Here is a 56,711-nt window from a genome sequence, read left to right on the forward strand (position 1 = left end):
CGACCCTCAGTAACGGCCGCACCGGCCTCGCCGCCGGCTCGTTCAGCTGGGACACCGACCTGCCGCAGCCGGTCGGTGGGCAGAACCAGTCGCCCAGCCCCACGGCATACCTCCTCGGCGCACTGGCGGGCTGCGCCGTGGCCTTCATCAACGACACGCTCGCCCCCCAGTTCGACGTCGAGATCACGGAGCTGACTGTCAGCGGACATGCCAATCTCCCTGACGGCCACCGCGAGCTGCAACGCCAACCTTGCCGGCCTCCTCGGAGTCGATGGGGCCAGGCCGGACTTGCAGCAGCTGCGCATTGAGATCAGCGTGACCTCCACAAGCCCACCCGATCGTGTCGAGGCGATGCAGCAGGCCTGGCTGCAGCGCTGCCCCATCTACCTTGCCCTACGCGACCCGAACGACGTCGACGTGACGTTCACCTCGACGTAGGAGTGAGCACGGAGACGAACGCCGGTCGCCCGGCTCCCAACGTGGTGTCAACGGACAGCCGGCATGAAGGCCCGCGGTTGGCGGTGCGCCGGATTCGCCCGTGGTGCCATGGGGCGACGGAGGTGCCAAGGGCGGCCGCCGGAGGTGCCAAGGGCGGCCGCCGGAGGTGCCAAGGGCGGCCGCCGGAGGACTACAAACTCGTACAACTCCGCACGGGATCGGCAGGTCTGGTTGCGGAGGGGACGACGGCGTCCAGCCGCAGTTTCGGGACGGTAGTGGCTGGGCAAAAGCCGCGCGCGGGTGTTGGGCAAGGCTTCACCCTTTTTGCGGTCGTTCACGGCAGCACGTGCCGCAGCGCTGCTCGAGCGTGGGGTGGCGGAAGCGGTAGCGCTCGTTGACGCCGGCTGCGGCCGGGTAGATCATCGGGATCGCCACAACCACCCGCCGAGCGAGGTGCGTGATGCAGCTTCGCCATACTCGAGACGAGCATGACAGGGCCGGATCCGGCGGACCCCTGCCGGCTGAGGTTCGCGTCGACGATGAGCAACTCCGGGTGGTGGAGCGCTGGGGTCTGCTCGCCGGGGTGACCGGCGTAACGGGAAACCTCCTGCTGATCGCCCTCTACGCCGTCGCGCTGCCCGGCAACCATTCCTTCGACTGGACCGGGCCGGCGAACGACGTCATCGGCGGCATCGTCTCAACAGGGGCGATGATCCCGGTGGCCCTCGCCCTGCGGGACCTGCTGCCCGACGGAACCGGGCTACGTGTGGCCACCTACGCCGGTGTCACCGCCATGGGCGCCATCGTCGTGAGCTCGGTGCTGCTGGTGACCGACGTGATCCCCTTCGAGGTCCAGGTGTTCGTCGCAGTGCCGGCGATCATCGCGATGTTCGCGTGGGTCGGCGTGCTGGGCGGGGTCGGTACCAGGACCCGGGTGCTCCCTCGCGGCCTCGCACGCTGGGCGACTCTCATGGCCGCCGGAGCCCTCTCCGGCACCGCCCTGGCGGGCGTGGCCCTGCTTCTGCCCCGGGGGTCGATGGAGCAGTATGCGATCGGCGGGCTGGGGCTGCTCGCGGGCGTACCGGCGTACCTGGCGTTCCCGGTATGGCTCATCAGGCTCTCTGGCACACTTCGGTCACACCTCGGCATGCCCGGGCCCGGGGGTGCACGGCCCTGAGAGAGCCTGCCGCTCAGCGTCGGCCAGACCGGCCCTGCCCCGCCCCGTGGGCAAGGTGCTCGACGTCTTTTTCCCGCGACGGCATTCCGCGTCCGGGTCCGCCAAGAATCGTGCGAAGCAGAGGCTTCCTCGCGGTGCATCGGGAGACCGGCTGAGCAGACCAGCAGTGTCCTGCCAAACCCGGCCGGGCATGCAGAAAGGCCCCGACCGGGTGGGTCGGGGCCTTTCTGGAAGGGGTGTTCGGCGGTGTCCTACTCTCCCACACAGTCTCCCGTGCAGTACCATCGGCGCTGAGGGGCTTAGCTTCCGGGTTCGGAATGGGACCGGGCGTTTCCCCCTCGCTATGACCGCCGTAACTCTGTGGAGATGTCCGGCCCGACCAGCACCTGGGCTGGTCGTGGGGCGTATCTCGGGAACCGTACAGTGGACGCGTGCAGTGCTCTGCTGCTTTTTTGTTGTGGGCAAGTTGTCGGCCCATTAGTACCGGTCAGCTCCACGGGTTGCCCCGCTTCCACGTCCGGCCTATCAACCCAGTGGTCTGCTGGGGGCCTTCCCAGGACAAGCCTGGTGGAAACCTCATCTTGAAGCAGGCTTCCCGCTTAGATGCTTTCAGCGGTTATCCCTCCCGAACGTAGCCAACCAGCCGTGCTCCTGGCGGAACAACTGGCACACCAGAGGTTCGTCCGTCCCGGTCCTCTCGTACTAGGGACAGCCCTTCTCAAGTTTCCTGCGCGCGCAGCGGATAGGGACCGAACTGTCTCACGACGTTCTAAACCCAGCTCGCGTACCGCTTTAATGGGCGAACAGCCCAACCCTTGGGACCTACTCCAGCCCCAGGATGCGACGAGCCGACATCGAGGTGCCAAACCATGCCGTCGATATGGACTCTTGGGCAAGATCAGCCTGTTATCCCCGGGGTACCTTTTATCCGTTGAGCGACGGCGCTTCCACAAGCCACCGCCGGATCACTAGTTCCGACTTTCGTCCCTGCTCGACCCGTCAGTCTCACAGTCAAGCTCCCTTGTGCACTTGCACTCGACACCTGATTGCCAACCAGGCTGAGGGAACCTTTGAGCGCCTCCGTTACATTTTAGGAGGCAACCGCCCCAGTTAAACTACCCACCAGGCACTGTCCCTGGTCCGGATCACGGACCGAGGTTAGATGTGCAGTACGACCAGAGTGGTATTTCAACGGCGACTCCACCCCCACTGGCGTGGGCGCTTCACGGTCTCCCACCTATCCTACACAAGCCGTACCGAACACCAATACCAAGCTATAGTAAAGGTCCCGGGGTCTTTCCGTCCTGCTGCGCGTAACGAGCATCTTTACTCGTAGTGCAATTTCGCCGAGTTCGCGGTCGAGACAGCGGAGAAGTCGTTACGCCATTCGTGCAGGTCGGAACTTACCCGACAAGGAATTTCGCTACCTTAGGATGGTTATAGTTACCACCGCCGTTTACTGGGGCTTAAATTCTGAGCTTCGCCCTGATGGGCTGACCCGTCCTCTTAACCTTCCAGCACCGGGCAGGCGTCAGTCCGTATACATCGTCTTGCGACTTCGCACGGACCTGTGTTTTTAGTAAACAGTCGCTTCTCCCTGGTCTCTGCGGCCCAAAAGGGCTAGCCAGCGTGTGGCTTCACCCCTCAGGCCCCCCTTCTCCCGAAGTTACGGGGGCATTTTGCCGAGTTCCTTAACCACGATTCTCTCGATCGCCTTGGTATGCTCTACCTGACCACCTGAGTCGGTTTCGGGTACGGGCGGCTAGTCCCTCGCGTCGAGGCTTTTCTCGGCAGCATAGGATCACCCTGCTTCCCCCATACGGGGTCACCATCGGACCTCAGGCTTGTGTGGGGTGCGGATTTGCCTGCACCCCGCCCTGCATCCTTAGACGTGCATTGCCATTAAGCACGCGGTGGCTACCTGTCTGCGTCACCCCTGTTAACACGCTTACCTACTGCCGGATCGGGTCCCACGCGCGGGCGGCCGGTGCCCCCCGAAGGGGACGATGACCGCCGTTGGGTGGTTAGCATCACCGGGCTCGGTATGGTCGGTCCTTCGCCGGTACGGGAATATCAACCCGTTGTCCATCGACTACGCCTGTCGGCCTCGCCTTAGGTCCCGACTTACCCAGGGCGGATTAACCTGGCCCTGGAACCCTTGGTCATTCGGCGGACGGGTTTCTCACCCGTCATTCGCTACTCATGCCTGCATTCTCACTCGTGTGGGATCCACGCCTGGGTCACCCCGGCGCTTCGCCTCCCACACGACGCTCCCCTACCCACCCACGCCCCTGCACCAGCCTCAAGGACTGGCGGGGGTCACGCGTGAGTGCCACGGCTTCGGCGGTGTGCTTGAGCCCCGCTACATTGTCGGCGCGGAATCACTTGACCAGTGAGCTATTACGCACTCTTTCAAGGATGGCTGCTTCTAAGCCAACCTCCTGGTTGTCTGGGCAACTCCACATCCTTTCCCACTTAGCACACGCTTAGGGGCCTTAGCCGGTGATCTGGGCTGTTTCCCTCTCGACTACGAAGCTTATCCCCCGCAGTCTCACTGCCGTGCTCACACTTACCGGCATTCGGAGTTTGGTTGACGTCAGTAACCTTGTAGGGCCCATCGGCCATCCAGTAGCTCTACCTCCGGCAAGAAGCACACGACGCTGCACCTAAATGCATTTCGGGGAGAACCAGCTATCACGGAGTTTGATTGGCCTTTCACCCCTACCCACAGGTCATCCCCTCAGTTTTCAACCTAAGTGGGTTCGGTCCTCCACACGCTCTTACACGTGCTTCAACCTGCCCATGGGTAGATCACTCCGCTTCGGGTCTAGAGCACGCGACTGAACCGCCCTGTTCGGACTCGCTTTCGCTACGGCTTCCCCACCCGGGTTAACCTCGCCACATGCCACTAACTCGCAGGCTCATTCTTCAAAAGGCACGCCGTCACCCCTGCTAGGGAGGCTCCGACGGATTGTAAGCATCCGGTTTCAGGTACTATTTCACTCCCCTCCCGGGGTACTTTTCACCTTTCCCTCACGGTACTAGTCCGCTATCGGTCACCAGGTAGTATTTAGGCTTACCAAGTGGTCTTGGCAGATTCACACGGGATTTCACGGGCCCCGTGCTACTCGGGATCCCCACAAGGAGGCCCGGGCGTTTCGTCTACGGGGGTCTCACCCACTGTGCCCGGCCTTCCCAGACCGTTCGACTACACCCGAGCTTTGTCAACTCCCCACCGCCCCGGCAGAGGCGGCCAGTGGGTCCCACGACCCCGGGAGTGCAACGCCCGCCGGCTCTCACACACCCCCGGTTTAGCCTGATCCGCTTTCGCTCGCCACTACTCACGGAATATCTCTTCCTGTGGGTACTGAGATGTTTCACTTCCCCACGTTCCCCCCACACGCCCTATATATTCAGGCGCGGGTAACCGCACATGACTGCGGCCGGGTTCCCCCATTCGGACACCCTCGGATCACAGCTCGTTTGCCAGCTCCCCGAGGCTTATCGCAGGCTACGACGTCCTTCTTCGGCTCCTGGTGCCAAGGCATCCACCGAATGCTCTTAAAAACTTGACCACAAAAGATCAAAGATGCTCGCGTCCACTGTACAGTTCTCAAGCTACGCACCAACACCCACCCACCACCATCAACCGATGATCGCGGGCCGGGGCGGCCACCAGAGCAAACCGGAACCCACCACCCGCGTTCGCGGGGCGTCCGGCGGCGCCGGACCGGTGGGGCCTGTTCCCTCAGGACCCAACAGCGTGCCCAAGCTCTTGACGTTCCACCCATGAGCAACCACCCCGCGAACCCTCGCCGCGGGACGTGGCCACCAGACCCGCCCAGCCGACCCGGTTCCCGCCGGCTGCGAGCAGCCGGCGTACTACAGGCCGTGGGCGTTCCGGAACGCTCCTTAGAAAGGAGGTGATCCAGCCGCACCTTCCGGTACGGCTACCTTGTTACGACTTCGTCCCAATCGCCAGTCCCACCTTCGACGGCTCCCCCCCAAGGGTTGGGCCACCGGCTTCGGGTGTTACCGACTTTCGTGACGTGACGGGCGGTGTGTACAAGGCCCGAGAACGTATTCACCGCAGCGTTGCTGATCTGCGATTACTAGCGACTCCGACTTCATGGGGTCGAGTTGCAGACCCCAATCCGAACTGAGACCGGCTTTTTGGGATTCGCTCCACCTCGCGGCATCGCCACCCTTTGTACCGGCCATTGTAGCATGCGTGAAGCCCAAGACATAAGGGGCATGATGATTTGACGTCATCCCCACCTTCCTCCGAGTTGACCCCGGCAGTCTCCCATGAGTCCCCGGCATAACCCGCTGGCAACATGGGACAAGGGTTGCGCTCGTTGCGGGACTTAACCCAACATCTCACGACACGAGCTGACGACAACCATGCACCACCTGTGCACCGACCTTGCGGGGCGCCCATCTCTGGACGTTTCCGGTGCATGTCAAGCCTTGGTAAGGTTCTTCGCGTTGCATCGAATTAATCCGCATGCTCCGCCGCTTGTGCGGGCCCCCGTCAATTCCTTTGAGTTTTAGCCTTGCGGCCGTACTCCCCAGGCGGGGCACTTAATGCGTTAGCTGCGGCACGGAAACCGTGGAAACGGCCCCCACACCTAGTGCCCAACGTTTACGGCATGGACTACCAGGGTATCTAATCCTGTTCGCTCCCCATGCTTTCGCTCCTCAGCGTCAGTAACGGCCCAGAGACCCGCCTTCGCCACCGGTGTTCCTCCTGATATCTGCGCATTCCACCGCTACACCAGGAATTCCAGTCTCCCCTACCGCACTCTAGTCTGCCCGTACCCACTGCCGGCGCGAGGTTGAGCCTCGCGTTTTCACAGCAGACGCGACAGACCGCCTACGAGCTCTTTACGCCCAATAATTCCGGACAACGCTTGCGCCCTACGTATTACCGCGGCTGCTGGCACGTAGTTAGCCGGCGCTTCTTCTGCAGGTACCGTCACCCCGAGGGGCTTCTTCCCTGCCGAAAGAGGTTTACAACCCGAAGGCCGTCATCCCTCACGCGGCGTCGCTGCATCAGGCTTGCGCCCATTGTGCAATATTCCCCACTGCTGCCTCCCGTAGGAGTCTGGGCCGTGTCTCAGTCCCAGTGTGGCCGGTCACCCTCTCAGGCCGGCTACCCGTCGCCGCCTTGGTAGGCCATCACCCCACCAACAAGCTGATAGGCCGCGAGCCCATCCCCAACCGAAAAACTTTCCACACACCAACATGCGTTCGCGTGTCATATCCGGTATTAGCACCAGTTTCCCGGCGTTATCCCGAAGTCGGGGGCAGGTTACTCACGTGTTACTCACCCGTTCGCCACTAATCCACCAGCAAGCTGGCTTCATCGTTCGACTTGCATGTGTTAAGCACGCCGCCAGCGTTCGTCCTGAGCCAGGATCAAACTCTCCGTAAAAAACCCGCGGCACCCACACGCCCCCCAAAGAGAACGCGCACGCGCCGACAAACCATACGAAGAAAACCCCCAACCCCAAAGAGCCGGGAGCCAATCCATGGCATCCGCACCACCCCCAGGACGGGGCCCAGGACATGGCACGCAACCAAAACAAAACAAACCCATGGACGCCACCACCGGCCCGACCCACGAACGAGTCAGACCGACCAGCGACACCCAGGATCAAATGGCATCAAAAACTTGGCACACTGTTGAGTTCTCAAAGAACAGACACACACCATCAGACCCAGAAACCGAAGTTCCAGACCCCTCCGGGGCAACCTCACTAACTTATCCCGGCCGATTTCCACCTGTCAACTCCGGCGAATTCCTCACCGGCGTGACCTGCATTACCGACCAGCCCCCGCGGACGCCTCGTGACCGGTGATCGTGTCACCGGTTCGTCGTCGTCCGAAGAGTTGCTCCGCGGGACCGGCCGCCGTCCTGGCGTCCGTACCTCCCTTGCGGGCTCAGATAAGTTACCTCCCCCAGTTCCGGGGGGTCAACCTGGGAGGCCATGACGCCGGTCACAGGCGTGCGGGCTCGCGACGGCCGCCCGCCGGGGGCCGGATCGCCCGCGTCCACGGCCCCCGAGGGCGCGCCTCGTCGGGCCAGTCGCCGGCTCGATCCACGCGCCGTGGTCGGCCGGCGCGCGGGCGCTCGTTCCCCGGCCCACCGCGCCCACCCGCCGGCCGCGACACCCACGCTCCGTGGCTCCCCGCAAGCCCCGCGCTCCGTCGATGCGCGCTCCTGCGGGGCGGGCCAATGCTGCCCGCCCCGCAGGAGCATTCCTGACGCCTTTCGGCCATGTCTACTGCGCCACGACAGCGGCGAGCACCACCAGCCGCGCCGCCCGGCGGGCCGGGAGCATCCCGGCGATCAGGCCCGCCGCGGTGGCCAGCGCGACCACCAGGAGCAGGCGGCCCACGGGCCAGGCGATGGCGAACGGCTCGGCGGCGCCGAGCGCCTGCACCGTGGCGGCGCCGAGCGCTGAGCCGAGCACCACGCCGATGACCACGCCAGGGCGGCGACCAGCACGGCCTCGCCGCGCACCATCCACCGGACCTGCCGCCGGGTCATCCCGATGGCCCGCAGCAGCCCGATCTCGCGGGTCCGCTCCACGATGGACAGGGCGAGCGTGTTGGTGATGCCCAGCAGGGCGATGACGACGGCGACCACCCGGTGCGGGCGAAGTGTGAGGGCGTCGCCCACGGCCAGCCCGCGCTCGGTGGCGACGTCCTCGGCGAGCACGACCCCCCGACGAGGTCGGCCATGGAGCCGGCGGCCATGTCGACGTCCGCAACCTCGCCGAGCGTGGCCAGGTCGACGGCGGTCAGAGCGCTGGTGGTGCCGGCGTCCTTCCAATGGGGGAGGTCCAGCCAGGCGTCCATTGGTCGATCCCCTCGGTGCGGAAGGCGCCCCGCAGGGTCGTGGTAAGCGCGGCCGCGGCCGCGTCGGGGTCCATGGCACCCGCGCCCACCGCCCCGCCGCCGGCGTGCACGAGCGCGAAGTAGGTGGTGACGAGCCAGGCCTCGGGCACGTCGCGGAGGAACGTGCCGTCGGCGCGGCCGCGACGCACCAGCGCGGCGACGCGGTCGGTGACCGGGGCGTGCAGGTCGTGGAGCATCTCGCCCAGTTCCTTCTCGGCGGTAGCCGGGCTTCGCCCCCGACGAGAATGGCCCAGCTGCCCGTTCCACGCCCGGACGTGAAGTCAGGCCATTCTCGGCGCGATGCACCTGGGCTGCGCCCTTCTCGGCGCCAGGCCACGAGGGCCGACGGCGTGACCGCCCGCGCCTGCCGCACCCGTGTGCTTACCCCTGGCGCTGCTCGCGGCCGAGGATCTCCAGGTAGTGCGGGCTGTGCATGAGGCCGAGCACGTTGCCGAACGGGTCCACGACGGAGGCGGTGACGAAGCCGGCCTCGCGCTCGGTGACGTTCTCGTACGGCGTCGCGCCCATGGCGAGCAGGCGGTCGTAGGCGCCGCGGACGTCGTCGACGTGCCAGTAGGCGACGGCGCCGCCCGGGCCGCTCGCCGCGCCGGCGGGGGCGTAGCGGCGGTCGATGATGCCGAGCTCGTGCTGGTAGTCGCCGATGCGGAACTCGACGTAGGCGGCCGGCGCCGGGGCGGGTGGGCGCACGAAGTACGGCTCGACGCCGAGCACCTCGGTGTACCACCGCACGGCGGCGGCGACGTCGTCGGCCCAGTACGTCACGGTGCTCAGACCGCGGAGGGTCCTGGCCGGGTCGGGTCCCACGACCGGGGCGTGCCGCTTCGCCGCCTCGACGAGCACCGCGGCGAGGTCCGCGGGGCGGCTGAACATCGGCCAGTGGCCGGTCGGCAGGTCCACCAGCTCCAGGTCCGCGCCGACCAGCTCGGCCACCCAGGGCTCGCCGTGCTCCATGGCGGTGCGCGGGGCCGCGGCCGGCATCGAGCAGCACACCACCGTGACCGGCACCTGTTTGCGCCGCTCGTTGATGAGCCGGACGGGCGAGCGCGCCACCCCGGCCGGCTGCGGCACCGCCTTCTTGCGGAACCGCGCGAGCGCGGCCTCGTCGAGGCCCTCGGTGCTGTTGCCGGTCTCGTTGAGCTCACCCCAGGTTGGCAGGTAGTAGTCGATCTCGTCCGCGGGCAGGTCCGGGAACAGCGCCATCCCGTCCGGCGCCGGGCCGGCGTCGACGTAGACGACCCGGGCGATGCGGTCCGGGTCGGCCTCGACCACGCCCTGCACGACCAGCGCGCCGCCGCTGTGCCCGACCAGGACCACCGGCCCCTCGAGGCCGGAGATCAGCTCGCGCACCGCCGCGACGTGGTGGCGGAGCTCGATCCCGGCGCGGTCCTCCAGCTCGGAGCCGAGGCCCGGGAGCGTGACGGGGTGCGGGGCCAGGCCCGCCCGCTCCAGGTGCGGGGCGACGTCGTCCCACGCCCAGGCGCCGAGCCAGTAGCCCGGGAGGAGGACGACGTGGACCGGGGCTCCGCTGGCGGAGGTCATGGGCGCCACATTGCCCGACAGCGACGAACGTGTCACCAGCTTTGCGTGCAAGGGCGCCCTGCGATGTCCCGCCACGGCGAGGACGTCCCGAGTTCCGGCGACTCGGCGCGCTCGCGCACGCTTCAATGCCCTCATGACGCTTCCCGCGGGCCTCACCCAGCGCCCGCTCACCCTCGCCGACGCCGCGGCCGTCGCCGCGATCATGGCCGCCGAGGAGCTGCGCGACACCGGCGAGGCGGGCATCGAGGAGGCCGACCTCGTCGCGGACTGGCAGCGGCCGAGCTTCGACATCACCGACCGGACCGTCGGCGTGCTCGACGGCGACCGGCTCGTCGCCTACGCCGAGCTCGCCGGTCAGGACCGCGCGGCGGCGGCCGTCGACCCGGCCCACCACGGCCGCGGCATCGGCACCCACCTGGCGGGCTGGCTCCAGGAGCGGGCGCGGGCCGCGGGCAGCGGCGTCGTCGGCATGCCCGTGCCGCAGGGCTCGCCCGGTGACCGGCTGCTGGAGGCACTCGGCTTCCGCGTGCGGTGGACCTCCTGGGTGCTCGCGCTGCCGGCCGGCAAGGTCATCGAGCCGCAGCCGATGCCCGACGGGTACCGCCTCCGGGAGGCGACCGGGGCCGACCACCGCGCCGCCTGGACCGTCATCGAGGACGCCTTCCTGGAGTGGTCGGTCCGGGAGCGTCAGCCCTTCGCGGACTTCGCCGCCCAGGTGCTGGGCCGGCCGGGGTTCGCGCCGTGGAACCTGCGCGTCGCCGTCGGGCCGGACGGCGAGGTGGTGGGCGCCGTCGTCGTCTTCCTGGCCGGGGAGCTCGGCTACGTCGACAAGGTCGCCGTGCACCGGGACCGGCGAGGGCTCGGCCTGGCGCGGGCGCTGCTCGCGGACGCCTTCGCCCAGGCCCGCGCGCACGGCGCGACCCGGTCGGAGCTCAGCACGGACTCGCGCACCGGGGCACTGGGCCTGTACGAGCGCGTCGGCATGGAGGTCACGTCGGTCTGGCTGAACCGGGCGATCGACGTCGCCGGGTGAGCTCTCCAGGGAACCCGACATACGTCACCCGTGCAGGCGGCAGTGACCGCGAGTCCAGCCTGTCGCACGCGGAGGTGCGCTCGGACCGGCGGCGGCTGCGCGTGGTGAGCGCATCGGGCGCCGGCACCTCGGTGGTCGCGGTCGTGCCCTTGACGACGTGACGCGCCGCTAGCCTCCACCCCATGGCGCGAGTGATCTACAACACCGCATCGACGCTGAACGGCTTCCTCGCCGACGAGCAGGACTCCCTGAGCTGGCTCTTCGCCGTCGGCGGCGGCGAGGCCCCGGACACCGAGGCGTTCCTGCGCGGCATGGGGGCGATCGTCATGGGCTCGACCACGTACGAGTGGATCCTGCGGCAGGAGCGGATCCTGGAGCAGCGGGGGCGCTGGCAGGAGCTCGGGTACATGGCGAGCCTGCCGGCGTTCGTCTTCACCACCCGATCCCTGCCGGCCCCGGAGGGCGCCGACGTGCGCTTCGTGCGCGGCGCCGTGGCCGACGCGCTGCCGGAGGTGGTTCGGGCGGCGGGCGAGAAGGACGTGTGGGTGATGGGCGGCGGGGACCTGGCCGGGCAGTTTCTCGACGCCCGCGCGCTCGACGAGGTCCAGGTGTCGGTGGCGCCCGTGACGCTGCCGGGCGGGCGGCCGCTGCTCCCCCGGCGGGTCGAGTCGGACACGCTCGAGCTGCGCAGCGCGGAGCGGTTCGGGCAGTTCGTGCACCTCACCTACGGCGTTCGGCGGGCCGCCGGGGGCTAGACGGAGCTAAACGGGCACGGCGATCGCCACCAGGCGTTGCACGCTGGGCGCCCAGTCGAGCCGCTCCTGCTCGAGGCGCACGTCGCCCTCGGCGCGGAGCCGGGCCAGGACCTCGGCCTCCTCGGGGGTGAGCCGGGTCAGCGCCGCCCGGCTCGGCGCCGGCTCGGGCACCCACAGGTCGCGGTGCGCCTCGAGGGTCTCTAGGTCCATGAGCACCGATTCCGCCTGCGGGCAGCTGGTGCGGAGCTGGTCCAGGATGGCGAACCCGTGGCTGTCCAGGTCACCCCAGTACAGCACCCGGCCCTCGCTGACCCAGCCGATCCGGGCCAGCCGGTCCACGGCGTAGCCGCCGCCGTGGACGACGACGGCACCAGGCACCGCCGGCATGGCCACCACCGACTCGAGGTTCTCGAAGACGAACACGGTCCGGGGCCGGACCGGCAGGGCGTCGAGCTGCTCGATCGGCGCCGACACGTCGACCAGGCCGCCCGGCGCCAGCGCGGCGTCGAGGAAGCGCACCCGCACGAGCTCGGGCGGGCGCGCCAGCCCGAGGTCGTCCGAGCCGGTGAGCGCCCCGAACAGCCCGGCGACCAGGCCGCGGTGGCGCTCCACCCACTTCGTGTCCACGCCGCGCACGGGCAGCTGGCGGATGTAGCGGCCCGACCGCGGATGGGCCACCAGCCAGCGCAGCACCTCCTGCAGGCGCGCGAAGTCGGCGCCGGGCAGCGCGGCGACGGCGCGGGCGTGCCGGCGCACGACCGCCTCCACCGCCGGCCACTCCTCGAGCAGCGCGGCGACCCGGCCGGACAGGTCGCGCCAGTGCCGCGCCCGGCCGGCGAGCTCGGCGACCAGGGCCGGGTCCTCGAGCCGGACGCGCTCAGGCACGTCCTGCGCGCCGACGCTCGCCCACCGGCGCCGCGCCCACCGCACGCCGGGCACGCCGGCCTCCCGCCAGGACCGCACCCAGGCCACGGCGCCGGCCTGGTCCGCCAGCGCGGCCGCCTCGGTGGGCGCGTGCAGGGGCCGGTCGAGGAGGGCGGCGCCGTCGAGGCCGCCAGTCGCCGCGGCGATCGCCCACGTGGCGCCGAGCCGGTCGTACCGCTTCCGGGCCTCCTCGCGCACCTCGGCGACGCCCACCATCGCCCTCACGACGGCAGGTCCAGCGGCAGCGTCTCGGCGACGGCGGACGCCCCGCTCTCGGCCATGGCCGCAACCAGGCCCGCGTCGTCGATGGCGACCACCCCGACGCTCGACTGGCGGCGGTCCCGGCAGGTGGCCAGGCCGATCCCGCCGACGTAGTCCTCGAGGGTCTGCAGCAGCTTCAGGGGCGTGGCCAGGACCATGTGGAAGCCGAACTCCTGGAAGATGTCCATGGCCATCCGGGTGAAGGCCGAGTCGGCCTTGTCGAAGGCCTCGTCGAGGATGACGGTGCCGTACGTGGGGGTCTCCTCGGCGTCGGCCGCCAGCTGGTAGCGCAGCGCCGCGGCCAGGCAGAAGACCACGAGCTTCTGCTTCTGCCCGCCGGACAGGCCCGAGCCGGAGTCGTGCACGCTGACCACCTGGCCGGCTTCGTCGACCTCCACGCCGGTGAACCGCACGTGCCGGCGGGTGTCGAGGCACAGCTCCTGCCAGGCGCGGTCGCCCCCCTCGGAGGACATCAGCCGATGCATGAGCCGTTCCATGACCGCGAAGGTGGCCTCGGCCGAGTCGCGGTCGCGGTCCATCCAGGAGTCCGAGGCGATGGTCTGCAGGTCGGCGAGGAACTCGCGCGCGGCCGCGGAGCGGTTGTCGTCGACCTTGATCTGCAGGTAGCGGCCCTCGTCGAAGCGCGAGCGACGCAGGGATGCGTTCACGGGGGCGATCCGCTCGCGGATCTCCGCCGGGGCGCGGCGGATCTCGTTCGCGAGCTGGCCGACGTTGCGCCGCGACTGGCTCTCGAGCAGGTCGAAGAACCGCTGCTCGAACTCGGGCAGCCGGTCGGCCTGGAGGCGGGCGTGAATGTCGAGGAAGCCCGCCCGGTCGTCGATGTGGTCGGTGAGGTCGCCGGCCAGGGCCGGCCAGCGGCGGCGGAAGTCCCCGGTGATCCGGGTGATCGCCTTCTCCGCCTCGCGGGCGGCCTCCGACGCCGCGTCGCGCTCCGCCTCCAGGCCGGTGGCCACAGCTAGGGCGATCTTGTCGATCATGGCGTGCGTGATGACGCGGGTGGTCTTCGCCTCGTGGAAGCGCCGCTCGAGCTCGCCCTGGTGCGGGACGGGCGCGGCGTCGACGGAGGGGGCGAGGTCGGCGAGGACCGCGTCGAGCTGCTCCAGGGCCGCGCGGGCGGTGGCGACGGCGTCGCGCCGGCCCCGCTCGTGGTCGCGGGCGTCGTCGAGGGCCCGGGCGGCCTGCTGCTCCTCGTGCTCGGCGGCGCGCAGGTCCGTGTTGCCGTGCCGCAGCTCCGCCAGGCGGGTGCGGCTGCGATCGAGGGCGTTCGCCGCGGCCTCGACGTCGAGCTCGGACCACTCGTGACGCCCGAGCGCCGCGAGCACGTCGGCGCGGCGTTGGGCCTGGTCACGCTCGCGCTCGGCGGCGGCCAGCTTGGCGCGCACCGCGTCGAGCGCGGTGGTGACCTGGCGCAGCTCGCCGAGGAAGTGCTCGACCTTGGCGGTGTTGTCGGATCCGAGCACCCACCGGCCGCGGTCGTCCACGCGGAAGCGGTCGTCCTTCTCGTAACGCCCGCGGCCGCGCTTGACCTGCCCGGCCCGGGTCACGGCGCGGTCGAACCCGTGCAGGTCGCGCGCGTCCTCAACGCAGGCGTAGTCGTACTGGTGGGACAGCGTCGCGTGGAGCCACGGCGCCATCGGCCCGGCCGCGACCTCCACGCGGTGCACGAGCGAGTCGTCGGCGCGGGCCGGGCGCGGCGGATCGACCTGGCTGGGCACGGCCTCGAAGGCGAGACGGGTGCCCAGATGGAGGCGGTCCGCGGCGGCGGCGACCGCGTCGCGGTGCGCGGCGGGCACGAGCATCACGGTGGCCAGCGGCCGCAGCACCCGCTCGATGGCCCCGGTCCATACGGCGTGCTCGGGCCGGACCTGGAGGAGCTCGCCGGCGAAGGGCAGCGTGGCGGCCGTGAGCCCGGTCTCGTGGCAGATCATCCGGCGGGCATCGAGGAGCCGGGAGCCGAGGTTGGAGCGGGCGCCCTTGAGGGCCCGGAGCTCCCGGTCGATGGTCTCCTTGCGCCGGCGCAGATCGGCTGCCTCCTCGTGGAGCCGGAGGGCGGCCTCCCGCCGCCGTTCCTGGTCTGTTGCGAGGCGGTCGCGCTCCGCGCGGGCGGTGGCGCGCAACTCCTCGTACTCTCCGAACGTGGTCGGCACGATGATGCCGACGGCGGCCAGGTCCTCGGCGAGCCGGGCACGGGCGGCGGTGGCGGCCGAGACCGCCTTCTCGTCCAGGGTGACCTGCATGCGCTGCACCTCGAGCGCGCCGCCGCCGCGCTCGGCCACGAGCCGGCGAGCGACGTCGAGGCCTCGCTGGGCCTCCGCCGTCGCCGCCTCGGCGAGGGCGAGCTCGTGCTCGGCGGTGTGCAGGGCGGCCTCCGCCCCGACCCGCTCCTGCTCGGCGAGCGCGTGCTTCCAGGACCGGGCGAAGGGCTCGAGCGCGCGCCGCAGCTCGGCGGCCCGCGCCGCCGCGGCGGTGTGCTGGTCGTAGGCCGCGGCGCGCCCGGGCAGCGGCGCCAGCGCCTCGACCTGACGCCGGGCCTCGACGACCAGCCCGTGCGCCTGGGAGAGCTCGCCGAACTGGGCGACGGCGGTCTCGGCCATCCGCCGGGTCTGGGGCTCGTCGAGCATGAAGTTGCGGAAGAGGTCGTCGAGGTTGTCCAGGCTCTTCGCGGACTGGGTCTTGTGCAGCAGGATCAGCGCGCTCTCCCCCGAGATGCCGAGCAGGCGGCAGAACCGGGCGGAGAAGGCCGAGTGCTTGTCGGTCACGGTGGCCTTGGGCCAGGTCGCCTTGATCCGGCGCACGTCCAGGCCGGCGCGGGCGAACGGCTGGAAGTCGAGCAGGTCGACCGGCTCCTGGAGCAGCACGTGCAGCTCGGCGGCCTCGGCGGCGGTGTTGGCGCCGCGGCGCAGGTGGTAGAGCTTGACGAGGGAGACCGTGCCGCCGGCGCCGTCGGCGTAGCGCAGCAGGATGCCGCTCCAGGTCGCGCCCGGGCGCAGGTAGTCGCTGACCACCTCGCCGGTGGTCTCGTCCGCGCGGCGGCGCCACGCGCCGCGCACGTAGCTGGCCGTGGTGCGGTCGGCGCGCCGGGAGGCGCCGTCGGCCGCGGCGGCGTTGAAGCGCAGCTTGCCGCGCGGCACCAGCACCGCGGCGACGGCGTCCACGAGCGAGGACTTCCCCGAGCCGGAGTGGCCCGTGAGCAGGAAGCCCTTGCGGGCGACGTCGAGGCGGTGGTGGCCGTCGAAGGTGCCCCAGTTGACCACCTCGACGCGGTCCAGCCGCCACTGGCCGGGATGGACCACGTCGACGGCGCTCACTGGTCCCCCTCGTCGGCTGCGGCGCCGGCGGCGGCGTCCTCGTCGGGCGTCGCTTCCGGCGAGGCCGGCGGCGGGGCACCGTCGTCGGTCCGTGCCGCGAGCCGGGCGTACTCCGCCTGCACGGCGGCGATCTCCTCGGCGCTGAACACCAGGCGCAGGACCGGGGAGACCTCGAACCGGCCCTCGGTGCTGGTGCGCGCGAGGATGCCGTACTTCTCGAGCTTGCCCCAGGAGGCGTTGATGCGTTTGCCGAACAGCGCCGGGTCGGCGTTGTCCTTGCCCCGGTAGACCTGCAGCTGGTCGGCGACCTCGTCGGCGCCGACGATCACGCGCTCGGCGCCGCCCGCCTGGAGCAGCTGCTGGCGCAGGTGCAGGAGCAGCGCGGTGTCCAGAAACGTCAGCGGCGCGGACCGCACTACCCGGGGCGCGTCGAGGCCGTCGGGCTCGGCGTTGCGGACGAAGGCCACCTGCGCCTGGGTGTCGACCACGAGGTCGAGGAACAGGTCCGCCAGCCGCGAGCGGATGGCGCCCTCGTCGTTGAGCAGGGCGTTCCACAGGTGGCCCTGGCGCCGGGCGGACAGGTACGGGCCGCGCAGCAGCTGGACCAGGGCGCGACGCGACGCCTCCCGCAGCGTGCCGGTGTCGCCCGGCCACAGGGCGCCCGGCTCGCCCGCGGCGTCCGGACCGTCCGCCGCGGCCGCGGCGGCGGGCGTCGCCGCGGCGGCGGGCGTGACGGCGTCGATGAGCTGCTCGGTCATGGCAGGGCCTCCTCGAACAGGTACAGCGGGACGGTGCCGGTGCGCGGCACGCCGGTGGTGGACGTCCAGCGAACGGTCTCCCCGCCGTCGAGCGCGGCCGCGTGCTGCTCCGCCAGGACGAGCAGGCCGACGACGCTGGCCACGCCCTGGGTGGCGGGGCGCTCCGCGAGGACCTCCGCGATGGTGACGGGGCCGCGGCGGGCGAGGACGTCGTTGACGTTGCCGGTCAGCTCCGCCATGTCGATCTCCGCGGCCCGCGACAGCTCGCGCAGGGCGGCGACGTCCACGGGCGGGGCCTCGCGGGTGGTGACGTCCGTCGTCGTCTCGGAGTCGGCGGGGTTGTGCAGCCGCAGGACGGCGACGGAGTCCAGCGGCACGGCGGCCAGGTCCAGGCGAAGGGTGGTGCGCTGGTAGGGCGGGACGCTGTCGGGCAGTCCCATGGCGTCGCGCAGCGCCTCGCGGAGCAGGCGGTTGATGCGCCGGTCCTCCTGGAACTCCTGGCTCTGCACGAACCGGCGCAGGCTGCGGCTGAAGGCGGTCATGACGTCGTGGACCTCGGCGCTGCGGTCCTGGAGGGAGGGCAGCATGCGGCGCAGCACGCGGGCCTGGGCGGGCGCCAGCTCGGCCGCGAACGGCCGGTCGAGCAGCCCGGCGACGTCGTCCTCGAACGCGGTGCTGCGCTCGGCGTCGAGGATGAGGGAGTAGAAGCCGGTGAAGCTGCGCCCGGCGTCGGACTCGGCGAGGTGGTCGACGCCGCGGAAGATGTCGTCCAGCACGGTGCCGCGCGAGTCGGCCTGCTCGATGAGCCGCTCGCGCAGCGAGCGGTTGAGCTGCTCCATCTCGGAGCGCACCCGGGCGAAGTCCGCGGGCAGCTCCTCGGCGAGCGTGAGGATGTCCCGGGCCCGCTCCACGGCCCGCTCCGGCGCGAGCACCTCGAAGTCCCCGGCGGAGACGCGGGCGATCTCGGCGTCGAGCCGGTCGCGCTGCTCCTGCAGGGCCGCGAGGCGGGAGGTGGCGTCGGGGTCGGTCAGCACGGCGAGCTCGCGGACGCGCTCGAGGATCGTGGACAGGCGCGACTCGGTGACCGACTGGGGTGGGTCGATGAGCTGGGTGACGAAGCGGATCGCGGTGAGGGCGCCGGCGGAGAGCTCGAACGTCTCCTCGCGCGCGCCCTCCGCCGCCCGCCGGATGAGGAAGCCGGCGTCGCGCCAGGTGGCGCAGTACGCCTGCGCGGTCCGCGGCAGGTCGAACCCGTGGTCGCGGAGGACGGCGAGATCCTCCTCCAGGCGCTCGAAGAGCACCGGCGCGGGCAGCCGCTTCTCGTCGCCGGCGAGGTGGGCACCGAGCATGGCGACGACCGGTCCGGCGTGCTGGGCGCGCAGGAGCGACCAGGCGGGGCTCGCCTCGGACAGCCGCTGGGCGGCCAGAGCGGTGCGGAGCATGCTCACGGGCGCGACTCTAACGACGCCCGGGGACATCGCGGCTCAACGGCCCGCCCGACGGGCGAGCAACTCAGTGCGAAGGCGTGAGCACCTCGACGGCGCACCGCACCCCCGGCGCCCCGGCGAGCCGCCGATCCCCCGTGAGCAGGTCCGCCCCGAGCGCTTCGGCGAGCGCGACGTAGACGGCGGACGGTCAGGTTGTCACGCAGCTCCCATGCCCGACCAGGAGAGGCTGGTGAGGGGCCCGCAGCGCAGGGATCGCACGTAAGTCTTCCAGGGCCAAGGTCGCCCGGCGCAGGTCGACGGCGCCCGCGTCGAGACGGCACCGCAGGACCGACGCGACCTCGAGATCGGCCAGCTCGGGGACGGCGAGCCGCTCCCCTCGAAGCCGCGGCCTCGCGCGATCCCCGTCGTCACCATCGTCCGCGAGTGCGACGACCAGGACGCCGGCGTCAACGACCAGCGCGCTCGTGCCTCAGCGCCGCGACGGCATCGCGAGCGCGTTGCATCTCGGTTGTCATCGACGAGATGTCGATCGCGCACCGACCGGTCACTTGGCCCGTCGATGCACAACTAACGTCTCAGCGTTGGGGGCCGGGTTTCAGGTGATGTCGCTCCGCAGCGTCGTGAGCCGCCCGACCAGGGCGAACACGAGCCCGTAGCCGAGCAGCACGAGCAGGCCCGCCCAGGACGGCAGCAGCCCCGCGGCGAGGCCGGAGTCGGCGTAGAAGGAGCTGCCCGTGATGGCCTCCCCCGCCGCGCCGGGCAGGAACTTCGCGACGCCCGCCAGCGCGTCCACCTGGCCCAGGACGACGCGCAGGATCGGCTCGACGAACTGGGTGAAGGCGAGCAGCACGACGATGACGGCGACCTGGTTGGTCAGCCAGGTGCCGAACCCGACGCCCACCACCGTCCACACGGTCAGGGCGAGCACGGACAGGCCCGCGCTGCGCAGCACCACCGGGTCGGTGAGGTAGGTCGGCTCCCCGAGCAGGGCGAGCACGCCCGCGCCGGCGCCGACGGTTGCCGCGGTGCCCACGAGTCCGAACAGCAGCCCGACGGCGACGCTGGAGAGCATCTTCGCGGTGAGGACCAGCGTGCGGCGCGGCTCGGCCAGCAGCGTGGGCGTGATCGTCTGGTGGCGGAACTCGCTGGTCATGGCCAGCGCGCCGACGACCACGGGGAAGACGTACCCCAGGGAGGTGGCGGTGGTGTAGATGGTGCGCGCCACCTGCTCGACCGGCATCGGGCCGGCCGGCTCGGCCCCGGGTATCCCGCCGGTCATCGCGGCCGGGTCTTGCGCCAGCACCCACGCCAGGATCGCGGCGAGGAACGCCATGTAGGCGGCCATGGCCGCCAGCAGCACCCACCACAGGCGGGTGCTGACGAGCTTGCGGTACTCGGTGACCAGCGCGGCATTCATCGCCGGCTCCTTCCCGCTGGGACGTCGGCCGTTCGCTCCCCGACCAGCCGCAGGAAGATGTCCTCGAGCCCGATCTCGCGCGGGACCAGCTCGTGCACCTCCAGGCCCGCCGCGTACGCCCGCGCGCCGACCTCGGCCGCGGAGACGCGGCGGACGACGGCGACGGCGACCCCCGGCCGAGACTCGCCGTCGAGCCTGTCGGCCCAGCCCTCGCGGGTGATGAGCTCGGCCAGGCCGGCGGCGTCCGGCGAGACGACCCGAACGCTCGGCTCCGCCAGCGCCGCGAGCTCGGCGAGGGGGGAGGTGTGCACGAGCGCACCGCGGGCGATGATGACGACGTCGTCGACGGTCTGCTCGACCTCCGAGAGCACGTGGCTGGAGACGAGGACCGTGCGGCCCTCGTCCGCCAGGTACCGCAGCATCCGCCGGAGCCACGCGATGCCCTCGGGGTCCAGCCCGTTCGCCGGCTCGTCCAGCACCAGCACGCGCGGGCCGCCCAGCAGGGTCGTCGCCAGCCCCAGGCGCTGGCGCATGCCCAGCGAGAAGCCGCCGACCCTGCGGTCCGCGACCGGCCCCAGGCCGACGAGGTCGAGCACCTCCCGGCACCGGGCGTCGCCCACCCCCACCTGCGGGGCGTAGACGCGGAGGTGGTCCAGAGCGCTGCGGCCGGGGTGGAAGCTGGCCGCCTCGAGCGCCGCGCCGACGGTGCGCATCGGGCGCCGCAGCTCGGCGTAGGTCCGGCCGCCGATGGTTGCCGTGCCCGCCGTCTGCCGCACCAGGCCGAGCAGGATCCGCAGCGTGGTGGTCTTCCCGGCCCCGTTCGGCCCCAGGAAGCCCGTCACGCGGCCGGGGCGGACGGTGAACGAGAGGTCGCCCACCGCGCGCACGGCGCCGAACTCCTTGGTGAGGTGCTCGACGGCGATCACGCCGTCGGCCGTCGTCGCGGTCACTGCCGTCCTCGCTTCACTGGGCCCCGACGCCGTGCCGGCACCGGGCCGCGTCTCGCGGTCGCGCCTCACGTTACTGGCGGAGGGTTGCCGCCGAACCCCTTCCGGCCAGTGTCGTAATGAATCGCCCGCACACCTCCCTGCAGGTCGAGACCGCGTTCAGCCGGGAGAGCCGGGGCGAGGTCGACGCGATCCTCGAGCGCGCCGTCGCCGCCGGCGGCACCGAGCACCGCGAGGCCCAGGACTACGGGTTCATGTACGCCCGCGACTTCGAAGACCCGGACGGCAACCTGTTCAGCGCCGTCTGGATGGACTCCGTCGCCGCGGAGCAAGGCCCCGAGGCGTACATGGCGCAGCAGGGACAGCAGGAGGCGGGCGCCTGACCGATGGGCGCCCGGAGCTACGGCCAGTACTGCGGTGTCGTCACGGCCCTCGAGCTGGTCGGCGAACGATGGGCCCTGCTCATCGTCCGCGACCTGCTCGTGGGACCGCGGCGCTGCACCGACCTCAAGCAGGGCCTCCCCCGCATCCCGACGAACATCCTCAGCACCCGGCTCAAGGAGCTGCAGGCGGCGGGCGTCATCCACCGCGTCCCGCTCGCCCACGGCCTCGTCTACGAGCTCACCGAGTTCGGGCGCGGGCTCGAGGACGTCGTCCTGGCGCTGGGGCGGTGGAGCTTCAGGGCCATGGGCGAGCCGGACCCGGGGGACGTCGTCACCGCCGACTCGATGACCATCGCGCTGCGCACCGGGTTCCGTCCGGAGGCCGCCGCGGCACTGCCGCCCACGACGTGCGAGGCGCACATCGGCGATGTCGTCCTCACCCTCGCCGTCGCCGACGGCGCCCTCACCGTCACGCGGGCGCCGCTCCCCGGCGCGACTTGGCCTTTGCCGCCGGACCCGGGATCCGCGCGGTGATCTCCGGCGAGGTCTCCCCGCCCAGGCGAACGACCGGGGCATCGTGCGCGTGCTCGACGGCGACGCCGAGCTCCTGGGTCGCTTCGCCGTGACGTTCCACCTCGCCGCGGAGCCGGCGCCCGCCACCACCTGAGGCGTCACGACCCGCCGGGTGTACCCCGCGCAGCCGCGTTACGAAGAAGGGCACTGCCCGGCGAGGCCCCGGCTGCGGGTCCGGCTCATCCGCGCACGGAAAGTGCTGCGGGAGGCACCGCCACTAGTGCCGTCCTCCTCGCCAGGTCTGCGCCACGGCGGCCATCCCCTCGCGGACGCTCGGGTACGCCGGCGCCCAGCCGAGCTCGCGCCTGGCCTTGCCGTTGTCGAGCCGGATGCTCGCGCGGGTGATGATCGTGCCGAGGTAGGGCGAGGCGAGGAAGGCGGCGTCCGGCAGCCGCGGCGGGGGCGGAGCGCCGGCGGCCACGGCGACGGCGTCGAGGTACTCCGTCCACGTCAGGGGGTGGTCGTCGGCGACGTTGTAGGCCTGACCCGGCCGCGCGCGCTCGAGGGCGGCGACGGTCGCGGCCGCGGCGTCGTCGAGGTGCACCGCGGACATGGCGCTGCCCCGCCTCGGCGCGGGCAGGCGTCGCTTCGCGGCCATGCCCAGCAGCCAGTGCGTCCCCGGCTCGGAGCCGTAGAAGAACCCGTACCGCAGCGCGACGCCGTCGAGGTCCGGCGCGGCCAGGACGTGCTGCTCGTTGGCCCGCATCGCGGCGACGTGGACGTCAAAGCGGCCGCCCCCGGCGGGACCGAGCGGCGCGTCCTCCGTCAGCGCCCCGTCCCCGTGGTCGACGAAGCCGTAGACGTACAGGAAGGACTGCGTGACGAACCGCCGGGCGCCGACCTGTCGAGCCGCCTGGAGCAGGTTGGCCGTGCCGCGGGTGCGCAGGCGGTCCGTCGGATACAGGTCCCGGTGGCGCATGGGTGTCCGGCTGAGGGCCGTGCCCTGGTGGACGACGGCGTCGGCGCGCACACCGTCGAGCGCGCGCAGGACCCCGTCGCGGTCGAGGACGTCGGCCACGACGCCCTCGGCGCCGGCGGCTTGGAGGCGGCGCGCGCCGTCGTCGTGGCGCGTGAGGCCCACGACCTCGTGGCCGCCGGCGAGCAGCCGCTGGGTCAGCGGTCTGCCGATCGCGCCGGTAGCCCCGGCGATCAGCACCCTCATCGTTCCTCCCGGACTGTCCGACGTCGCGCCAACGTAGCGAAGGGCGAGTGGCGGGATGCGTGAATCCCGGGGTGGCAAGCTCGCTGGGGCGGAAGCCGTGCCGGTTGCGGCCGTTGACCTCATCGACCCGCCGGCGCCAGCATGCCCACCGTGACCTACGACTTCGACGCGGCGCTGTGGGTCTGGGACGCGCGGCAGGCCGACACGTGGACCTTCGTCTCCCTACCGACGGACATCGCCGACGAGGTGGACGAGCTCACCGCGCCCTTCTCCCGGGGCTTCGGCTCGGTGCGCGTCGAGGTCACGGTCGGCGGCAGCGTCTGGCGGACGTCGATCTTCCCCAGCAAGACGGAGGGCACCTACGTGCTGCCCATCAAGAAGGCGGTCCGGCGGGCCGAGCAGCTCACGGCAGGCGACACGGCGCGAGTGCGGATCGAGCTGCTCGACGTCGGAGGGCGCTGACGCGGACGTCTCAGCGGCTGATCGGGGAAGGCCGCGGACGCGTGGGCCCGGCGCCGGGTGCCGGCGCCGGGCCACATCGTTTCTGCGACCGCGGATCGGAAGGTCCGTGCCGGTCAGCTGCCGGAGAGCCGCCTCAGGCCCGCTGCTCGGCCTTCTGCTCGGCGTGCTTGCCCTCGGCGATCTCCTCGACGACCTTGGCGTTGAACGCGGGCAGGTCGGAAGGGGTGCGGCTGCTGACGAGGCCGGCGTCGACCACGACCTCCTCGTCCACCCAGTTCGCGCCGGCGTTGCGCAGGTCGGTACGCAGGCTCGGGTAGGAGGTCATCGTGCGGCCCTTGACCACGTCGGCGTCCGTGAGGATCCAGCCGCCGTGGCAGATCACCCCGACCGGCTTCTGCTGCTCGAAGAAGGCTCGGGTGAAGGCCACCGCCCTCTCGTCCATGCGGATCTTGTCGCCGTTGACCACGCCACCGGGCAGCACCAGCCCGTCGAAGTCGTCGGCGTTCGCCTCGCCGACCGACAGGTCGACCGTGGCCTCGTGGCCCTTCTTGCCCGTGATGGTGCCGGATTCGGACGAGACCAGGGTCGCCGTCGCCCCGGCGGACGTCACCGCCTCCCAGGGCGAGGTCAGCTCGGAGTCCTCGAAGCCGTTCGTGGCCAGGAAGGCGATCCGCTTGCCGTTCAGGTCCGCCATCATGTGCTCCTCTCGTTCGGTTGGGACACTTCGACCGTACGAGCCGCAAGCGGAACTCGCCGCTCGAGGCACGGAGCAACCGCCGCCTCGGCCGGATGTGGTGTGTCTGCTGGAAGGGGCAAGGGCCATGGCCGACGAGCACGACCTCCAGCGCTTCGTCACCGCGCAGGGCGGCGGCGTCTACGACCAGGCGCTCGGCGAGCTGCGCCGCGGCCGCAAGACCGGCCACTGGATGTGGTTCGTCTTCCCGCAGATCGCCGGGCTCGGCAGCAGCGAGATGTCCCGCCGCTACGCCATCGCCTCGCTCGGCGAGGCGAAGGCGTACCTGGATCACCAGGTGCTGGGGCCGCGGCTGCGCGAGTGCGCGCGGGCGGTGGCCGAGAGCGATGCGCCCGACGCCGAGACGATCCTCGGCGGCATCGACGCCGTCAAGCTGCGCTCGTCGATGACGCTGTTCGCGCGGGCGGCGCCCGACGAGCCGGTGTTCAGGCGGGTGCTGGACCGCTTCTTCGGCGGCGCCGAGGACCCGGAGACGCTCGACTGGCTCTGAGTCCCGCCGCACGCGCACCCATGGGCTCCGTCAAGTCTCGCCTTCCAAGTCTCGCCTTCGCCGCGACAGGTCACTCTTGGAGCGAGCGGTCGATCGACCTGTCGATGCAGAAGTGACGTCTCGGCGGTGGGTTAGGGGAAGCGGTTAGGTGAGTCACGGCGCCGGGTGGTCAGCCGGCCGGCCGCGGCGAACAGCACCGCGTAGCGGAGCAGCACCAGCAGGCCTTCCCACGAAGGCAGCAGGCCGGGGGCCATGCCGGTATCGGCGTAGAACGAGCCGCCGATGATGGCCTCCACCGCGGCGCCAGGCAGGAACTTCGCGACGCCGCCCACCCGTGCAACCGGGTTGCTCTGAGCTCGGCCTGGCTGTCTCGCCGTGGGCCAGTCGATCTGGAAATGACGCGCGAGTAGACCAAGGGAAACTAGGGGGCTCATGCGAACCGAGGCGAACGCGCCTCTCGCGCCAAGGCCAGGTTCATCATCGCCGACAACGGCCGGCCGGTCGCACGCGTGATCCCCATTGTCGACGTTGTGGGGCCTACCCCACCTCCTCCAGCAAGAGCTCGCCGGCCAGATGGCCGAGCGCCATGGTGGGAGCGGCGGTCCCACCCGACGGCTGCCGCGGGAATACCGAGGTGTCGGCCACGCGGAGGCCGCCGACGCCGCGCACGCGCAGCCGGGCGTCCACGACCGAATCCTCCGAGCGACCGACGGCGCACGAGCCGACGGCATGGAAGATCCCCGACCCGGCGTCGAGGGCGTGCCTGGCGACGTCGTCGTCCGTCCGCACCCCGTCGCCCGGGACCGTCTCGCCGACGACGACGCCGCCGAGCGCGGACGAGGCCAGCACCTCCCGGATGCGGTCGAGCACCACGCGCGACAGGTGCCGGTCGTGGTCGGTGGCGAGCCCGGCGGCGTCGATCCGTGGCGGGTCGGTCGGCAGGGGGCCGCCGACGTGGACCGAGCAGGCGGTGGTGGGCTGGAGCACGTAGCCCTGCATCATCAGGCCCGGATGATCGGCCACGCGCAGCCCGCTGTCGTCGGTCGCCAGCATCGTGGCGAGGATCTGGAGGTCGGGCACCCCGTCGGCGGTGCTGGCGGCGAGCGCGGCGAGCTCGTAGGGGCCGGAGGCCAGCGGACCGCCGCGGGTGAGCAGGTACCGGGCGGCCTGGGCGGCCACCTTCGCGGGGTGGTCGAGCAGCGGCCCGACACCGAGGCCGTCCCGCAGTCGCGCCTTGACGGTCACGGCACGCTGCTCGATCAGGCCCTCGCCTACCGCGGGGCACTCGACGAGCGGCTCGATCCCCGCGCCCCGCAGCACGCCGCCGTTCCCGATGCCCGAGCGTTCCAGCAGCAGCGGCGTCTCGAGCGCGCCGGCGCAGACCACGACCTCCCGCCGGGCCCGGTGGAGCACCGCCGCCCCGTCGTGGGCGACGACTACGCCGACGGCCCGCGCGCCGTCGAGCACCAGGCGAGCCGCCCGCGCCCCGGTGAGCACCGCAAGGTTCGCACGCCGTCGCGCACGGTCCAGGAACGCCGTGGCGGCGGTCACGCGCCGCCCGCGCCGGACGGTGGCCGGTGTTGCTCCGGAGCGCGCTCCCGTCGCGGCGTTGAGGTCCGCGACCGCCGGCATGCCGGCCGAGGCGAGTGCACCGGCCACCGCGGCGGCGACGCCGTCGCCCCCGGGTGTCGGTGCTACCGGCAGGCGCCGCTCGATCGCCCGGAACGCCCGCTCCCACGCTGGCCATGCCCAGTTGGGCCCGAGCTCGACGCCGAGGCGCTCGTAGATGTGGCGCTCTCCGCGCAGGTACATCGAGCCATTGATCGTCGTCGAGCCGCCGAGGCCCCGGCCGCGGAGCCACGTCTGGGGACGCCCGTTGGCCAGCGGCCCGGTCACGTACCGGTATGTGAGCCGCGATGACTGCATCGTGACCACGAACCCCATCGGGACCGGGACGAGGGGATGGCGTGGTCTGGTCCCCGCTTCGAGGAGCAGCACCGTGTGCGCGCCGTCTTCGCTGAGTCGGTCGGCGACGACGCAGCCCGCCGCGCCGGCGCCGACGACGACGTAGTCGGCAACGAGTCCGTCGCGCACGGGGTGCTACCCGTCCGCCGTGGAGCCGGCGAGGCGGTCGTGAGCCGCGAGCGCCCGCGCGACAACCTCGCCGAAGAGCTGGGCGCCCTCCGCCGCGCTCGCCCCCCGGGGGTCCCCGAGCACCCCGGTGGGGCTCACCGCCCGGACACCCTCCGCGCGCAGACGGGGCAACAGGTCCGCGACCGGTGCCGCAGCGCCGGCCGTGGCGAGCTCTGCGCGCACGCGTGCAGGGTCCAGGTGGAGCAGCAGCGACGTCTCGGACCTGCCGGCGTGCGCGTCCATCCCCGGCAGACCCACGTGGTGGACCGCGAGGCGCCGGCCCTCGTACGCGCACAGGACGCGCGCCCGAGCCAGGGCCCGGGCGTTACCGCCGTGAGCGTTGACGACCATGACCGCCGCCCAGTCCCGCGCGACGTGCCGGACGAGCTCGACGATGACGTCGTGCAGCGCCTGCTCGCCGATCGACAGGGTGCCCGGGAAGTCGGCGTGCTCCCCGCTCGCGCCGTAGGAGATCACGGGCGCGAGACCGACGTCGGCGCGCCCGTCGTGGACGGCCGCGGCGACGCGCTCGGCGATGAGGGCGTCCGTATCGAGCGGCAGATGAGGCCCGTGCTGCTCGACCGCCCCCGCCGGCACCACGAGCACGCGGCGCCCGCCCGCCTCCACCTCGGGCCACGTGGCGTCGACGAGCCTCACCGCCCCTCCTCGGCGGCGGTCCGGGGGATGGCGGGATCCATCCGTTCGAGCGCCATGAAGGCCTCGTCCATGAGGTCGGTCAGCCGGGCACCCTCGTCGGCGAACCATCGTCGGTACGCGGCCACCGCCGCGCCGAGCGCGCACTCGCCCACGACCTGGGGCAACAGGTCCGTCGGGCTCTGCCCCAGCCGACGGGCGGCGAACTCCGCGACAACCTGCCGCCAACCCGCGAACTTCAGCATCGACCGCGCGATGAGGTCGGGCTCGCCGAGGATGAGCTTGAGGCGGGCGCGGTGGTGCTCCGTCTCCTCGGGTGGCACGCGGTTGAACTCGACGACGGCACGGCGCAGCGCCGTCATCATCGGTACGTCCTCCGGCGCCCTGTCCAGCCCCGCCCGCAGCTTCTCGACCTCGCCCTCGAAGTCTCCCCAGACGACGTCGGCCTTCGTGGGGAAGTACCGGAAGAACGTGCGGCGGGAGATGCCGGCGCCGTCGGCGATCTCCTCCACGCTCGTGTGCGCGTAGCCGCGCCGCGTGAACAGCTCGACACCCACGCGCTCGAGCTCACGGTGCGTGGTCGATGGCGGCCGCCCGTGCCGCGACGGCGCGTCCCCTCCGTCCTCCGCCGGCTCCATCGATGGCATGGACACCATCCTCGCCAAACCCGTTGCATTTGTCACTGGGTGTCATATAACGTCCGGGCCACGGAAGTGACGCGACTCCCAGTCCGCGTCCATGCGAAGTCCAATGGAGGACAGCCATGACCGACCCCACCGAGAACCAGGATTCCGTGCAGGCCGAGGACCTCGTCGAGGACGTCTCGATCGACGGTATGTGCGGTGTCTACTGACACCTCGCACGTCGCCGGTGGGCCGGGCGTCACGTTCGACCCCGAGGCGCGGTGGCGCATCCACCCCGGCGTGGCCGTCCGGCCGGAGCCGTTCGGCGCCCTGCTCTACCACTTCGGCACCCGGAGGCTGACGTTCCTCAAGGACCGGCGGCTGCTCGAGATCGTCACCACGCTCGACTCCCACAGCACCGCCCGCAAGGCGTGCGCCGCCGCCGGCGTCTCCCCGGCGGAGCAGCCGGGTTTCGACGCCGCCCTCCAGCGGCTCGTGGCCTGCGACATGCTCACGCCCGCAGGGAATGAGGTGAGCACCCGATGATCATCGCCCCGCCCGCTCCCCCGGCGGCACCGACCGCACCAGCGCGGCGTCCCAGCCTGATCGACCACTTCGAGAAGGGGCTCGATTCCCCCATCTGCTTGACCTGGGAACTGACCTACGCGTGCAACCTGTCGTGCAGCCACTGCCTCTCGGCGTCCGGCCGGCGTGACCCCAACGAGCTGAGCACCGAGCAGTGCAAGGCGATCATCGACGAGCTGCAGCGGATGCAGGTCTTCTACGTCAACATCGGCGGTGGTGAGCCGACGGTCCGGCCGGACTTCTTCGAGATCGTCGAGTACGCCACCGCGCACGACGTCGGCGTGAAGTTCTCCACCAACGGGGTGCGGATCACCCCCGAGGCGGCGCGGCGCATCGCCGGCAACGGCTACATCGACGTGCAGATCTCGCTCGACGGCGCCACGGCCGAGGTCAACGACGCCGTCCGCGGCACGGGTTCCTTCGACCTGGCGGTCCGGGCGATGGCGAACCTGCGCGACGCCGGGGTCGAGGGCTTCAAGATCTCCGTGGTGATGACGCGGCACAACATCCCGCAGCTCGACCAGTTCAAGGCCCTCGCCGACGAGTACGGGGCCACGCTGCGGATCACGCGCCTGCGGCCCTCCGGGCGCGGCGCGGACGTCTGGGACGACCTCCATCCGCGCCCCGAGCAGCAACGCGACCTCTACGACTGGCTGGTCGCCCACGGCGAGAACGTGCTCACCGGCGACTCGTTCTTCCACCTCGCCGCCTACGGCGAGGCCCTCCCGGGCCTGAACCTGTGCGGCGCCGGCCGGGTGGTGTGCCTCATCGACCCCGTCGGCGACGTCTACGCCTGCCCCTTTGCCATCCACGACGAGTTCAAGGCCGGCAACATCATCACCGACGGTGGCTTCCAGAACGTCTGGCGCAACGCGGAGCTCTTCACCGAGCTGCGCAACCCCCAGAAGGGCGGCGCCTGCTCGAGCTGCCACTTCTTCGACTCCTGCCGCGGCGGGTGCATGGCGGCGAAGTTCTTCACCGGGCTCCCGCTCGACGGGCCCGACCCGGAGTGCGTCCAGGGCTTCGGCGAACAGCTCCTCGGCGCCCGGGACGATGCCACACAGCTGCCCAGGCCGACCGGAGACCACAGCCACCGCACCTCTCCGCCTCGCCCCAGGGCGAAGAGCCGGCCGGTGCCCGTGACGATCGGGCGGGCCAATCCCGGCCGCCCGCCGGTCAGTGCGTGCGAGGAAAACCCGCTGGCCGGCTTCGTCCCGGAACGACCGCCGGTTGGCGCGTCCAACGAGAACCCACTGGTCCTGATGACCGGCCACTCCGGAGACGGATGCGCATGCGGTTCCGAAGGGTGCGCCTGACACAGACCCCACCGGCCCCAAGGACTGCACGACCCGCCGGCGCAACGAGGCGCCGGCGGCCGACACAAGTCAAGGAGGACTGGACATGGCAGGACGACTCGAAGGCAAGGTCGCCTTCATCACCGGCGGCGCCCGCGGACAGGGCCGCAGCCACGCGGTACGGCTGGCCCAGGAGGGCGCCGACATCATCACCGTCGACATCTGCGAGGACGTGAACCACGTTCCCTACCCCGGCCCCACCGAGGAGGACCTCGCGGAGACCGTCAAGCAGGTCGAGGCACTCGACCGCCGCATCATTGCCACCAAGGCAGATGTCAGGGACTACGACGCCCTCAAGGCGGCCGTCGACGACGGTGTCGCCCAGCTCGGCCGGCTCGACATCGTCAGCGCCAACGCCGGCATCTCCGGCCAGATGGCGCCCGTGCACGAACTCTCCGAGAGTGCCTGGCAGACGATGATCGACGTCAACCTCACGGGTGTGTGGCACACGGCCAAGGCGGCCGTGCCCCACATGAAGGCGGGAGGGCGGGGCGGCTCGATCATCTTGACGAGCTCTGCGGCCGGGCTGCAGGCCTACCAGAACGTCGGGCACTACGTCGCCGCGAAGCACGCCCTCGTGGGCCTCATGCGCACGATGGCGCTCGAGCTCGCCCCCGACAACATCCGGGTCAACAGCATCCACCCCACCCAGGTGGACACCCCGATGATCATGAACGAGGCCACCTGGAAGCTGTTCGACCCCGAGGCCCCGAACCCCTCGCGGGAAGCCTTTGCGCCGATCTCCCAGTCGATGAACGCCCTGCCCATCCCGTGGGTGGAGCCGGTCGACATCTCCAACGCCCTGCTCTTCCTCGCCTCGGACGAGGGCCGCTACCTCACCGGGGTCACACTCCCCGTCGACGCAGGCGCGACGACCAAGTAGTTCGGCGGTCTTCCGGGTGGCCGTCACCGGCCCCGGGAGATCCCCGAAGGCATCTCCCGCCGACGGACGCCTCCGCCGGCGCTCAACGACGAGCATGAGGAGTGAACCCATGGCAGGACGTCTCGAGGGCAAGGTTGCCCTCGTTTCCGGCGGCGCCCGCGGCCAGGGCCGCAGCCACGCGCTGCGGCTGGCCCAGGAAGGCGCCGACATCATCACGTTCGACATCTGCGAGTCCGTCGAGACCGTCCCCTATGACGGCCCAACCGAGGAAGACCTGGCGGAGACTGTCCGGCAGATCGAGGCCCTCGACCGCCGCATCGTCGCCACCAGGGCCGATGTCCGCGACTTCGACGCGGTCAGCTCCGTAGTGGACGACGGCGTCGCTCAGCTGGGCGGTCGGCTCGACGTCGTCGCGGCGAACGCCGGCGTCTTCACGTTCGGCAACCCCGCCGCCGAGACGCCCGAGGTCGAGTGGGACAACGTCCTCGACATCAACCTCAAGGGCGTTTGGCACACCGCTAAGGCGGCTGCTCCGCACATGATCGCTGCCGGCAACGGCGGGTCGATCGTCCTCACGAGCTCGACCGCCGGCCTGAAGGGCACGCAGAACGTCAGCGCGTACACGGCGAGCAAGCACGCCGTCGTCGGTCTCATGCGCACGCTCGCGCTGGAGCTCGGCCAGCACCGCATCCGCGTCAACACGGTCCACCCGACCGCGGTGGCCACGCCCATGGTGCTCAACGACGCGCTCTACCGGCTGTTCCGGCCGGACCTCGAGAACCCGACACGGGAGGACTTCGAGGGGCTCATGACCGCCGTCCACGCGCTTCCCATCCCCCACGTCGAGCCCGTCGACATCTCCAACGCCATAGTCTTCCTCGCCTCTGACGAGGCCCGGTACGTCACGGGCACGGAGCTCAAGGTCGACGCCGGCTACACCCTCAAGTAGTCCCACCGACTCATCCACGATCGACGAAGGGAGAGATACACATGGCAGGTCGTCTCGAGGGCAAGGTCGCCTTCATCACCGGTGCCGCCCGCGGCCAGGGCCGCAGCCACGCGGTCCGGCTCGCCGAGGAGGGCGCCGACATCATCGCCGTCGACATCTGCGCGCCGATCCCCGGGCCCCACTACGCGCCGTCGACGCCCGAGGACCTGGAGGAGACCGTCCGGCAGGTCGAGGCCCTGGACCGGCGGATCGTCGCGGAGCAGGCCGACGTGCGGGACCTCGCCCGCCTCAAGGAGGTCGTGGCGGGCGGCGTCGCCCAGCTGGGCCGGCTCGACGTCGTCGTCGCCAACGCGGGCATCGACATCCTGCGCCCGTGGGACGAGATCACCGAGGAGGACTGGCACCACACCATCGATGTCAACCTCACCGGCGTGTGGAACACGGTGATGGCGGCGGCGCCGACGATGGTCGAGGCCGGCAACGGCGGCTCCATCGTCCTCATCAGCTCGGCCAACGGGATCAAGGCCGGGCCGTTCAACGTGGCCTACAACGCCGCCAAGTTCGGCGTCACGGGGCTCGCCAAGTCCTTCGCGATGGAGCTGGCGAAGGACAACATCCGGGTCAACAGCATCCACCCCGGCCCCGTGCGATCCGGGATGACGGAGGGGGGCCTCGACGCGATCTTCTCGAAGTTGCAGGAGGCCAACCCGCGCCTCATGGGGATGTTCACCACCTGGCTGGACATGGATCTCATGGACCCGCGGGAGATCTCCAACGCCATCGTCTACCTCGCATCGGACGATTCGCTAATGACGACGGGTCTCTCGATGGCCGTCGACGCCGGCATGAGCATGTACTGACCAGGTCGGAGGGGCGCCCCCACGCGGGCGCCCCTCCACATCGGAAGGACGAGGATGACGACGGCGGAAGAGACGGCGCCCATGACCACCAGCAGCGACCGTGGGTACGTCGCGCGCGCCCGGGAACGGATCGGCAACCGGGTGGTCGGCCGCGAGCGCGAGCTCGACCTCGTGCTGGCCGCCGTGGCGGCCGGCCGTGACATCCTGCTCGAGGGCCCGCCGGGGACGTCGAAGTCCACCCTGCTGCGGGCCATCGCCGAGGAGTGGAACATCCCTCTCGTGATGGTCGAGGGCAACGCCGACCTCACCCCGGCCAGGCTCCTGGGGCACCACGACCCGGCCCGCGTGCTCAAGGAGGGCTACCAGGACGAGAACTTCGTCGACGGCCCGCTGCTGCGCGCCATGCGGGAGGGTGGCTTCCTCTACATCGAGGAGTTCAACCGGGCCTCGGACGACGCCCTCAACGCCCTGCTGACCGCGATGGCCGAGCGGGAGGTCACGGTCCCCCGCCTGGGCAGCGTCGTCGCCGCCCCGACCTTCCGCGTCATCGGGTCGATGAACCCGCACGACAACGTCGGCACCAACCGCCTCTCGGCGTCGGTCCACGACCGGTTCAACCGGGTCTCGGTGACCTACCAGGACGCCGCCGCGGAGCGGGCGATCGTGGCGTTGCGGACGTCGCTGACCGACGGGCGGGTGCCGACGGCGCTGGGCGAGGCCCTCGTGGCGGACGCCGTCGCCCTCACCCGGGCCACCCGCGAGCACCCCGACGTCCGCCAGGGCAGCAGCGTGCGCGGCGCCATCGACCTGGCGCTCGTCGCCGCGCAGCTGTGCGAGATGCGTCAGATCGACGAGCCGGGCACGGGGCGGGTCACCGCCGAGGACGACGCCCGCCGCCGCTACGCCCGCAGCGTGCTCGACGCCGCCGGCGTGGCGCTCTCGGGGCGCATCCACCTCGACGAGGCGGCCCCCACCACGCCCGAGGCCGTGCTCGAGGAGATCTGGGAGCAGCACTTCATCCTGGACCCCGCCGCCGCGGAGCCGGGATGAAGAGCCGTCGAGGCCGACTCGCCCCTTCGTCGCCGCGACCTGGCCACGCCGCTGCGACGCCGGCCGAAGGCGCTGACCACCGAGCCGACGGTGTACCAGGCTTCCGGCGACGGCGGCGCGGGCTCCGTGCTCACGGCGGGCGGTGGGAGCCGTGAACGCCCCGGCGGGCCCCAGCGCGGCTCCGGCGCACCCGGTGAGACGGACGAACCTGCGCGGGTCCTCGAGCTCGCGGACCACGACGACGAGGCCGACGCCGAGACGCTGCGCCGGTCCCGGGAGATCGCGGCCGCGCTCTCCATCCCCCGACCGCCCTACGACGCCGACCAGCGGCGCGGGTTCGGGGACCTCGCCAGCGTGCCCTACCGGAGCACCGCGGACGAGATCGACCTCGACGCCACGCTGGACAACATCGCCGCCAAGCACGTCCCGGAGGCGGGCGACATCGTCGTCCGGGAGCGGGCACGCATCCGGCGGTCCGTCGTGCTGCTCGTCGACGTCTCCGGCTCCATGCGCGGCGAGCGGGTGCGCTCGGCGGCGGCGACCGTCGGCGCGCTGGCCGGGGAGCTGGCCGGCGAGCACCTCGCCGTCGTGGCGTTCTGGTCCGACGCCGCCGTCCTCGCCGCGCTCGGCGTCCGCGTGTCCGGCCAGCAGCTCCTCGAGCTGCTGGTCCGGGTCCCCGCGCGCGGGCTCACCAACGTCGAGCTGCCGCTGCGCCTGGCCCGCGAGCAGCTCGCGCGGCTGCCGTCCAGCCAGGGACGGGTGCTGCTGCTGTCCGACTGCGTGCACAACGCAGGGCCCGACCCCCGTCCGGCGGCGGCCGCGCTCCCCCGGCTCGATGTCCTCCTCGACACCACCGGCGAGAAGAACCTCGACCTCGCCCGCGAGCTCGCCCGCCACGGGCGTGGACGCCTCGAGACCGTGCGCAGCCACCGGGACATCGCCCCCGCGCTCGCGCGGATCCTCTCGCCCTGACCCCCTCCCCCGGACCCGCGGGCAGGGCCCCAACCCGCAACGACAAGGAAGGACTTCCCCATGGCCAACCCCTGGTTCGAGAGCGTGATCGAGGCGAGGCGGCGGGCCAAGCGCCGCCTGCCCAGCTCCGTCTACACGGCGCTCGTCGCCGGTTCCGAGCGCGGTATCACCCTGCGCGACAACGTCGAGGCGTTCGCCGAGCTCGGCTTCGCCCCGCTCGTGACGAACCTGCCGACCGACCGCGAGCTCGCGACGACGATCATGGGGCAGGAGGTCGCCTTCCCCGTCATGATCTCGCCGACCGGCGTCCAGGCCATCCACCCCGACGGCGAGGTGGCCGTGGCGCGGGCCGCGCACAACCGCGGCGTGGCAATGGGCCTGGGTGGCTTCGGCTCCAAGCCGATGGAGGAGGTGATCCCCGCCAACCCCAAGACGTTCTTCCAGACGTACTGGACCGGCACGAAGGATGCGATGCTCCACCGCGTCGAGCGGGCCCGGAGCGCCGGCGCCAAGGGCCTCATCGTCACCCTGGACTGGACCTTCGGCTACGGGCGCGACTGGGGCAGCCCCGAGATCCCCCAGACGATGAACCTGAAGACCATCGCCAAGTTCGCCCCCGAGCTCATCCTCGGGGGGAAGTTCTCCTACCTCATGGACTACGCGAGGACCATGCGGCCCCCGGCCCTGACCGTGCCCAACATGCAGCTCCCGGGCCGACCCGCACCGGGCTTCTTCGAGGCGTACGGCGAGTGGATGCAGACCCCGCAACCCACGTGGGACGACGTCGCGTGGCTGCGCGAGGTGTGGGGCGGGCCGTTCATGGTCAAGGGCATCACCCGGCTCGACGACGCGAAGGCCGCCGTCCAGACGGGCGCGACCGCGATCTCCGTGTCCAACCACGGGGGAAACAACCTCGACGGCACCCCCGCGACAATCCGGCTCGTGCCGGCCATCGCCGACGCCGTCGGCCACGAGGTCGAGGTCCTCATGGACGGTGGGATCCGCCGCGGTTCCGACGTCGCCAAGGCGCTGGCCCTCGGCGCGCGCGCCGTGCTCGTAGGACGGGCGTACTTATGGGGCATCGGGGCGAACGGCCAGGCGGGCGTGGAGAACGTCCTGGACATCCTGCGGGACGGGCTCAGCGCCGCGATGCTCGGCCTGGGCAAGCGGTCGGTCCACGACCTCGAGCCCTCCGACCTCATCATCCCCCCGGGATTCGCGCGCACCCTCGGTACCCCCGAGGGACACCTCTACGGCGCGCCGTCGCTGGGCTCGTACGAGATGCACGCACCGGCCGAAGTGCGCTGACGGCCCCGACGGGCGAGAGAAAGCGGGTACAGGTGACGGTAGGAGCGAGGACGCCGACCGCACGCCGGCCGACTGCGCCGGTCCCGCCGGTGCCGGCGCCGGGCTCGCCCGCACCCACGCCGGTGCGGTGGGACCGGCGCGCCCGGCTGCGCCAGGGCGGGGCGTTCGTGCTCGGCGGCGCGCCGTGGGGCGTCGTCCGGCTCACTCCGGCGGCCCGGGACTTCGCGCGCCGGGTCCGGGACGCCGGCCCCCGCGGCCTGGTGCCCCGGGACGCCGTCGAAAGCCGGGTGGCGGACCTCCTGCTCGAGCGCGGCATCGTCCATCCCCTCGTCACGCCCCGCCCGGGCACGGCCCGGGCCACGGTCATCGTCCCCGCGCACGACCGCCTCGGCCTCCTCGACGCCTGCCTGCGCTCCCTGCGCGGGCTGGACGTCGTCGTCGTCGACGACGCGTCCGCGGACGCCGAGGGTGTGCGGCGCCTCGCCAGTGCCCACGGCGCCCGGCTGGTGCGGCACGCCGCCAACGCCGGGCCGGGGGCCGCGCGCAACACCGGCCTCGCGCACGCGCAGTCGCCGCTCATCGCCTTCCTCGACTCCGACTGCGTCGTGCCGCCGGGCTGGCTCGACGCGCTCCTCCCCCACTTCGACGACCCCCGCGTCGGCGCCGTCGCGCCGCGCGTGCGCCCCCGGCACGACGGCGACTCCCTCCTCGCCCGGCACGAGGACGCCCGCTCGTCGCTCGACATGGGGCCCCACCCCGAGCTCGTCCGGCACGGCGCGCCGCTCGGCTTCCTGCCATCGGCCGCGCTCGTCGTCCGCCGCGAGGCACTCGCCGGCGGCGCCTTCGAGCCGTCGCTGCGGGTGGGCGAGGACGTCGACCTCGTCTGGCGGCTGATCGACGCCGGCTGGCACGTGCGCCACGACCCGGGTGTCGAGGTCCGGCACGAGGCCCGGGTCCATCCCGTGGCGTGGGCGCGCCGCCGTTACGAGTACGGGACGTCGGCGGCGGACCTCGACCGGCGCCACCCGGGCAAGCTCGTACCCGTGCGCATCTCCGCCTGGAACCTCGCCGCCTGGGTGCTCGCCGTTTCGCAGCGGCCGCTTCCGGCGGCCGCCGTCGCCGCGACCGCGACGGCGGTGCTCGCCAACCGGATCGCCGACGCAGGCGCCCGCCCGAGTCTGGCGATAAGAGTCGTCGGCAAGGGCCTGGTGGCCGATGCGGTCGCCGTCGGGCACGCCCTGCGCCGGGAATGGTGGCCGCTGGGATGGGCCGCGCTCGTGCTGGCCGGGCGCTCCCGGGTGGCGACCGCCGCGTCGGCGACCATGCTCGCCCCCCTCGTCCTCGAGTTGGTCACGACCCGTCCGCGCGTCGACCCGCTCCGCTACGTGCTGCTCCGCCTCGTCGAGGACGCGGCGTACGGCAGCGGCGTCCTGGTCAGCGCGCTGCGCGCTCGGCGGCCCGGACCACTGCGACCGGAGATCCGGCTCCCGTTCCGGGGTACCGGCCGCGGGTGAGACACGACCGGTGGGCGGCTCCGGGCTGGCCCCGCCACCGCGGCGCACCCGGCTGCGGTCGCCCAGCGCCTGAGCGCCAGAGGCTGGCGTCCGCCGGTGTGGGTCGTCAGGGCCGGGAGCCGGACAGCACGCTGCTCCAGCTGCGGATCTGGATGGCCTGCCCGGCGCCTGTCAGCCACCCCGGGACCAGACGTAGCACCAGCCGGGTCACCGGGCCGGGCACCTGGTTCGACAGCTCGGCGGCGGCGAGCCTGGACATGCGCCGCACGCGTGGCACGCGGTGCTGCTCGTAGCGGCGCACCGCCCGCACGACGGTGTCCTCCGTGCGGAGCGCCTCGCGCAACGTCCAGGCGTCGTCGGCGGCCTGGTTCGCGCCCTGCCCCGCCGTCGGAGGCACCGCATGGGCGGCATCGCCCAGCAGCGTCGGGGCCACGCCCCCAGGCGTCCAGCACCTCGTGCGTGCGGTGCGCGAAGTGGTCGACGTCGTCGACGCGGTCGAGCATCACCACGACCGGGCGCGGGTACCCGCGGAACCTCGCCCGCAGCCACGGGCCGTCGACCGTCCGCCACCCCTCCGCCGGCACCCGGACGTCGAACCACAACGCCATGTGGTCAGGGCCCGCCGGCATCATGCCGGAGAACCCCGCCCGGCCGACGAAGGACAACCCGTACCCCTCCACGACGGCGTCCGGCAGCGCTCCCTCGAGCAGCGCCTGGACCGTCATCCAGCCGCTCGGCCGTGCGGTCGGCGCCGCGGTGATCGACCGGCGAACGACCGAGGACGTGCCATCGGCGCCGACCACCAGATCTCCCTCCACCGGTCCGTCCTCGGTGACGGCGACGGCCGAGCCGTCGTCGGTATCGACGGTGGTCACGGTCCTGCCGTACCGCACCACCCCGTCCGGCACATGGCGGTCGAAGAGGCGAAGGAGCTCGGCGCGCGTGACGTTCCGGACAGGGTGCCCGGTCCGCCGATGCAGGGCGTCGAAGTCGACGGTCATGAGCGGGGTGCCGTCCTGGCGGTGCATGCGCATGGCCTTGACCGGCGCGCCGGCCCGGGTCACGTCCACGCCGAGCGCGCCGAGAGCGGCGACCCCGTTGGGAAACAGCGTGACGGCGGCGCCGCCCTCGCGGAAACCGGCCGACTGCTGACCGTCACGTCCGCCTCGTCCGTGAGGCCGGCGGCGAGGGCCAGCCCGCCGATCCCGGCCCCGACGACGATGACCCGCATACGCCACTGCTCGAGGGCCACCACGACGACCGGTCGCCGCTGTGGCCGGTCCGCGCCAACGGCTCACACCCGCCGCACGGTGCCGGCGCCCCCGTCGACGGCGACCGTCTCGCCGTCGCGGAGCACGGCGGTCGCCGAGCCGGTGGCGACGACGGCGGGAATGCGCATCTCCTGGGCGATGATCGCCGGATGCGAGAGCACACCGCCCACGTCGGTGACGATGGCGCCGACGGATCCGAGAACGACCGCCCAGGACGGGCGGGTGCACTGGCACACGAGGACGTCGCCGGTGCGGACCTTGCCGAACTCGGCCTCGGACCTCACGACCCGGACGGTCCCGGTGTAGGTCCCCGGGCTGGCGCCCGTGCCGGCGAGGACGACGTCCCCGGACAGGGCGACCGACTGCCTCACCTTCGGCACGACCAGGTTGAGCGTCGCGTAGACGAAGGCGGCCGTGAGCTCGCGGACCGGCCGCGGCAGGAGCGCGAGCGACGGCGGCCCGCCCGGGTCCTGCCCGTAGAAGGCCGGGCCCGGGTGGGCCAGGCACCAGGCGCGCTCGCCGCGGCGGCGGCGGACAAGAGCCCCGAGGTCGGCGTCGCGGCTCCCTTCGAGCCAGGCGAGGAGCTCCGAGACCTCGAGGTAGAACACGTCCGTGACCGAGCGGAGCGCTTCGGCCCCAGCCATGCGGCGGCCCGCGGACAACGCGGCGTACCGGACCTCGGCCATCGGCATCTCGTACGTGTACAGGACGTTCTCGTCGCGCACGGGGTAGGCCTCCACGGCGTGGACGAGCAGGTCCTCGAAGCGCTCACGGTCGCCGGGCGCGAGGCCCGCCCGGGCGTCGCCGGCGAGGTCCGCGCGGGCCCGGGCCGCGGCGTCGTCCCGGTCGGGGTCCGGGAGCTGGGACGTCAGCTGGGCGGCGAGCAGGCCGGGGATCTCGGCGTAGGTGGGGTCGGCGAGCTCCATGCCGACGAGACGGCGGCCGTGGCGCCGCTCAAAGGCTGCCATTGCGGCGTCTCGGTCCCCGGCCGGCAGGTCAGCGATGCCGGCGAGCTCCCGGGCTGCCTGCGAGGTCGCCGACGAGGTGCCGGCGAGCAGGCCGAGCGTCTTCGTGGCGTCCCAGCCGAGGGTGCGCTCGCAGAACAGGATGAGGCGGGCCGAGGTGATCCACTGGACGACCGCCGTCGTGTAGTGGTGGTAGAGGCAGAGTCTCGTGTGGTCGACCGTCGCCTGCAGATGCAACGCGACACCGGCGTCGTCCAGCGCGTCGACGTCGACGGCGGCGAGCTCCTCGGCCCGGCGCGCGAAGCGCGGCCGCAGCTCATCGGTCCACTCCCGCACGATCTGGTGCATGACGTCGTCCCGGTCACCGCGGCGGGCGGCGCGCATCCGGGTCCGGCCCTCGCGGCTGGCGAGCATGGCGCCGGCCAGAAGGGCGCCCGCGGCCCAGCCGGGCAGCTTCGGCGGGGTCTTCCCGGGCTTGGGCACGGGTACGCCGACCGGCTGGATGCTGGCGTAGTAGTACCCGCCGATGGTTCTGCTCACGATGGTGACGGGCAGGCCGAGGTTGCGGGCCATCCGCTGGCAGCCGGGGTTGGGGTCGAAGACGGAGAGAGTCAACGGCGTCTGCGGCTCGGGCACGTGGGTGTCGCCGCGGATCCAGTAGCCGCCCGGGACGTCGACGGGCACCGGCACCGGTTCGACGATCGTCGTGATCGGACGCGCCTGGAGGAGGTAGAGGATGTCGCCGGCGAAGGCCCACTCGATGTCCTGGGGCCGCCCGCACGCCGCCTCGACGGCGCGGGCGAGATCGGCCACCCGTCTCGCCTGGGCCTCGGTGAGAACGGCGTCGTCGCCGGAACGAACGGCCTCGCCGCCGGAGACGACCCACTCCTCGGGGGTGACGTCGCCGCCGACGAGGCGGTCGCCCAGGCCGCGGACGGCGTCGACGACCGTCTGCTCCCGGTCCCCGGTGAGCGGATGGGCGCTGAAGGCCACGCCGGCCGCCGTGGCGGGCACCTGACTCTGGACGAGCACCGCCATCGGGGCGCCGTCGGCGCTGGCGAGCACCCGCCGCGCGGCGTCGGCGACGTCGCGGGGGCCCGCGCCCAGGAGCGTCGTGTACCGCCCCGCGGCCGCGTGCTCCACGGTGTCCTTGTCCACGGAGGAGGAGCGCACGGCGAACGGGCCGGGGCCGAGCCGCGCGACGGCGTCGGCCAGGGTCGTCAGCTCGGCCGGGTCGGCGTCGTGCCCTCCGGCGGCCAGGACGACGCCCGGCGGGACGTTGAAGGCGGTGGCGAGCTTGGCGAGGGTGGCGGCCTTGTTGCCCCAGCGCTGCGGGGCCGGCTCGCCGATCTGGTGGAGGACCGCGATGTCTCTCATGGGTTGATCGTCGGCCCGGGTGGCGGCGCCGGGACATACTCAGCGCCACTGATCCTCGGGCTGGGCGCACGTAGTTCTCGCCCCGCCGCCACGTGGGACCGGGACCAGTCGGCGACCTGCTGCCGGGTCGTCACGCCGAGGTGGGCGTAGATGTTGCGCATGTGGGTCTCGACGGTGCGGGCGCTGAGGAAGAGCCGCTCCGCGATGGCGGCGTTCGTCAGGCCCTCGGCGACGAGCCGCGCCACCTCCGCCTCGCGGGCGGTGAGCGGGCTGCCCGCCGGGCGCGGGTCCCGCACGGTCATGCCGGCGTCGCGGGCGAGGCGGCGCACCCGGTCCGTGCGGTACTGGTGGGCCAGGACTCGCAGCGCCACGAGGTCGGTGCGGTCGGCCGCGAGCCGCGCCTCGCACGCGCCGGCGAGGGCGGGGCGCAGGACCGACCGTTCCGGTGCGGGGAGCATCGCCGCGACCGCCTCGGCGGCGAGGGGGTGCCACAGCTTCCACACGCGGTCCTCCACCGTGAGGAGGCCGGCCGCAACGAGCCGGTCGGCCCGCCGGCCGAGGTCACGTGCCCTGCCCGCACCGCCCTCGCCAGCGACGAGGGCCTGGATGAGCGCGAGGTCGGCTCCCGCGGGACCGGCGACGGCGACCACGTCGAGGACGGCCCGCTCCCGGCGGCTCAGGCCGTCGAGGTGGTCGGCGACGTGGTCGAGGAACGGTGCGGGCATCTCGTCGGGGGCGGTCGGGCTTTCCCGCATCTCCTCGTCGCCGGGCGTCGCGGCGTCCGCCACCGCGACGACCGCCGCGGTGAGTCCGCGGCCGTGGACGACGGCGAGCCGGGCCGCCGCGCCATGGCGGCCGCGGGCGAGGGGCTCGGCGTCGGCCGTCGCGAGGCGGCCCAGGGCGAGCTCGGTGCCGTTCGCCCGGCACAGCCGGCGGAGGCGGTCCAGCTCCGCGGGAACCCGGCCGCGCGCGGTGGCGACGACGAGCAGCGGGCGGGCGCGGCACCGGTCCGCGAGGTACGTCAGGGCCACGAACGTGGCGGCGTCGGCCAGGTGGAGGTCGTCGAGCGCGAGGATGACGGGCTGCTCGGTGCACCGCTCGTCCACCACCCCGGCCAGCGCCTCGAGCGCCGCTCCCCCGGCTGGCCCCGCAGCGAGCAGCCGGAGCACCTCCCCGCGACGCCCGGGCGGCTGCGCGAGCCACGGGCCCACGGCCTGGAGGACCGGTGCGAGGGCGGTGCGGGCGTACTCGCGCCGGGCCGTCCCCTTGGCCACGGCGAACCCGCGGTCCGTGCACGCCCGGCAGATCTGCCGGAGCAGCGTCGTCCGTCCACTCCCCGGTTCGCCGACGACGATCCCGAGCATCGCCTGACCGCGCTCGGCGGTCGCCGCCCAGCCGCTCAGCACGGCGAGGTCCGCTGCGCGCACTACGGCGGGCCGCTCGCCGTCGAGGGGCCCGGTGGCCTCCATGTCACCAGGGCGCTCTCGCGGCGCCGAGCCGTCGAGCGCCGAAGGGTCGGGTCTGCCCTGCTCCTTCAGGGATGACATCTCGCCAACTTCGGAGGCGGGGTCGCCCGGCTCTGGGGGCGGGCCCGAGCGGGAGTGCGCTCCAGCTTCTGCTCGTCCACCCGCGCGCCGATCACGCGGCCGCGGCCGCTCGCCCGAGTGCCGCTGTCGACCGCCGGCTCCGCCGCTGGAACGTCATGACCGCGAACAGGTTCGGCAGGAACGCCAGCCAGCAGGTGATCGCATACGCCGCGGCGAACAGCGCGTCGAAGTCCCCGCGGTGCACGGTACCCAGGATCGGGAGCTGCGCGAGGATCAGCAGCGGCAGCCAGATGCGGAACGTCACCGCCGCGAAGGTCAGCGCGAAGTTCCGCGTCATCCACCTCGCGTGGTCGCGGTACCTGCGCTGCCGGGCGGCGCGGTAGGCGACGACGGCGGTCACGCCCCAGGCGACGTCGCCCACGAGCAGCCCGGCCGCGGCGACCGGCCCGCCGGTGGAGAGCAGGGCGGCCGGCACGCCGACCAGCGCGGAGGGCAGCACACCGGCGAAGAGGTACGTGCGCCCGATCCACCGGTGCACGCGCCGGTGCGCCCGGATGCGTCGGGAGAACTGCAGCGGGCCCACCGCGAGGGCGACCGCCGCCGTCGTGATGTGCGCCATCAGCACGGGGTAGTGCCACGGCACCTCCTCGCGCAGGCCGACCTGCGACGTGGAGGGGTCGAACCCGAAGTAGACCACCGCGGCGTACCCGACCACGCCCAGCGACAGGAGCGCGACGACGCCCAGCAGCACACGGTGTCGGCGCGTGCGGCGGCGGTTCGGCCGGCGGGGCCCGGCGGGTGCGGACGGGGCGGTGGCGGCGGTGACGCTCATGCAGGCGATGCTGCCCCGCGGGGGCGACGGCGGACCTCCCCCTGCGGTCCAGACCTCGGCCTGGACCGGAGGCCGAGTCGCCTCAGGAGCCTCCCGGGGTGACCACCCCGTGGTCGAAGGCCAGCACGATGGCGGCCGCCCGGTCGCGGACGTCGAGCTTGGTGAAGATCGCCCCCACGTGGGACTTCACGGTGCCCTCGCTGACCACGAGCGCCGCGGCGATCTCCCGGTTGGTGGCGCCGCGCGCCATGCGGCGCAGCACCTCGAGCTCGCGCTCGGACAGCGCCTCGAGCCGTCGGACCTGCCGCTGCGCGGGGGCGACCGACCCGCGATAGGCGGCGAGCACGCGCGGTGTGACCGCGGGGTCGAACCAGGCCGCGCCGCCGGCGACGCCGCGGGCCGCGGCGATGAGCTCGGCCGCCGTTGTGTCCTTGAGGACGAAACCCGCCGCGCCGGCCTCGATGGCGCCCCACAGCACCTCGTCGTCGCTGAAGGTGGTGAGCACGAGGACGGGCGGCGGGTCCGGTTCGGCCTGCAGGAGCCGCGTCGCCTCGAGCCCGCCCATCGTCGGCATGCGCACGTCCATCAGCACCAGGTCCGGGCGCCGCTCGCGCACGGCCGGCAGCACCTCGGTGCCGTCGGCGCACTCGGCGACGATCTCGAACCCGTCCTCGGGGCCCAGGATGCGCGCCACCCCGGCCCGGACGATCTGCTGGTCGTCCGCGAGGACCACCCGGATCACGACGACACCGCCTCTTCCCCGGCGCCGGCCACCGGCTCCGCGTGGCCGAGCCACGCCCGCAGCTCGTCGGGTGTGGGCTCGGCCGTGGGATCGAGCGGGAGGACGCACCGCACCGCCCAGCCGGTGCCGGCCGGCCCGGCGACGAGCCGCCCGCCGGCCGCCCGCGCTCGCTCATGCATGGAGACCAGGCCATGGCCGCGTCCGACCGGACCCTGCCGAGAGACGCCGTCGCTGTCGACGGCGAGCCGGACCGCCCTGCCCGTGACCTCGACGGTGACGGTGGTGTGGGCCCCGGGTGCGTGCTGCGCCGCGTTCGCGAGCGCCTGCTGGGTGATGCGGTACGCCGTCAGCCCGACCGTCGCGGAGACGGCGAGGTCGCCGTCGGCCTCCAGTCGCACGGGCAGGCCGGCGGACCGGTAGGTGCCCACCAGATCGCGCACCCGGGCCAGGCCCGGCGCGGGCGCGTCGGCGGCGTCCTCCTCGCGGCGGAGCAGCTCGACGGTGCGGCGCAGCTCCTGCATGCTGGCCCGCCCGACCTCCTCGGCGGTGCGCAGCGCCTCGTCCGCGGCGTCGACGTCGCGGCGCAGCACGTGCCGCGCGCCGGTGATCTGCAGCATGACGGCGGCGAGCCCGTGCCCCACCAGGTCGTGCACGTCGCGGCCGATGCGCTGGCGCTCGTCGATGACCGCCCGCTCGGCGAGCTCCTGCCGCGCCCGGGCCAGCTCCGCCGTCACCTGCTCCAGCCGGCGGATCGTCACGCCGAGCACCGCCGGGAAGAGGATGCCCAGGGTCCAGATGCCCCACGCGATGTGGGCGACGGGCGAGAGGACGTCGACCAGCACCGGCGTCAGCACGCAGGCCGCCACGACGACCGCGGCAAAGATCCGGTTCGGCTCCCACCCGGCGACGGTCAGCGCGAGGAGCGAGAGCAGGAAGATGCCGGGCTCGTGCGCGCTGTCCCACAGGGCCACGGCCACGGCCACCGGCGTGACGACGGCCAGTACCGGCATGAGCCGTGGCCACCGGTACCAGAGGGCGAACAGGGCGACGGGCACCGCCAGCAGCGCCGCCTGCCACCACGCGCCGCGATCCACGAGGGCCGCGAGGAAGAACAGCGCCGCGAGCGGCGTGACCAGCCGTCGGCCGGCGAGCGGCTCGCGCAGCGCGGCACGCGCGGGTCCCAGCATGAACGTGACGCTACCGCGTCGGGGCATCGCGAACCCGGGCCCCGAGCGCTGCTCAGAGCCGCCGCACCGGCGTTCCCCGACGTGGTGAGGAGGGCTCCGAGTCGGTGAGGAGGGCGCCGACGCCGGTCCGCCCGGTCAAGCCGGGCTGAGGTCATGAGCGCCGACGCCACCGGCTTCGCCCACGAGCACCCCGAGGTCCAGGACGCCTCGGGCCCGGTGGTGCTGGCGCCGCCGGCTGCGGCGCCGGGTCCCGCCGCCACAGCCCGATCGATACGAGAGACCGCACAGTCAAACGTGCCCCTCAGCCGACGACGCCATGCTCCTCGGGCAGAACCGTCACCTCGCAGCGTGGGCCCGCCGCTCGCGCGATGCGCGCATCGGCGATCATCAGTGGACAGTCCAGCTCCTCGGCGAGAGCGACGTAAGTGGCGTCGTAGGCGGTGAGGTTTCGCCGGAGCTCCCAGACGCGAGGCAGCAGCGGATGGACAGCGAACCGCGTGAGCCCAAAGCTGCGCCAGGCCTCGAGCGCAGCGCTTGCCACCGCTTCGGGAACGCGAGCGCCCACCGCGAGGCCACGCAGTCCACTCGCCACCTCGACGTCGACCAGGTGCGGCGCCATGACCCGTTCGGACCCGATCGCCTCGTGAGCGCTTCCGTGGCCGAGCAGGCCTTGATCGCCGCAGACGCGTCGAGCACGATCACCGTCCGGCACGCCCCTCATCCATGGCGCCGACGATGTCCTCGTTGGTCACGTCGATCATCGGTAGGTCGGCAAGCAGGCTCGCGTTGGAGGCCCGCGCCGCGGCGGCGGTGAGCTCGCGCACCGCGAACGCCGACACGGACATGCGCTCGCGGCGGGCGAGCACCTCGAGGTTGTCCGCCACCTCATCGGGGACGTTGCGCAGGTACAGAGTCCTCATGTTGCACAATGCTAGCGTCGGCGCACCACCCGCATGGTGCTTGGACGACGTAGCGCGAAGCAGGCGCTCACCCGGCTGGGGCTGGACCACCTACGCCAGCGGGGCGGCGTGCCTCTCGAAGTACGCCGTCATCGGCGGGTGGACATCGTCGAAGCCATGCTGGGGAGATCCGTCCCGTGCGGCCACACCGAGAAGACGACATCTCGCCACTTCGGGGTGGAGTCAGCTCTCCAGCTTCTTGACGATGCGCTGGACGGTGAGCCAGGTGCGGGTGGTGATGTCCTTGCCGTAGGTCTTGTCCAGCCAGGACATGAAGTCCGGGGTCTTGCCGGGGTCGCTGTTGTCGATGACCGCGAGAAAGACGCGGGCCGCCGTGTCGTAGCCGACGATCCGGGTCAGCGGATCGGGCGACGCCGGCAGCCGCGCCGGGGCCCTGGCGCCGTCCTTGAGGAAGGTTGCGGTCAGGTAGGTGCCACGTCCGTGCGTCAGCCCGGGGAAGGGGTCGCTGTCCAGGAGGGCGCGCAGCTCGGAGTGCTCGCGGATGATCGTGCCGCCTGCGATGCCGAGCCCGCTGCTGAGCGCGCGCTGGATCCGCCGTTCGAGCGCGGGGACGTCGGCCTCGGCACTGCGGAACACGATGTTCCCGCTGGCCAGCACGGAGGCCACGTTCTCGAACCCGAGCGCCTCGAACACGCCGCGCAGCTTGTCGTTCGTCATGTTCGGCAGGCTCGGCGCAATCCCGCGCAGCAGCGCGGCGTACCCGTACACCGCGCCGAGCGTAGCCAACAGCGACGGCTGACGTCACTGACCCGACGCTGCGCCGTCCCCATCCCCTCGCGCTCGGTGCGGACCATGGCTGGCAAGCACCTGAGGAGGCGCCACATGCTGCAGCGAGAATCGACGTCCACCCCTGCCCCGTCCCGCCAGACGGCAGTGTCGGAGCCCCGGGCCGAGCGCAGGCCCGCGGGCCGCCACCTTTCGCCGTCGTCCAGGGGCGCACCGCGGCCGGGCTGCCGCCGCCACCGTCTCGGGGCCGGGACCACCGACACCGACCGGGTCGTCGCCCTCCACGCGTGGAACTGCGTGACCGACCCATGGGACGCCGTCGCACGCGGCCGCGGCCAGGCTGAGGCGGTCCTCGACCTCACGGCCTAGTTGAGCTGGGAGCACGACGACGCCGGCACGTTCCACCTGCTCGCCCTCGGCGTGGACCCGTCGAAGTCCCAGCCGGCAGGGAAGGTGACGCATGCCTTCCGTGACCCGGCCTCCTACGACCTCGCGATCGTCCACCTCACCCACACCCAGTACCTCAGCCAGGGCGCGGTACGTCGCGCACACCGGCGATCGTCGCGAGCTGGCTGTGGCCTGACGCCTACCGACAAGCGCCCTGCCGAAGTTCATCGCGACGTTGGTGCCGCAGGTGCTACGCGATCGAGGGCGTGGCCCATCCGCCCGCGGAACTACCCGGCCGACCACCCGCGCATCGACGTCCGGCGGCGCAAGGAGCTGATGGCCGTCATCAACGTCGGCACGACGCCGTGGCTGGCGAGCCCGCCGCGCTCGACCGGGTGCGAGCGATGTGGCGGCAGGTCCGCCCGCTGGCCGAGTGGGTCATCGCGAAGATCGGCCCCGACTGACCACGTTTTCGCCCCGGCACTCGCCGCCCAGCTCTACATTGCGAAGGACGCCGGTGATCCCGGCGACCGTGAACACCCGACTGCAACGGAGCGCGGCAGACGCGCGAACGGTTCCCGCGCTCCCACCACCAGGTGAGGGGTTTGACGTGATGACCGTCGACGACGACCAGCTTCGTGAGATGTACCGCCGGATGACCCGCATCCGGCAGTTCGAGAACACCACCAAGGACCTGCTGCTCCGGGGCGAGCTCTACGGCGCCTTCCACACCTCCACCGGGCAGGAGGCGTCCATCGTCGGCTCTTGCATGGCCCTGCGCCCGGACGACTACATGGTCGGCACGCACCGCTCCCACGGGCACCCGATCGGCAAGGGCGCCAAGATCGACCGGCTGCTTGCCGAGCTCATGGGCAAGGAGGCGGGCATCAACCAGGGCAAGGGCGGGTCGATGCACCTGTCCGACTTCGGCATCGGCTCCCTGGGCGAGACGTCGATCGTCGGCTCCGGTCTCCCCGTGGCCACGGGCGCCGCACTTGGTTCGAAGCTGCAGGGCAACGACCGGGTGACCCTGTGCTTCTTCGGCGACGGCGCCTCCTCCGAGGGCACCTTCCACGAGTCGCTCAACCTCGCGGCACTTTGGACGCTGCCCGTGGTGTACGTGTGCGAGAACAACGGCTACGGCGAGATGACCGCCACCCGGAACGCGGTGGCCATCGAAAACATCGCCGACCGCGCGGCCGGGTACAACATGCCCGGCGTCACCGTCGACGGCCAGAACGTCCTGGCCGTGTACGAGGCCGTCGACGCCGCCGTCCGCCGCGCCCGCGCCGGCCAGGGCCCCTCCCTGGTGGAGACCAAGACCTACCGGTTCGACAACCACGCGATCGGCCTGCCGATCGAAAACTACCGCCCGGCGGAGGAGGTCGAGGACTGGAAGGTCAACCGCGACCCGCTCGAGCTCTACCGCGCCGCCCTCACCGAGCGCGGCTGGGACCCCATCGCGCTCAAGGAGATCGACGAAGAGGTGGCCGGCGAGATCGCCGCCGCCGTCGAGTTCGCCCGGACGAGCACCGCGCCGCCGCTCGAGGCGGCCTACACGCACGTGTTCACCAATCCCATCCCCATCGCGCGCTGAGCGCCGGCAGAGAGCAGGACGTGATGCACACCGTGACCTACCTGCAGGCGCTCAACGAGGCCCTGCACGAGGAGATGGCCCGCGACGAGCGGGTCTTCATCATGGGCGAGGACGTCGGGTGGAACATGCTCGGCGCCACCGGCGGGCTCAGGGAGGCGTTCGGCACGGAGAGGGTGCGTGACACCCCCATCGCCGAGGCCGGGTTCGTCGGCGCAGGGGCCGGCGCCGCGATGGTCGGCATGCGCCCGGTGGTCGACATGCTCATCGCCCCGTTCCTGTACGTGGCGTTCGACCAGATCGCCTCGATCATCGCCAAGTCCACCTACCTCTACGGCGGCCAGGCGAGGATGCCGCTGACCCTGCGCGCCCCGATGATCTACGGCGCCGGCAACGCCGCGCAGCACTCCGACCGCCCCTACTCGACCTTCATGTCCATCCCCGGGCTGAAGATCATCGCCCCGGCCACGCCGCACGACGCCAAGGGCATGCTCAAGGCCGCCATCCGCGACGACGACCCGGTGATCTCCTTCGAGGACTTCAGCCTCGCCGGCCTGCGCGAGGACATCCCGGACGAGGATTACCTCGTGGACCTGGGCAATGCCGCCGTCCGCCGCGAGGGCACCGACCTGACGATCGTGGCCGTCGCCGGCGCCGTGCCCCAGGCCGTCCGGGCCGCCGAGCAGCTCGACGGCGGCGGCGTCTCGGCGGAGGTCATCGACCTGCGTTCCATCGTCCCGCTGGACCGCGAGACGATCATGGCGTCGGTGGCCAAGACCGGCCGGCTCGTCGTCGCCGACCCCGCGCACGAGATGGGCTCGGTGGCCTCGGAGGTCTCCGCCGTGGTGGCCCAGGAGGGCTTCTGGGACCTGCAGGCGCCCATCGTCCGGGTGACGACGCCGCACACGCACATCCCGTTCAGCGCCCCGCTCGAGCGGCCCCTGTACCCCAGCGCCGAGCGGATCGTCACCGCCGCCCAGCGCGTCATGGCCTGAGGAGGGCGCCGTGGCTCTGGAGATCCGGATGCCCATGTGGGGCATGGGCATGCTCGAGGGCACCATCGTCGAGTGGTACAAGCGGGAGGGCGACGCGGTCGAGGAGGGCGAGGCGCTCGCCGAGATCGAGGCGGCGAAGACCATCGAGGACCTCGTCGCGCCCGCCGCCGGCGTGCTGCAACGGATCCTCATCCCCGAGGGCGCGACGGTGCCCGTCCAGGAGGTGCTGGCGATCCTGGCCGCCGACGGCGAGGCCGGCTCGGGTGGCTCGACCGCGGCGACGACGGCGGAGCGCTCGGAGCCAGGCCCGGTCCCGACGGCGGGCGGCGGGCTGATTCCGGCCGCCGCCGCCTCCGGCGGGGCGGCGGAGGCACCGGCCGCCGGGCCGGTGCGCAACGTCGTCCCGCGCGCCCGGCAGCGCGCGAAGGAGCTCGGGGTCGACCTGGCGGCCGTGACGGGCAGCGGGCCGGGTGGGCGGATCGGCGTGGAGGACGTCGAACGGGCGGCGGCCGCTTCCGCTGCGGCGGCTCCAGACGACGGGAGCACCATCGCGCTCACGGGCATGCGAGGCACGATCGCCCGGCGCATGCGCGAGTCGCTGCAGTCCACGGCGCAGCTCACGCTCGTGACGACGGCGGACGTCACCGAGCTGGTCGAGTACCGGGAGTCGCTGGAGAAGCGGCCGAGCTACACCGACTTCGTCGTCAAGGCCGCCGCCTTGGCGCTGCGCGAGCATCCGCGGCTGAACGCCACCATCGACCGCGACCGAATCCGGCTGCTGCCCGACATCCACATCGGGGTCGCCACGGCCGTGCCGGACGGCCTCGTCGTGCCGGTGATCCGGCACGCGGACAGCACGCCGCTGGCTCGGATCGCCGAGGAGTCCGCCGCCCTCGTGGCGAAGGTGCGCGCAGGTACGTTCGGCGCCGAGGACGTCAGCGGCTCGACCTTCACGGTCACGTCGCTGGGCGGCCAGGGCGTCGACGCCTTCACGCCAATCGTCAACCCGCCGGAAGTGGCCATCCTCGGTGTGGGCCGGATCGTCGACCAGCCGGCCCGCGACTGCGACGCGCTGGTCTGGCGCAAGGTGGTCACGCTCAGCCTGACGATCGATCATCAGGTGGTCGACGGCGCGCCCGGGGCGGCGTTCCTGGAGACGTTGGGTGAGCTGCTCGGGAGCCCGGACGTGCTGGCTGGTTGATCCCGTCATTGTCTCGCTCGTCGGCGCGGGAGGCCAGCGAGCCGATGGAGCCGCAAACGGCGGACTGACCGGGCCGCCTGGCTTCGATCGAACGACTGGGTTGATCTACGACTCCCGGCAGACGCACGCAGACCCGCTCCTGGCAAGAGGCTCCGGGTGGGCTCCGCATGAGCGCCTTGCTCAGGGCAGTCCGGCGCGGTCGAACTCCTGCTGGAGCCGCGGCCGTCGGCGGTGCGTCTCGCGGAGCGCGGCGATGAACTCCTCGACCTCCGCGGCTTTCTCCGACCCGACTGCGAGCTTGCGCATCTTTGCCAGGCGACGAGCGGCAATCCGGTAGTGCTGGGCTGCCGCCTCGCTGAGCTCGTGCTCGACCAGCCGGGAGAGCACCGGCAGGACGGCGAGGCGGTCGGCCTTCTCGTAGGCCTTCGCGAGGTCGCTCCAGACCCGGTCGTCCTCAAGCCGGAGGGAGTGCGCCAGGCTCCAGGCGAGCCGGACGCCCTGGAGAGACAGCAGCGCGAAGCCGACGGCATCTCGCGGCGAAGTTGCGTGGGTGCGGATCACCGCCTCGACGTCGCGATCTAGAACGGCGAGGCGTCGGGCGTTCCAGTCGAGCGTGAACCACTCGTGGGAGTGCGCTGAGGACCACCGCTGCTCCTCCGAAGGGCGGGGGCCGAGGCCTGCCTCGAGCGCGTCGAGTCTCGCCCGGTAGGCCGCCATGCCCTTCTTGCCCAGTGCCGGCGCGTAGTGCACCGGGTCGATGGTGAAGAAGTCGCACTCGTTGTCGAACTGGAACGTCACCATCCACTCGACGAGCCTCGACGGCGGCACGTGGGCGGGCCCCGCGAGCCTGGCATGGAGGCGGAGCAGACGACGGCAGGCATCTCCGATGATCCCGCTCGAGTCGTCCGCCCGCATGATGACCCGGAGCGCCGAGGCGATCGCCCTTCTGCGTCACGCCGAACGCGGTCGCGGGATTCTCTGTGGCGGCGGCCTTTTCGAGGATCGCCACCGCCTCGAGCATCCGGTCACCGTGCGCGTTCGCCGCGTCCCACCGATGCAGGTCGGTACGTGTCCGAATGAGCGGGAGCACGTCGTCGGCGAGATGGCGCACAGCCAGGATTGTCTCCTACCCGACGACGGCGACGGCGGCGCACACACCTCGGCAAGGGCTACGGCCCGTCTGCCTCGCCGACCGGCTCCCCCGCCTGGACTGCACACTCGAGGTCCAAGCCCCGACGCCGGCGGCCCCGTGACAGACGATCCCGGTCGGCCGCTAGTTCGCCCACCGGGCAACCCATGGCAACTCCTGGCAACTTTTGGACCGGCTGTGACGGCAACCGGGAGGGTCGGCCGGGCGCGCAGGGGGTGCGCCCGTGATGGAAGGCTCAACGATGACCAATCCTGCGACAACCGGACCTACCCGCCGGACGGTGCTCGGCGGCATCGCGGCCGGCACGGCACCCACGCTGATCGGCCAGCCGGCGTACGCCCAGAACCGTCGCCCGCCGCACGCCACCCGCAACCGGGAGCGCGAGCTGCTCAACGAGGGCTGGCTGCACACGCTGGGCGACCCGGCCGGTGCGCAGGCGCCCGGCGCGGACGTCACCGGCTGGGAGAAGCTCTCGATCCCGCACACCTGGAACGCCAAAGACTCCCTCGACGACGAGGCCGGCTTCTACCGGGGCCCGGGCTGGTACCGCAGCGGCGTGAAGATGACGGGCAAGCTGAAGGACAAGCGGGTCTTCCTCTACTTCGAGGGCGCCTTCCAGGTGGCCGACGTCTACGTGGACGGCTAGCGCGTGGGCGGCCACGTCGGCGGCTACACGGCGTTCAGCGTGGAGATCACCGACCAGCTGCGCCGGGTCCAGCCCGGTCGTGAGGCCGTCGTCGCCGTCCGGGTCGACAACACCCACGTCGACGACATCCCGCCCTTCTCCGGCGACTGGACGTTCTACGGCGGCCTGTACCGCAACGTCTGGCTCGTGGCCACCGAGGAGGTCCACCTCGACGTGCTCGACCACGCCTCCCCCGGCGTGCGGGTCGACACCCCGGTGGCGACGGCGAAGCAGGCCGCGGTCCGGGTGCGCGGGCGCGTCGTCAACGACTCGGCCAAGACCGCCGACGCCCAGGTGCACAGCGCCGTCGTCGACGCCACGGCGTGACCGTCGCCGAGGTCCGCCAGGACCTGCGGCTCGCCGCCGGTGCCGCGCACGAGTTCACCCTCGAGCTCCCGGCCATCGCGGAGCCGCACCTGTGGTCCCCCGAGTCGCCGTACCTGTACCACGTGGTCACGGTCGTCGACTCCGGCCAGGGCCGCCGCGACCGCGTCGACGCCCCGCTCGGCGTGCGCTGGTTCTCCGCCGATCCGGCAGAGGGCTTCTTCCTCAACGGCAAGAGCTACCCGCTGCGCGGGACGAACCGGCACCAGGACCAGGTCGGCAAGGGCAACGCCCTGACCGACGCCGAACACATCCGCGACCTGCAGCTCATCAAGGACATGGGCGCCAACGTCGTCCGGCTCGCCCACTACCCGCAGGCGCCCGCGGTGCTCGAGGCCGCCGACGAGCTCGGCCTGGTGATCTGGGAGGAGGCGCCCATGGTCAACCGGGCGATCCTCACGGAGGAGTTCATCGAGAACCACCTCAGCAACATCCGCGACATGGCCCGGCAGCACTACAACCACCCCTCGATCGTCGTCTTCGGGACGATGAACGAGATCCTGCTGCGCCGTCCGAGCCCGCAGCCGGCGAACTACCTCGAGTGGACCCGGGACATGCTCCAGCAGGGCGAGGACCTCCTGCGCGCCGAGGCCCCGAACCGGCTGACGGCGATGGTGGGCCACCAGCAGGAGTCCTACAACGAAGCCGGCATCGCCGACATCCCGATGATCTGGGGCTGGAACCTCTACCACTGCTGGTACGGGGGCCGGGCGGAGCAGTTCGGGCCGTGGCTCGATACTCAGCACGCGCGCTACCCCAACCGGGTGGTGTGGGTCTCCGAGTTCGGCGCGGACTCCGACGCCCGCCTCCACCGGGTCGTGCCCGGCGACCTGCTGCGGCTCGCCGGCCAGGCCAACTACCAGGACCAGAGCATCGAGTACCAGCAGTACTACCTCGAGAGCTACCTACGCCAGATCGACGAGCGGCCCTGGCTCGCCGGGACCACCTACTGGTCGCAGTTCGACTTCGGCTCGGAGTCGCGCACCGGCTCGGTCCCGCACGTGAACACCAAGGGCCTGATGCTCGCGGACCGCAGCCCCAAGCCCGTGTACCACCTCATGCAGGCCTGGCGCGGGGTGGACGTGCTGCACATCGCCGCCGAGCTGTGGGACAACCGGGCGGGTGTGGGGCCCGATGGCGCCACCGGTTACCAGCCGGTCGAGCAGACGGTCACGGTGTACTCCAACGCCGCCGAGGTCGAGCTGACCCACAACGGGACGTCCCTGGGTGTGAAGGCCACCGACTCGATCGGCTACGTCTCCTGGCTGGTGCCGTTCGTTGACGGCGAGAACCGGCTCGCCGCCGCCGCCACCGCCCCGTCCGGGAACCGGCTCACGGACGAGAAGACCGTCCGCTTCACCTACCACGCACCGACATTGGCCGACGCCGAGGTGCCGTTCGAGCGGCTCAGCCTGTCGGCGGGCGCCATCGTGCAGTACGAGGACCCGGACGGCACCGTCTGGCTCGAGGACCGGGAGTACAAGCCCGGCTCCTACGGCGCCGTCACCAGCGACTTCACCGCCGGGTACGGGTGGATGAAGAACAACTGGGTCAACGACTCCGACGAGGACCCGCTGTACCAGACCTACCGCAAGGGAATGTCCGCCTACCGCTTCGACGTGCCCGACGGCACCTACGAGGTGACGTTGCGCTTCGCGGAGATCACCTCCGCCGGCGACACCGGCGGCGACGGGACTGCGGTGCCGGCGCCGGCGCCGGACGGCACCGTCCAGGTGCCGGTGGGCTGGCGGGTGTTCGACGTCGCCGTCAACGGCACGGCGCTCGAGACGGGGCTGGACCTGGTGGCGAAGGTCGGCCAGCACGCGCCGTACAACGTGACGACGACGGTGACAGCGAGCGGCGGCCATGGCATTGAGATCGGCTTCACCGCGGTGAAGAACCTCCCGGTGGTCAGCGCGATCGATGTCCGGCGCGCCTGACGAGCGGTCTGACGACGGCGGCCGGTCCCATTCAGGGGCCGGCCGCGGCCGTCTCGCGAGATGAGGTAAACCGCCGTTTCGCGTTGGAGTCACTGCTGGCCACCGTCAGCCGGCGCGAGGCATACGACGAGCCGTCGGGTACGCAGGAGATACAAGGCGCCGACCGGCGCTGAGTGCGACCCCACCGACCGATGAGCGGCACTTGGCCTCTTCCAGGGCCGCGTCTTGGAGTCGGTGTCCTCGCGGAACGTGGCGCGATCGGACCGCCGGGCACCCATCAGGTCGCCTCGGCGCGGCAAAACGGGCGGGACTCGTCGGACATTCTGCAGACATTAGAGACTGCGGTGGGTAATTCGGCGGTGGTCCGCTATTCAGTGCCAGCATTCTGGCAATTCGCCGAGCTTGAAGCACATCAACTGGCACGTCGCGTCATAGAAGGGTCTGGGTTCGTCTCGCCTACCGCTCTCGGCCGGCACCTGGTCTGGACATACCATTCCCCGGGAACAGTCGGATACCCAAACCCGAACGGGGATCCCATCGCGTTTGAACATCCATTCAGTACGCTAGAACGAGCGCTCTACGCTGGAGAAGCCCCGCCACCACTTGGACTTCAAACCCACTTGGCGATCGTTGCTGCGGCCGCGAGAGAGGCTTCCCGATCAGCAGCCGAGGAAGCAGCACAATGGCTGAGTCAAATACGAAATTCGATCGACGTCGGATCACCGACCTTCGAGCAACTGGAACATTTCGCAACAATTCAGCTCACCGCCTCCGCCGCCGGTTGTCACTGGTTTCTGATCGGAGCGTGAACAATTCCCACAGCTGGCGAGGTGATGCGATGCCGACCGCTCGAAGCAGTTGAGTGCATCGACATCGAGATCCGCCACGGAAACCTACCGATTTGAACCGCTAAGTACCGACGCCGACTGCCAGCCCCGGGAGGACAGGGACGTGGGCGAAACCGCCCTGCGATATTAGTAGAACAGTATGTGCTCGTACCTTGAAGGGGCCCCGTACGGCACCCAATTGGGAGCCGAGCGTTGGCGACCGGCACCAAGGAGCGCTGGGACTTATCCGGCTCTTCG

Annotated in this window: 50 protein-coding genes, 3 rRNA genes and 2 pseudogenes (1 of these 55 cut by a window edge); 25 read left to right on the plus strand and 30 right to left on the minus strand. The window is 71.9% G+C overall.

Annotated features, from left to right (window positions below; all coding sequences use genetic code 11):
- The 3 genes from ACF0H8_RS14260 to ACF0H8_RS14270 form a co-directional block, all read left to right on the plus strand.
- Positions 1-308, plus strand: partial view of an OsmC family protein gene (locus tag ACF0H8_RS14260; RefSeq protein WP_395289557.1) — the 3' portion only. Its footprint begins 79 nt before the window's first position; only the last 308 of its 387 coding nucleotides appear in the window; its start codon lies beyond the left edge, outside the window; it ends in the stop codon at positions 306-308.
- Positions 309-315: 7 nt separating this feature from the next.
- The gene (locus ACF0H8_RS14265) at positions 316-438 is read left to right on the plus strand and encodes a hypothetical protein (RefSeq protein WP_395289558.1); all 123 of its coding nucleotides are present in this window, start codon (positions 316-318) and stop codon (positions 436-438) included.
- A 553-nt stretch (positions 439-991) separates the two neighbouring features.
- Positions 992-1,615: a hypothetical protein gene (locus ACF0H8_RS14270; RefSeq protein ID WP_395289559.1), complete on the plus strand. Its 624-nt coding sequence runs from the start codon at positions 992-994 to the stop codon at positions 1,613-1,615.
- Between the two features lie 238 nt (positions 1,616-1,853).
- On the opposite strand, the gene rrf is transcribed toward ACF0H8_RS14270, so the two are convergent.
- From rrf to ACF0H8_RS14305, 7 genes and pseudogenes are all read right to left on the minus strand, one after another.
- Positions 1,854-1,970 (minus strand): 5S ribosomal RNA (gene rrf / locus ACF0H8_RS14275).
- A 102-nt stretch (positions 1,971-2,072) separates the two neighbouring features.
- Positions 2,073-5,190, minus strand: a 23S ribosomal RNA gene (locus ACF0H8_RS14280).
- Positions 5,191-5,531: 341 nt separating this feature from the next.
- A 16S ribosomal RNA gene (locus ACF0H8_RS14285) occupies positions 5,532-7,052 on the minus strand.
- The 16S, 23S and 5S rRNA genes sit together here, the layout of an rRNA operon.
- 850 nt (positions 7,053-7,902) lie before the next feature.
- Positions 7,903-8,097 (minus strand): hypothetical protein, encoded by a 195-nt coding sequence (locus tag ACF0H8_RS14290; RefSeq protein ID WP_395290945.1) that lies wholly within the window; start codon positions 8,095-8,097, stop codon positions 7,903-7,905.
- A gap of 23 nt (positions 8,098-8,120) precedes the next feature.
- A pseudogene (locus ACF0H8_RS14295) lies at positions 8,121-8,342 on the minus strand (FtsX-like permease family protein); the annotation flags it as partial.
- An 82-nt stretch (positions 8,343-8,424) separates the two neighbouring features.
- A complete protein-coding gene (locus ACF0H8_RS14300) occupies positions 8,425-8,718 on the minus strand; it encodes a hypothetical protein (RefSeq protein WP_395289560.1) in 294 nt (97 codons plus the stop codon).
- 184 nt (positions 8,719-8,902) lie between these two features.
- Positions 8,903-10,081, minus strand: a complete 1,179-nt coding sequence (locus ACF0H8_RS14305; RefSeq protein ID WP_395289561.1) for an alpha/beta fold hydrolase — start codon at positions 10,079-10,081, stop codon at positions 8,903-8,905.
- Positions 10,082-10,214: 133 nt separating this feature from the next.
- Between ACF0H8_RS14305 and ACF0H8_RS14310 the strand changes: the two genes are divergently transcribed.
- Positions 10,215-11,114 (plus strand): GNAT family N-acetyltransferase, encoded by a 900-nt coding sequence (locus ACF0H8_RS14310; RefSeq protein WP_395289562.1) that lies wholly within the window; start codon positions 10,215-10,217, stop codon positions 11,112-11,114.
- A gap of 182 nt (positions 11,115-11,296) precedes the next feature.
- Positions 11,297-11,869 (plus strand): dihydrofolate reductase family protein, encoded by a 573-nt coding sequence (locus tag ACF0H8_RS14315; protein WP_395289563.1) that lies wholly within the window; start codon positions 11,297-11,299, stop codon positions 11,867-11,869.
- Positions 11,870-11,875: 6 nt separating this feature from the next.
- Here the strand turns inward: ACF0H8_RS14315 and ACF0H8_RS14320 are convergent, their stop codons facing one another.
- The 7 genes from ACF0H8_RS14320 to ACF0H8_RS14350 form a co-directional block, all read right to left on the minus strand.
- On the minus strand, positions 11,876-13,009 hold the full coding sequence (locus ACF0H8_RS14320) for a Wadjet anti-phage system protein JetD domain-containing protein (RefSeq protein ID WP_395290898.1): 1,134 nt from the start codon (positions 13,007-13,009) through the stop codon (positions 11,876-11,878).
- Between the two features lie 5 nt (positions 13,010-13,014).
- The gene (locus ACF0H8_RS14325; protein ID WP_395289564.1) at positions 13,015-16,383 is read right to left on the minus strand and encodes an ATP-binding protein; all 3,369 of its coding nucleotides are present in this window, start codon (positions 16,381-16,383) and stop codon (positions 13,015-13,017) included.
- Complete coding sequence (locus ACF0H8_RS14330; protein ID WP_395289565.1) at positions 16,380-17,141, minus strand: DUF4194 domain-containing protein; 762 nt, start codon at positions 17,139-17,141, stop codon at positions 16,380-16,382. Before ACF0H8_RS14330 ends, ACF0H8_RS14325 begins: the two co-directional genes overlap by 4 nt.
- Positions 17,138-18,583: a DUF3375 domain-containing protein gene (locus ACF0H8_RS14335; protein ID WP_395290899.1), complete on the minus strand. Its 1,446-nt coding sequence runs from the start codon at positions 18,581-18,583 to the stop codon at positions 17,138-17,140. Before ACF0H8_RS14335 ends, ACF0H8_RS14330 begins: the two co-directional genes overlap by 4 nt.
- 193 nt (positions 18,584-18,776) lie before the next feature.
- The gene (locus ACF0H8_RS14340; RefSeq protein WP_395290900.1) at positions 18,777-19,046 is read right to left on the minus strand and encodes a PIN domain-containing protein; all 270 of its coding nucleotides are present in this window, start codon (positions 19,044-19,046) and stop codon (positions 18,777-18,779) included.
- Between the two features lie 138 nt (positions 19,047-19,184).
- The gene (locus tag ACF0H8_RS14345) at positions 19,185-20,006 is read right to left on the minus strand and encodes an ABC transporter permease (protein ID WP_395289566.1); all 822 of its coding nucleotides are present in this window, start codon (positions 20,004-20,006) and stop codon (positions 19,185-19,187) included.
- Positions 20,003-20,956 carry an ATP-binding cassette domain-containing protein gene (locus tag ACF0H8_RS14350; RefSeq protein ID WP_395289567.1) on the minus strand — a complete coding sequence of 318 codons (954 nt, stop codon included), beginning with the start codon at positions 20,954-20,956 and terminating at the stop codon, positions 20,003-20,005. The genes ACF0H8_RS14345 and ACF0H8_RS14350 overlap by 4 nt, the downstream gene beginning before the upstream one ends.
- Positions 20,957-21,072: 116 nt before the next feature.
- Between ACF0H8_RS14350 and ACF0H8_RS14355 the strand changes: the two genes are divergently transcribed.
- Together ACF0H8_RS14355 and ACF0H8_RS14360 are read left to right on the plus strand one after the other, a co-directional pair.
- Positions 21,073-21,336, plus strand: coding sequence for a VOC family protein (locus ACF0H8_RS14355; RefSeq protein WP_395289568.1), 264 nt, complete (start codon positions 21,073-21,075; stop codon positions 21,334-21,336).
- A gap of 3 nt (positions 21,337-21,339) precedes the next feature.
- The gene (locus tag ACF0H8_RS14360) at positions 21,340-21,870 is read left to right on the plus strand and encodes a winged helix-turn-helix transcriptional regulator (RefSeq protein ID WP_395289569.1); all 531 of its coding nucleotides are present in this window, start codon (positions 21,340-21,342) and stop codon (positions 21,868-21,870) included.
- A gap of 256 nt (positions 21,871-22,126) precedes the next feature.
- On the opposite strand, the gene ACF0H8_RS14365 is transcribed toward ACF0H8_RS14360, so the two are convergent.
- The gene (locus ACF0H8_RS14365) at positions 22,127-23,071 is read right to left on the minus strand and encodes an NAD-dependent epimerase/dehydratase family protein (RefSeq protein ID WP_395289570.1); all 945 of its coding nucleotides are present in this window, start codon (positions 23,069-23,071) and stop codon (positions 22,127-22,129) included.
- Between the two features lie 141 nt (positions 23,072-23,212).
- On the opposite strand from ACF0H8_RS14365, the gene ACF0H8_RS14370 reads away from it, so the two are divergent.
- On the plus strand, positions 23,213-23,533 hold the full coding sequence (locus tag ACF0H8_RS14370) for a DUF1905 domain-containing protein (protein ID WP_395289571.1): 321 nt from the start codon (positions 23,213-23,215) through the stop codon (positions 23,531-23,533).
- A gap of 133 nt (positions 23,534-23,666) precedes the next feature.
- Here the strand turns inward: ACF0H8_RS14370 and ACF0H8_RS14375 are convergent, their stop codons facing one another.
- Positions 23,667-24,227, minus strand: coding sequence for a type 1 glutamine amidotransferase domain-containing protein (locus tag ACF0H8_RS14375; protein ID WP_395289572.1), 561 nt, complete (start codon positions 24,225-24,227; stop codon positions 23,667-23,669).
- Between the two features lie 127 nt (positions 24,228-24,354).
- On the opposite strand from ACF0H8_RS14375, the gene ACF0H8_RS14380 reads away from it, so the two are divergent.
- Positions 24,355-24,777 (plus strand): DUF1810 domain-containing protein, encoded by a 423-nt coding sequence (locus tag ACF0H8_RS14380; RefSeq protein ID WP_395289573.1) that lies wholly within the window; start codon positions 24,355-24,357, stop codon positions 24,775-24,777.
- A gap of 131 nt (positions 24,778-24,908) precedes the next feature.
- Here the strand turns inward: ACF0H8_RS14380 and ACF0H8_RS14385 are convergent, their stop codons facing one another.
- The 4 genes from ACF0H8_RS14385 to mftR form a co-directional block, all read right to left on the minus strand.
- Positions 24,909-25,109, minus strand: a complete 201-nt coding sequence (locus tag ACF0H8_RS14385) for a hypothetical protein (protein ID WP_395289574.1) — start codon at positions 25,107-25,109, stop codon at positions 24,909-24,911.
- 205 nt (positions 25,110-25,314) lie between these two features.
- Entirely contained in the window at positions 25,315-26,871 is a 1,557-nt protein-coding gene (locus tag ACF0H8_RS14390; protein WP_395289575.1) for a GMC family oxidoreductase, read from the minus strand.
- A 6-nt stretch (positions 26,872-26,877) separates the two neighbouring features.
- A complete protein-coding gene (mftE, locus tag ACF0H8_RS14395) occupies positions 26,878-27,567 on the minus strand; it encodes a mycofactocin biosynthesis peptidyl-dipeptidase MftE (protein WP_395289576.1) in 690 nt (229 codons plus the stop codon).
- A complete protein-coding gene (mftR, locus tag ACF0H8_RS14400; protein ID WP_395289577.1) occupies positions 27,564-28,211 on the minus strand; it encodes a mycofactocin system transcriptional regulator in 648 nt (215 codons plus the stop codon). The genes mftE and mftR overlap by 4 nt, the downstream gene beginning before the upstream one ends.
- A 116-nt stretch (positions 28,212-28,327) precedes the next feature.
- Between mftR and mftA the strand changes: the two genes are divergently transcribed.
- The 10 genes from mftA (at position 28,328) to mftF (ending at position 37,663) form a co-directional block, all read left to right on the plus strand.
- A complete protein-coding gene (mftA, locus tag ACF0H8_RS14405) occupies positions 28,328-28,417 on the plus strand; it encodes a mycofactocin precursor MftA (RefSeq protein WP_395289578.1) in 90 nt (29 codons plus the stop codon).
- A complete protein-coding gene (gene mftB / locus ACF0H8_RS14410; RefSeq protein WP_395289579.1) occupies positions 28,407-28,733 on the plus strand; it encodes a mycofactocin biosynthesis chaperone MftB in 327 nt (108 codons plus the stop codon). The genes mftA and mftB overlap by 11 nt, the downstream gene beginning before the upstream one ends.
- Positions 28,730-30,088 (plus strand): mycofactocin radical SAM maturase, encoded by a 1,359-nt coding sequence (gene mftC, locus ACF0H8_RS14415; protein WP_395289580.1) that lies wholly within the window; start codon positions 28,730-28,732, stop codon positions 30,086-30,088. The genes mftB and mftC overlap by 4 nt, the downstream gene beginning before the upstream one ends.
- An 85-nt stretch (positions 30,089-30,173) precedes the next feature.
- Positions 30,174-31,010, plus strand: coding sequence for a mycofactocin-coupled SDR family oxidoreductase (locus ACF0H8_RS14420; RefSeq protein ID WP_395289581.1), 837 nt, complete (start codon positions 30,174-30,176; stop codon positions 31,008-31,010).
- 109 nt (positions 31,011-31,119) lie between these two features.
- The gene (locus ACF0H8_RS14425; RefSeq protein WP_395289582.1) at positions 31,120-31,959 is read left to right on the plus strand and encodes a mycofactocin-coupled SDR family oxidoreductase; all 840 of its coding nucleotides are present in this window, start codon (positions 31,120-31,122) and stop codon (positions 31,957-31,959) included.
- Between the two features lie 41 nt (positions 31,960-32,000).
- Positions 32,001-32,819, plus strand: coding sequence for a mycofactocin-coupled SDR family oxidoreductase (locus ACF0H8_RS14430; RefSeq protein ID WP_395289583.1), 819 nt, complete (start codon positions 32,001-32,003; stop codon positions 32,817-32,819).
- A 54-nt stretch (positions 32,820-32,873) separates the two neighbouring features.
- Positions 32,874-33,869: an AAA family ATPase gene (locus tag ACF0H8_RS14435; protein WP_395289584.1), complete on the plus strand. Its 996-nt coding sequence runs from the start codon at positions 32,874-32,876 to the stop codon at positions 33,867-33,869.
- 90 nt (positions 33,870-33,959) lie between these two features.
- Positions 33,960-34,841, plus strand: coding sequence for a VWA domain-containing protein (locus tag ACF0H8_RS14440; RefSeq protein WP_395289585.1), 882 nt, complete (start codon positions 33,960-33,962; stop codon positions 34,839-34,841).
- Positions 34,842-34,901: 60 nt separating this feature from the next.
- On the plus strand, positions 34,902-36,149 hold the full coding sequence (gene mftD / locus ACF0H8_RS14445) for a pre-mycofactocin synthase MftD (protein WP_395289586.1): 1,248 nt from the start codon (positions 34,902-34,904) through the stop codon (positions 36,147-36,149).
- 89 nt (positions 36,150-36,238) lie between these two features.
- Entirely contained in the window at positions 36,239-37,663 is a 1,425-nt protein-coding gene (gene mftF, locus ACF0H8_RS14450) for a mycofactocin biosynthesis glycosyltransferase MftF (protein WP_395289587.1), read from the plus strand.
- A 106-nt stretch (positions 37,664-37,769) separates the two neighbouring features.
- On the opposite strand, the pseudogene ACF0H8_RS14455 reads toward mftF, so the two are convergent.
- From ACF0H8_RS14455 to ACF0H8_RS14495, 9 genes and pseudogenes are all read right to left on the minus strand, one after another.
- Positions 37,770-38,129 (minus strand): annotated as a pseudogene (locus ACF0H8_RS14455) (FAD-dependent oxidoreductase); the annotation flags it as partial.
- An 828-nt stretch (positions 38,130-38,957) separates the two neighbouring features.
- Positions 38,958-41,276, minus strand: coding sequence for a PEP/pyruvate-binding domain-containing protein (locus ACF0H8_RS14460; protein ID WP_395289588.1), 2,319 nt, complete (start codon positions 41,274-41,276; stop codon positions 38,958-38,960).
- Positions 41,273-42,823, minus strand: coding sequence for a LuxR C-terminal-related transcriptional regulator (locus tag ACF0H8_RS14465; protein ID WP_395289589.1), 1,551 nt, complete (start codon positions 42,821-42,823; stop codon positions 41,273-41,275). Before ACF0H8_RS14465 ends, ACF0H8_RS14460 begins: the two co-directional genes overlap by 4 nt.
- Before the next feature lie 91 nt (positions 42,824-42,914).
- A complete protein-coding gene (locus ACF0H8_RS14470; RefSeq protein WP_395289590.1) occupies positions 42,915-43,655 on the minus strand; it encodes a DUF2306 domain-containing protein in 741 nt (246 codons plus the stop codon).
- A gap of 82 nt (positions 43,656-43,737) precedes the next feature.
- Positions 43,738-44,397, minus strand: coding sequence for a response regulator (locus ACF0H8_RS14475; RefSeq protein WP_395289591.1), 660 nt, complete (start codon positions 44,395-44,397; stop codon positions 43,738-43,740).
- Positions 44,394-45,584 carry a sensor histidine kinase gene (locus ACF0H8_RS14480; RefSeq protein ID WP_395289592.1) on the minus strand — a complete coding sequence of 397 codons (1,191 nt, stop codon included), beginning with the start codon at positions 45,582-45,584 and terminating at the stop codon, positions 44,394-44,396. Before ACF0H8_RS14480 ends, ACF0H8_RS14475 begins: the two co-directional genes overlap by 4 nt.
- A gap of 301 nt (positions 45,585-45,885) precedes the next feature.
- Positions 45,886-46,296 (minus strand): type II toxin-antitoxin system VapC family toxin, encoded by a 411-nt coding sequence (locus tag ACF0H8_RS14485; protein ID WP_395289593.1) that lies wholly within the window; start codon positions 46,294-46,296, stop codon positions 45,886-45,888.
- Positions 46,283-46,504 (minus strand): hypothetical protein, encoded by a 222-nt coding sequence (locus ACF0H8_RS14490; protein ID WP_395289594.1) that lies wholly within the window; start codon positions 46,502-46,504, stop codon positions 46,283-46,285. Before ACF0H8_RS14490 ends, ACF0H8_RS14485 begins: the two co-directional genes overlap by 14 nt.
- A gap of 222 nt (positions 46,505-46,726) precedes the next feature.
- Positions 46,727-47,272, minus strand: coding sequence for a DUF1697 domain-containing protein (locus ACF0H8_RS14495; protein WP_395289595.1), 546 nt, complete (start codon positions 47,270-47,272; stop codon positions 46,727-46,729).
- Positions 47,273-48,290: 1,018 nt separating this feature from the next.
- On the opposite strand from ACF0H8_RS14495, the gene ACF0H8_RS14500 reads away from it, so the two are divergent.
- Genes ACF0H8_RS14500 through ACF0H8_RS14510 form a run of 3 tightly spaced genes read left to right on the plus strand, consistent with a single transcriptional unit; the run spans position 48,291 to position 51,467 of the window.
- A complete protein-coding gene (locus ACF0H8_RS14500; RefSeq protein ID WP_395289596.1) occupies positions 48,291-49,274 on the plus strand; it encodes a thiamine pyrophosphate-dependent dehydrogenase E1 component subunit alpha in 984 nt (327 codons plus the stop codon).
- Between the two features lie 23 nt (positions 49,275-49,297).
- Complete coding sequence (locus ACF0H8_RS14505; protein WP_395289597.1) at positions 49,298-50,266, plus strand: alpha-ketoacid dehydrogenase subunit beta; 969 nt, start codon at positions 49,298-49,300, stop codon at positions 50,264-50,266.
- A 10-nt stretch (positions 50,267-50,276) separates the two neighbouring features.
- Complete coding sequence (locus ACF0H8_RS14510) at positions 50,277-51,467, plus strand: dihydrolipoamide acetyltransferase family protein (RefSeq protein WP_395289598.1); 1,191 nt, start codon at positions 50,277-50,279, stop codon at positions 51,465-51,467.
- A 180-nt stretch (positions 51,468-51,647) separates the two neighbouring features.
- Here the strand turns inward: ACF0H8_RS14510 and ACF0H8_RS14515 are convergent, their stop codons facing one another.
- Positions 51,648-52,382, minus strand: coding sequence for a hypothetical protein (locus ACF0H8_RS14515; protein ID WP_395289599.1), 735 nt, complete (start codon positions 52,380-52,382; stop codon positions 51,648-51,650).
- Between the two features lie 476 nt (positions 52,383-52,858).
- Here ACF0H8_RS14515 and ACF0H8_RS14520 point away from each other — a divergent pair, with 476 nt between their 5' ends.
- Genes ACF0H8_RS14520 through ACF0H8_RS14530 form a run of 3 tightly spaced genes read left to right on the plus strand, consistent with a single transcriptional unit; the run spans position 52,859 to position 55,626 of the window.
- Entirely contained in the window at positions 52,859-53,263 is a 405-nt protein-coding gene (locus ACF0H8_RS14520; RefSeq protein ID WP_395289600.1) for a hypothetical protein, read from the plus strand.
- 3 nt (positions 53,264-53,266) lie between these two features.
- On the plus strand, positions 53,267-53,629 hold the full coding sequence (locus ACF0H8_RS14525) for a hypothetical protein (RefSeq protein WP_395289601.1): 363 nt from the start codon (positions 53,267-53,269) through the stop codon (positions 53,627-53,629).
- On the plus strand, positions 53,626-55,626 hold the full coding sequence (locus tag ACF0H8_RS14530) for a glycoside hydrolase family 2 TIM barrel-domain containing protein (protein ID WP_395289602.1): 2,001 nt from the start codon (positions 53,626-53,628) through the stop codon (positions 55,624-55,626). The genes ACF0H8_RS14525 and ACF0H8_RS14530 overlap by 4 nt, the downstream gene beginning before the upstream one ends.
- Positions 55,627-56,711 lie beyond the last annotated feature (1,085 nt).

This window comes from Georgenia sp. AZ-5, assembly GCF_043952095.1.
Lineage (GTDB): Bacteria > Actinomycetota > Actinomycetes > Actinomycetales > Actinomycetaceae > Georgenia.

What these genes read in the sequence shown, in the direction of transcription:
- ACF0H8_RS14300 (WP_395289560.1), bottom strand. Translation starts at nt 8,718, where the DNA reads ATGCTCCACGACCTGCACGCCCCGGTCACCGACCGCGTCGCCGCGCTG.
- ACF0H8_RS14305 (WP_395289561.1), bottom strand. Translation starts at nt 10,081, where the DNA reads ATGACCTCCGCCAGCGGAGCCCCGGTCCACGTCGTCCTCCTCCCGGGC.
- ACF0H8_RS14310 (WP_395289562.1), top strand. Translation starts at nt 10,215, where the DNA reads ATGACGCTTCCCGCGGGCCTCACCCAGCGCCCGCTCACCCTCGCCGAC.
- ACF0H8_RS14315 (WP_395289563.1), top strand. Translation starts at nt 11,297, where the DNA reads ATGGCGCGAGTGATCTACAACACCGCATCGACGCTGAACGGCTTCCTC.
- ACF0H8_RS14320 (WP_395290898.1), bottom strand. Translation starts at nt 13,009, where the DNA reads ATGGTGGGCGTCGCCGAGGTGCGCGAGGAGGCCCGGAAGCGGTACGAC.
- ACF0H8_RS14330 (WP_395289565.1), bottom strand. Translation starts at nt 17,141, where the DNA reads ATGACCGAGCAGCTCATCGACGCCGTCACGCCCGCCGCCGCGGCGACG.
- ACF0H8_RS14335 (WP_395290899.1), bottom strand. Translation starts at nt 18,583, where the DNA reads ATGCTCCGCACCGCTCTGGCCGCCCAGCGGCTGTCCGAGGCGAGCCCC.
- ACF0H8_RS14345 (WP_395289566.1), bottom strand. Translation starts at nt 20,006, where the DNA reads ATGAATGCCGCGCTGGTCACCGAGTACCGCAAGCTCGTCAGCACCCGC.
- ACF0H8_RS14355 (WP_395289568.1), top strand. Translation starts at nt 21,073, where the DNA reads ATGAATCGCCCGCACACCTCCCTGCAGGTCGAGACCGCGTTCAGCCGG.
- ACF0H8_RS14360 (WP_395289569.1), top strand. Translation starts at nt 21,340, where the DNA reads ATGGGCGCCCGGAGCTACGGCCAGTACTGCGGTGTCGTCACGGCCCTC.
- ACF0H8_RS14365 (WP_395289570.1), bottom strand. Translation starts at nt 23,071, where the DNA reads ATGAGGGTGCTGATCGCCGGGGCTACCGGCGCGATCGGCAGACCGCTG.
- ACF0H8_RS14370 (WP_395289571.1), top strand. Translation starts at nt 23,213, where the DNA reads ATGCCCACCGTGACCTACGACTTCGACGCGGCGCTGTGGGTCTGGGAC.
- ACF0H8_RS14375 (WP_395289572.1), bottom strand. Translation starts at nt 24,227, where the DNA reads ATGGCGGACCTGAACGGCAAGCGGATCGCCTTCCTGGCCACGAACGGC.
- ACF0H8_RS14380 (WP_395289573.1), top strand. Translation starts at nt 24,355, where the DNA reads ATGGCCGACGAGCACGACCTCCAGCGCTTCGTCACCGCGCAGGGCGGC.
- mftR (WP_395289577.1), bottom strand. Translation starts at nt 28,211, where the DNA reads ATGCCATCGATGGAGCCGGCGGAGGACGGAGGGGACGCGCCGTCGCGG.
- mftA (WP_395289578.1), top strand. Translation starts at nt 28,328, where the DNA reads ATGACCGACCCCACCGAGAACCAGGATTCCGTGCAGGCCGAGGACCTC.
- mftC (WP_395289580.1), top strand. Translation starts at nt 28,730, where the DNA reads ATGATCATCGCCCCGCCCGCTCCCCCGGCGGCACCGACCGCACCAGCG.
- ACF0H8_RS14420 (WP_395289581.1), top strand. Translation starts at nt 30,174, where the DNA reads ATGGCAGGACGACTCGAAGGCAAGGTCGCCTTCATCACCGGCGGCGCC.
- ACF0H8_RS14425 (WP_395289582.1), top strand. Translation starts at nt 31,120, where the DNA reads ATGGCAGGACGTCTCGAGGGCAAGGTTGCCCTCGTTTCCGGCGGCGCC.
- ACF0H8_RS14430 (WP_395289583.1), top strand. Translation starts at nt 32,001, where the DNA reads ATGGCAGGTCGTCTCGAGGGCAAGGTCGCCTTCATCACCGGTGCCGCC.
- ACF0H8_RS14435 (WP_395289584.1), top strand. Translation starts at nt 32,874, where the DNA reads ATGACGACGGCGGAAGAGACGGCGCCCATGACCACCAGCAGCGACCGT.
- mftD (WP_395289586.1), top strand. Translation starts at nt 34,902, where the DNA reads ATGGCCAACCCCTGGTTCGAGAGCGTGATCGAGGCGAGGCGGCGGGCC.
- ACF0H8_RS14460 (WP_395289588.1), bottom strand. Translation starts at nt 41,276, where the DNA reads ATGAGAGACATCGCGGTCCTCCACCAGATCGGCGAGCCGGCCCCGCAG.
- ACF0H8_RS14465 (WP_395289589.1), bottom strand. Translation starts at nt 42,823, where the DNA reads ATGTCATCCCTGAAGGAGCAGGGCAGACCCGACCCTTCGGCGCTCGAC.
- ACF0H8_RS14470 (WP_395289590.1), bottom strand. Translation starts at nt 43,655, where the DNA reads ATGAGCGTCACCGCCGCCACCGCCCCGTCCGCACCCGCCGGGCCCCGC.
- ACF0H8_RS14480 (WP_395289592.1), bottom strand. Translation starts at nt 45,584, where the DNA reads ATGCTGGGACCCGCGCGTGCCGCGCTGCGCGAGCCGCTCGCCGGCCGA.
- ACF0H8_RS14490 (WP_395289594.1), bottom strand. Translation starts at nt 46,504, where the DNA reads ATGAGGACTCTGTACCTGCGCAACGTCCCCGATGAGGTGGCGGACAAC.
- ACF0H8_RS14500 (WP_395289596.1), top strand. Translation starts at nt 48,291, where the DNA reads ATGACCGTCGACGACGACCAGCTTCGTGAGATGTACCGCCGGATGACC.
- ACF0H8_RS14505 (WP_395289597.1), top strand. Translation starts at nt 49,298, where the DNA reads ATGCACACCGTGACCTACCTGCAGGCGCTCAACGAGGCCCTGCACGAG.
- ACF0H8_RS14515 (WP_395289599.1), bottom strand. Translation starts at nt 52,382, where the DNA reads ATGCGGGCGGACGACTCGAGCGGGATCATCGGAGATGCCTGCCGTCGT.
- ACF0H8_RS14520 (WP_395289600.1), top strand. Translation starts at nt 52,859, where the DNA reads ATGACCAATCCTGCGACAACCGGACCTACCCGCCGGACGGTGCTCGGC.